Source organism: Streptomyces musisoli (assembly GCF_016741855.1).
In the GTDB taxonomy this organism is placed as follows: domain Bacteria; phylum Actinomycetota; class Actinomycetes; order Streptomycetales; family Streptomycetaceae; genus Streptomyces; species Streptomyces musisoli.
In genome coordinates this window covers 1-57066 of the sequence record NZ_JAERRH010000021.1, presented here as the reverse complement: position 1 = coordinate 57066, position 57066 = coordinate 1, and the positions used below count along the sequence as shown (strand labels likewise).

Sequence of the window (57066 nt, the reverse complement as noted above, 5' to 3'; positions counted from 1 at the left end):
CCCCACGACGAGGATCTGGGGATTCTCCGGCGACCGTTCGTTCCTCGGCATCTCCATGCCGCCATTCTCTCGCACGCCAACACCTCATCACCGTGGTGCCCCCTCATGGGGTTGATCCACCGTTTAGACCTGACGGAGCAATCCGAAATGCCCTATCAGGCGTTGAATGTGAGGCTTATTCCCGTCGGTTATCCACAAGTCACGACACCTGGGCTCCGGGAGGTCACCGACGTGACTCCACGCCTACGTCTCACGTTCCGCCGTCTGAGGCTGCTGGCCGTCCTGACAGTGGCGGCTCTGCCGCTGTACGGCGTCGCCGTCGCGTACGGCAGCACGGCCGCGTACCCCGCCGGGCCGGACCCCGCCCGGGTGTCCGCCACGGGGCACGGAGAGGAGGAGCGCGGGCCGACGGGGCACGCGTCCCCGGACCGCTCCGACCCGCGGCACCCGGCTGCGGAGCACTCGCCCGCGCACCACTCGGCGCCGGTCCGCGGGCACCCGGAGGAGCAGCGGCCGGGGCACGAAGGCCCGAGCCCGGAGCCGTCCGCTCCCGACGGCCTCGCACAGCCGGACCCGGCCACCCCCGTGCCCATGCCGTCCGACTCCGCCTCGGCGTCGGTCCTCCCCTATCTCCCGCTCGCCTCCGCCTCGCCGTCCCGGGCGGGCAGCCGGGCCGGTGAGGGACGGATGCGGCCGGGCCGGCCGGACGGCCCCTCGACCGAGGTGGAGGGCGACGACGATCCCGCTCCGGCCACCCAGGCCGCACAGCCGGCGGAACCGGAGACCACGAACCTGCCCACCGCCTACGAGCCGTCCGTCGGGACCGGCCTCGACTCCGCCACGCCCCCGCTGACACCCGACGCCCGGCAGGCGGCCGAGCGGGGCGAGGCCGCCACCGAGCCGGTCCTGCGGATCCTCCCGCTGGGCAGCGGCCTCGTCCTCATAGGCCTGGGCCTGGGACTGGCGTTCCTGGGCCTGCGGCTCCGCAGGAGCTGACCGTCCGGCACCGGCCCGGCCGCTACGCCGCCACCAGCAGCACCTTGCCGATGTGACCGCTCGCCTCCACCAGGCGGTGCGCCTCGGCCGCCTCCCGCATCGGCAGCTCACGGTCGACGACCGGGCGGACGTGCCCGGCGGCGAACAGGGGCCACACGTGCTCGCGTACGGCGGCGACGATGGCCGCCTTCTCGCTCAGCGGCCGTGCGCGCAGCGAGGTCGCGCTGATCGCGGCCCGCTTGTTGAGCAGCGCGGCGATGTTCAGCTCGCCCTTGACTCCGCCCTGCATGCCGATGATCGCGAGGCGCCCGTTGACCGCGAGGGCCTGGACGTTGCGGTCCAGGTACTTGGCCCCCATGTTGTCGAGGATGACGTCGGCGCCCGCGCCGTCGGTGGCCTGCCTGATCTCGGCGACGAAGTCCTGCTCGCGGTAGTTGATGAGCACGTCCGCGCCGAGTTCGGCGCACTGGTCCAGCTTCTCCTTCGTGCCGGCGGTCACCGCGACCCTGGCGCCGACGGCCTTGGCGAGCTGGATCGCCATGGTGCCGATGCCGCTGGAGCCGCCGTGCACCAGCAGCGTCTCGCCCGGACGCAGGTGGGCGACCATGAACACGTTGGACCAGACCGTGCAGACCACCTCGGGCAGCGCCGCCGCCCGGGTGAGGTCGACGCCCTCGGGCACGGGCAGCAGTTGCCCGGCCGGTACGGCGACCTTCTCGGCGTAGCCGCCGCCGGCGAGCAGCGCGCACACCTGGTCGCCGACGGCCCAGCCGGAGACGCCGGGGCCGAGCGCGGCGATCCTGCCGGAGCACTCGAGGCCGGGGTGGGCGGAGGCACCGGGCGGTGGGTTGTAGAAGCCCTGGCGCTGCAGGATGTCGGCGCGGTTGACGGCGCTGGCCACCACCTCGACCAGCACCTCGCCCTCGCCGGGCACCGGGTCGGGGACCTCGTCCCACACCAGCGCCTCGGGACCACCAGGTTCGGGAATCGTGATCGCATGCATGCCGGTGACGCTACTCCCCGACGGCCCCGTCATCCGCGTGGCAGAGGGCGGATGTTCGGGGTGACCTGGGCGGCCGGGGTGGCCCGGACGATGGTGATGAGCCGGTCGGTCAGCTGGAGGGTGCCGACGGACGGATCGTCGTAGCCGAGCACCCGGTGCCCGCGGACGACACTCACCACGAGGTCGTCCGTCTCCCGCGGCTTCATGCCCACCTCGCCGCGGACCACCGGGCGTTCCACCAGGTCCAGCCCGCTGCCCTGCTGGATGAGGTCCTCCATCACCATGCCGGCGGCGGGGCTGAGCACGGACAGGCCCAGCAGCCGGCCGGCCGCGCCGGAACTGGTGATGACGGCATCGGCGCCGGACTGCTTGAGCAGCGGGGCGTTCTCCTCCTCGCGGACGGCGGCCACGATCTTGGCGCTGCGGTTGAGCTGGCGGGCGGTCAGCGTGACGAGGACCGAGGTGTCGTCGCGCTGCGGGGCGACGATGATCTGCCGGGCCTTGTGGACCTCCGCCTGCTTGAGCACGTCACTGCGGGTGGCGTCACCTATGACCCCGGCGTAGCCCTCGGCGGTCGCCGCGTCGATCGCCTTGGCACTGGGGTCGACCACGACGACCTGCTCCTTCTTCAGCCCGGTCACGCAGACGGTCTGGATGGCCGACCGCCCCTTGGTACCGAAACCGATGACGACGGTGTGGTCGCGCAAGGTGGACCTCCAGCGGTTCAGGCGCCATTCCTCCCGGGTGCGTTCGGTGAGGACCTCCAGCGTGGTGCCGACCAGGATGATCAGGAACAGCACGCGCAGGGGCGTGATGACGAAGATGTTGGTGAGCCGGGCGCTGTCACTGACCGGGGTGATGTCGCCGTATCCCGTGGTGGAGAGGGTGACGGTCGCGTAGTAGAACGCGTCGAGCAGGTCGAGGGTGCCGTCGGAGTCGTCCTGGTAGCCGTCCCGGTCGGCGTAGACGACGAACGCGGTGGCGACCAGGAGCAGCAGGGCCATGATCAGCCGCTTGACGACCTGGCGGATCGGGCGCTCCACCACTTTTCTCGGCAGTTTCACCCGATGGGTCACCAGGTGGTCGCCCACCTGGCGGGCGATGGCGTCATGGCCCGGAAGTTTCACGTGAAACACACCCCGATTCCGGCGGTCGCCCAAGGCAGGTCCAGCAGCTCCGCCTCCTCGCCCTGCCGGGCCCCGCCCGGGGGTACGACGGCCAGCGCGTCGGCGGCGGCGACGCCGCGGAGCATGGCCGGGCCGTTGTAGTGCAGCGGCACGGCGTGGTCGCCCCGCAGCACCACGGGGATGAGCCGGGTGTCGTACGGGTGCCCCTGCACCGCCTCTTTCAGGGGCAGTGTGTACGGCTCGGGGGCGGGATGGGCGGCGAGGGTGCGCAGCAGGGGTTCGGCGAGCGTGAGCAGGCCGGAGACGGCCGCGAGGGGGTTGCCGGGCAGGCCGACGAGGTGCTGGTGGTCCTTGGTGCGGGCCAGCAGCATGGGGTGGCCGGGGCGGACCTTGACACCGTCGACGAGGAGTTCGGCGCCGATGCGTTCCAGGATCGGGTGGACGTGGTCGACGGGTCCGGCCGCGGTGCCGCCCGTGGTGACGATCAGGTCGGCCTTGGAACCGGTGACCGCCTTGCGGAGCGCCCGGGCGTCGTCGCCGATCCGGCGGACGGCGATGACGTCGGCTCCGAGCGCGCGCAGCCACGGCGGGAGCATGGGGCCGAGCGCGTCCCTGATCAGCCCGTCGTGCGGCAGACCCTCGGTGAGCAACTCGTCTCCGAGGACGAGGACTTCGACGCGGGGGCGGGGTACGACGGTGACCGTGTCGTAGCCGGCCGCCGCGGCGAGGCCCAGGACGGCGGGGGTGACCAGGGTGCCCACGGGCAGCAGCTGGTCGCCGCTGCGGCACTCCTGACCGCGTGGCCGGATGTCCTGGCCGTGGTGCAGCATGGGGGTCCCCCCGCTCGAGCGAAGCCGAGAGTGGGGGAGGGTGGTGTGCAGCCGGCCCTGGGTGTCGATCCGGCCGTGCTCGCTCCGCAGGACGGCGGTGGTGTCGGCGGGGATGCGGGCACCGGTGGCGATGCGGACGGCCTCGCCGTCGGTGAGCGGCTCGGGCTGCGCGTGCCCGGCGAGCACCCCCTCCTCCCGGACCTGCCAGGGGCCTGGACCGGCGACCGCCCAGCCGTCCATCGCGGAGGTGTCGAAGGAGGGCAGGTCGGTGAGCGCGTCGAGGGGGGCGGCCAGGACCAGTCCGAGGGCGTCACCGAGGGACACCTGGACGGGGGCGCGTCGGGCACCGGCGGCGGCGCCTCCCTCGCCCCTCGTGCCCTGGGCGCGCGCGGCACGGGCCGCGATCTCGCGGGCCCGGGGCCAGGGGGTGGCCCTGTGCCGCTCGGCGGGCCGTTCACCGGCGGGCCGCGGGGACGGGCCGGGCACCTGGCCCGCCCCGTCGTCGGTGCCGTCGTCCCGGGATTCCCGGTGGCCTTCCCTCACCAGCGCCAGGGCCTCCTCGACATCGAGGTCGTCGGTGTCCCCGGCGGGCGCCTCGGCCCGGGTGCCGGGGGCGGTCATCCGGCGTCCGGGGCGCTCGGGCCCCCGTTGCTCTCGTCCTTGCCCACGTTGCTCTCCTCCTGCCACCTGAGGGCCAGCGCGGCGGCCCTGCGGGCGGCCTCGGCGACGGCCTCCGGGCCGCCCGCGCCCTTCGCCGCCGCGTAGCCGACGAGGAAGGTGGTCAGCGGGGCGGCCGGGCGGGCCACGCCGTGTGCGGCGTCACGGGCCAGGTCGAGCAGGACGCCGGTGTCGACGTCCAGGTCGATGCCCAGTTCGTCCTTGACTGCGGAGATCCATTCATCCAACACGTGGCCATGCTCCCTGATCCGTGCCCTGGCGTCGGCGATGTCGTCCCAGGTGTCGCAGTCGAAGGACGCGAGCGGGCCGGGGACGCGGGTGAGGCGGAGGGCGCCGGTCAGCCGGCGCAGGGGCAGCCCGGTGAGGCCGTCGTGCGTGACGGCGAGGGCGGTCAGCTCGCGGTGCAGGGCCGCGGTGCGGTAGGCGGCCACGAGCGGCTGGTCGCGGCCGTCGGCGTCGGTGAGCAGCGCGCCGTCGGCACCGGTGTCCCGAAGGGTGGTCAGCAGCCGCTCGACCGTGCCTCGTTCGAGGAAGGGCAGGTCGGCGGAGAGCACGAGGACGTGCCCGGCGGTGGTGCACCGCAGGCCGGCCTCCAGGGCGGCGACCGGCCCGCCACCGGGCGGCTCCTCGCGCGCCCAGCGCACCGGCCGGGCGGTGGGCCGGGGGGCGGCGACGACGACGGTCGTCCGGGCGCCCGCGCAGGCCGCGAGCACCCGGTCGAGCAGCGCGCGGCCCCCGACCCGGACCGCGGGCTTGTCGGCCCCGCCGAGCCGCCGGGCGGAGCCGCCGGCCAGCACGACGGCGTCGTACGGCGCGGGCGCCCCGGAGGCGGCGGGTGCGGTGGTCACTCCTCGAGTATGTCCTGCCCGCCCCGCCTTCCGGACCGGTCGTACGTCACAGCGTGCGCACGCTCATCTCTCACAGCGTGCGCAGCAGCACCGCCGGCTGTTCCACGCAGTCCGCCACGTACCGCAGGAACCCGCCCGCGGTGCCGCCGTCGCACACCCGGTGGTCGAAGGTGAACGAGAGCTGGACGACCTGGCGGACGGCGAGTTCGCCCTCGTGCACCCACGGCTTGGGGATGATGCGGCCGACGCCGAGCATGGCCGCCTCGGGGTGGTTGACGATCGGGGTGGAACCGTCGACGCCGAAGACGCCGTAGTTGTTCAGCGTGAAGGTCCCGCCGGTGAGTTCCCCGGGTGTGAGCGTGCCCGTGCGGGCTGCCTCGGTGAGCCGGGCGAACTCGGCGGTCAGGGACTCGGCGTCGCGCGCGTGGGCGTCCCGGACGACCGGTACGACCAGCCCGCGTTCGGTCTGGGCGGCGAACCCGAGGTGGACCTGGCCGAGCTGGACGACCTCGCGGGCGTCGGTGTCGACGTAGGAGTTCAGCTCGGGGAACCGGGCCAGGGCGGCCGTGCAGATGCGGGCGAGCAGGGCGAGGAGGGAGACCTTCGGGCCTCCGGCCGCGTTCATCGCGGCCCGGGCGCGCAGGAGTTCCGTCGCGTCGGCGTCGACCCAGCAGGTGGCGTCCGGGATCTCCCGGCGGCTGCGGGACAGCTTGTCGGCGACGGCGCCGCGGATGCCCTTGAGCGGGATCCGGACCTCGCCCTCGGCACGGGGGGCCGCAGCCGGGGCCGGTACGGCCTGCTCGTCGGCCGCACGGGCGGGCGCGGTGCCGGCTCGCAGCACGTTCTCGACGTCCGCGCGCAGGATGAGCCCGTCCGGGCCGGAGCCGGCCAGCTGCCGCAGGTCGACGCCGTTGTCCCGGGCCAGCCTGCGCACGAGGGGGGAGATCACGGGGACGGGTCCCTGGGCGGGCGCCATGGCGGATACGGGCGCGGCGGGGTGCGCGGCTGCGGCTGCCTGCGTGGGCGCGGATGCCGACGTAGGCGCGGATGCCGACGTAGGCGCGGATGCCGGCGTGGGCGCGGGCAGCTGTGCCCTGGCCGGTGCGGTACCGCGCGTGTGGGGGGTCATCGGGCCGGGCTCGGGCTTCCTGGCCTGCCCGTTGGCGGTGGCCGTGCCCGCCCGGACCCGGCGCCGTCGTGCCGCCGGGGCCTGGGTGCCGTAGCCCACGAGGACGTTGCCCGAGCCCTCCGGCTCCGCCGCCGGCTCGCCCACGGCGACCGTCAGGAGCGGGGCGCCGACGGGCAGTTCGGTGCCCTCCTCGCCGTAGCGCGCGGTGACCACGCCGCCGTACGGGCAGGGCACCTCGACCATGGCCTTGGCCGTCTCGACCTCGACCACCGGCTGGTCGACGGTGACCACGTCACCGACCTGGACCAGCCAGCGGACGATCTCCGCCTCGGTGAGTCCCTCACCGAGGTCGGGCAGCTTGAACTCCAGCACCTGAGCCATCAGCCCTCGGCCTCCCACTGCAGCCGGGCCACGGCGTCGAGGATGCGGTCGACGCCGGGCAGGTGGTGCCGCTCCAGCATGGGCGGCGGGTACGGGATGTCGAACCCGGCGACGCGCAGCACCGGCGCCTCCAGGTGGTGGAAGCAGCGCTCGGTGATCCGGGCCGCGATCTCGCCGCCCGGTCCGCCGAACCCGGTGGACTCGTGGACGACGACCGCGCGGCCGGTGCGCCGTACGGCGGCGCAGACCGTCTCGTCGTCGAACGGCACCAGGGAGCGCAGGTCGAGGACCTCCAGATCCCAGCCCTCCGCCCGGGCGGCCTCGGCGGCCTCCATGCAGACCGGCAGCGAGGGGCCGTAGGTGATGAGCGTGGCGCTGCTGCCGGGTCGGCGCACGACGGCACGGCCGATGGGTTCCACATCCGTCGGCTGCTCGGGGTTCCAGGTGTCCTTCGACCAGTACAGCCGCTTGGGCTCCAGGAAGACGACCGGGTCGTCGGAGGCGATGGCGCGGCGCAGCAGCCCGTAGGCGTCGGCGACGGTGGCCGGGGTGACGACGTGCAGCCCCGGGGTGGCCATGTAGTAGGCCTCGGAGGAGTCGCTGTGGTGCTCGACGCCGCCGATGCCGCCGCCGTAGGGGACGCGGACGGTGATCGGCAGGGGCATCCTGCCGCGGGTGCGGTTGCGCATCCGGGAGACGTGGCTGATCAGCTGCTCGAACGCCGGGTAGGCGAAGGCGTCGAACTGCATCTCCACCACGGGCCGCAGGCCGTACATGGCCATGCCGACGGCGGTGCCGAGGATGCCGGCCTCGGCGAGCGGGGTGTCGGTGCAGCGGTCCTCGCCGAACTCCTTGGCGAGCCCGTCGGTGACGCGGAAGACACCGCCGAGGGTGCCGACGTCCTCGCCCATGACGTGCACGGTGGGGTCGGCTGCCATGGCGTCGCGCATCGCGCGGGTGAGGGCCTGCGCCATGGTGGCGGGCTTGACGGCGACGGTCGTCATCGGGCGCCGCCTTCCTGTGCGCCCGGCTCGCCGGACTCACCGTGCTGCTCCTGCTCGGCCTCCAGCTCGGCCCGCAGCAGGGCGCGCTGTTCGCGCAGTTGGGCGGTGGTCTCGGCGTAGACGTGGTCGAAGAGGTCCATCGGGTTGAGTTCGGGGTCCCGGTTCATGCGTTCCCGCAGGTCGGCAGCCATCGTCTCGGCGTCCTGCCGGACGGCGGCAATGGCGTCCTCGTCCAGCAGGCCGCGCGTGGTCAGTTCGCGTTCCAGCAGTTCGACCGGGTCGTGGGCGCGCCAGGCCTCGACCTCGGTGTCGCCCCGGTACCGGGTGGCGTCGTCGGCGTTGGTGTGGGCCTCGATGCGGTACGTCACCGCCTCGATCAGGGTCGGGCCGCCACCGGCGCGCGCGTGCCGTACGGCGTCGCTGAGGACCTCGTGCACGGCCGCGGCGTCGTTGCCGTCGACCAGCCGGCCCGGCATGCCGTACCCGACGGCCTTGTGGGCCAGGGAGGGTGCGGCGGTCTGCTTGGCGAGCGGGACGGAGATGGCGAAGCCGTTGTTCTGCACCAGGAAGACGACCGGTGCCTGCCAGACGGCGGCGAAGTTCAGCGCCTCGTGGAAGTCGCCCTCGCTGGTGCCGCCGTCGCCGACCATGGCGAGCGCGACCACGTCGTCGCCCTTGAGGCGGGCGGCGTGGGCGAGGCCCACGGCGTGCGGCAGCTGGGTGGCCAGCGGGGTGCTGAGGGGGGCCACCCGGTGGGCGTAGGGGTCGTAGCCGGTGTGCCAGTCGCCGCGCAGCAGGGTGAGCGCCTCGACCGGGTCCACGCCCCGGGCGACGACGGCGAGCGTGTCGCGGTAGCTGGGGAAGAGCCAGTCGCGCTCCTCCAGGGCCAGGGCGGCAGCGACCTCGCAGGCCTCCTGGCCGGTGCTGGACGGATAGACGGCGAGCCGGCCCTGCTTCGTCAGCGCGGTGGCCTGCGTGTTGTACCGGCGTCCGCGGACCAGCTCGGCGTGGAGCCGGCGCAGCAGGCCGGGGTCTGCCTTTCCGGCCGCCTCGGTGCCGAGGACGCGGTAGGGCTCGGCGTCGGGCAGCAGCGGCGCGGGGTCCATACGGGGCTGCCAGGCGGGCGGCGGCGAAGGCCGGTACGCGCCCCGCTGCTCCAGAACCGTCATGACGGCACCTCCTCGTGGGAGCGGCTACGGGAGGCGTGTCGGCTGTGACCCGCCTCACCTACCGATTGTTCGGTCGTCGGCACATTTTGGCTACAGGCGCCTTCAGGCTGTGGACAAACGGTTCTCCACAGCCTGGAATGAACGCAGGACGTCCACGGCGAGGGAGCGGGGGGACATGGAGCCTGAACAAATGGCCGAAGGGCCGCGGGAAGGTGTCGCGCTTCCGCCGCCACGCCCGCTGGACGCCATCGATCAGGACATCCTGCGGATCCTCCAGGCGGACGGCCGTTCCTCGATACGGTCCGTCGCCGAACGTGTCCACGTTTCGCGCGCCAACGCCTACGCGCGCATCAACCGGCTCGTCGAGGACGGGGTGATCAGGGGCTTCAGCGCCCGGGTGGACCACGAGCGGGCGGGCCACGGCACGTCCGCTTACATCACGCTGAAAATCGTCCAGAACACCTGGCGCACGGTCCGCGAGCAGCTCAGACAGCTGCCCGGCGCCTCTCACATCGCCCTGGTGGGCGGTGACTTCGACGTGCTGCTGCTGGTGCACACGCCCGACAACAGGGCGCTGCGCGAGCTGGTACTGACCCGGCTCCAGGCGATCCCCGAGGTGCTCAGCACCCGCACGCTGCTGGTGTTCGAGGAGGAGGACCTGGAGCCCGACAGCTGAGGTCAGGCCTGGCGCAGGCCAGAGAAGACCAGCCGGACGACGGCGTCGGCCACCTCCTGGCCGCTCGCGCCCCGCGCGTCCGGGCGGTACCACTCCACGATGGAGTTGACCATTCCGAAGACCAGCCGGGTGGCCAGGCGGACCTCCACGTCCCCGCGCACGTCCCCGTCGGCCGCCGCCGCCTTCAGCAGCTCGGCGACCCGGTGGTCGAAGTCGCGGCGGCGCTCCAGCGCCCACCGCTCGGTCTCCGTGTTGCCGCGCACACGCAGCAGCAGCGTCACATAGGGCAGCTCGGCTATGAGCACCTCGACCATGCGGCGCACGACGTGCTCCAGCCGGTCGACGGACTGCCCCGCGCGCGCGTGCTCCTCGTCCAGGATGGCGAACAGGCCGTCCAGGGCACGGCTGACGGCCCGGCGCAGCAGCTCCTCCTTGCCGCTGACGTGGTGGTAGATCGACGACTTGGAGATGCCGGCAGCCTTGGACAGATGCTCCATGGAGGTGCCGTCGTAGCCGCGCTCGTTGAAGACCCGCACGGCGACGGAGAGCAGCGTCTCGGGCGTGTAGGTGTCGCGTCTGGCCGTGGTCATACGGTGCCCTCCCGCTTGTCGATGGCGTACGCGTGGCGGTAGAGCGCGAGGGAGGGCGCGTAGCGTCCGGAGGGGTCGCGCTCGTGCATCTCGTCCAGGACGTCGAAGGCGAACTCGCGGCCGATCCCGCGGTCCCATTCGAAGGGGCCGAGCGGGTAGTTGACGCCCAGGCGCATCGCGGTGTCGATGTCCTCCTCGGTGGCCACGCCCTTGGCGACGGCGTCGTGGGCGAGGTCGATGATCCGGGCGACCGTGCGGGCGACGATCATGCCGGGGACGTCGCCGATGACGCTGACGTCCTTGCCCAGCGCCTGGAACAGCCCGATGGCCTCGGCGAGGGTCTGCGGCGAGGTGTCCTGGGATGCGGACAGGGCGATCCGGGTGGCCGTGCGGTAGTCCAGCGCGAGGTCGAAGTGGACGACGTCCCGGAACTCCGCGGAGGTCTGGCCGTCGGCGAGGACCAGATGACCGCCGCTGGGCAGCACCAGGCGGGAGCCGTTGTCCTCGTCCTCCTCGCGGACCTGGATGCCCGCCTCGCGGACCAGCGTGAGCAGCTCGGCCGCCGGGCCCAGGCCGCCCTCGGCGACGATGTAGGCGGGCGGCCGCTCCTTGTCGGCGGTGTGCGGCTCGGGCCGCTCGGCACCGTCGGCGTAGTCGTACCAGCCGCGCCCGCTCTTGCGGCCGAGCCGGCCGGACTCCACCAGCCGGCGCTGCGCCAGGGAGGGGGTGAAGCGCAGGTCCTGGAAGAAGGACTGCCACACGGAGTGGGTGACGGACTCGTTGACGTCCTGGCCGATCAGGTCGGTCAGTTCGAAGGCGCCCATCCTGAAGCCGCCGGACTCGCGCAGGACCGCGTCGATGGTCGCGGGGTCGGCGGCCTGCGCCTCGTAGACGGCGAACGCCTCGGCGTAGAAGGGGCGGGCGATGCGGTTGACGATGAAGCCCGGGGTGTCCGCGCAGGCCACAGGGGTCTTGCCCCAGGCGCGGGCGGTCTCGTACGCGCGCGTGGCCGACGTGACGTCCGTGGCGAACCCGGAGACCACCTCGACCAGCGGCAGCAGCGGCGCCGGGTTGAAGAAGTGCAGGCCGACGAAGCGGCCCGGGTGGCGCAGGGCACCGCCCACGGCCGTCACCGAGAGCGAGGATGTGTTGGTGGCGAGCAGGCAGTCCTCGGCGACCACGTCCTCCAGTTCGCGGAAGAGTTCCTGCTTGACGTCCAGCCGTTCCAGGACGGCCTCCACGACCAGGGCGCAGTCGGCCAGTTCGGTGAGGCCGTCGGCGGGCTCGAGGCGGGCACGGGCCGCGTCCCGGTCGTCACCGGCGAGCCGGCCCTTCTCCACGAGCCGGTCGAGACGGGCGCCGATCGCTTCGGCCGCCTCCCGGGCCCGCCCGGGAACGGCGTCGTAGAGCCGCACGGGATGCCCGGCGACCAGCGCGACCTGGGCGATTCCCTGGCCCATGGTGCCGGTGCCGACGACGGCCACGGGGCTGCTGAGGTCGAGTGCTGTCATGTGCGCGATCCTCCCGCACGGTGTTTTCCACAGATGCGCCGGACCCCTTGTCCCGACCGATCGTTCGGTTACTCTATCTCTGACTGGCAGTCCCTGCCCAGGTCACGGACTCGACGAAGAGCTCTCCAGACGAGGAGTTGGTCCCGCATGGCCGCCGAACTGACCGCCCACGAGCTGATCGAGAAGCATCGGCCCACCCTGGACCAGGCACTGGAAGCGATCCGCACCCGCGCGTACTGGTCGCCCCACCCCGAGCACCCGAAGGCGTACGGCGAGAACGGCAGCCTGGACGCGGCGGCGGGCAAGGCCGCCTTCGACGCCCTGCCGGGCACCCGGCTCGACCTCGGCCAGCCCGGCACGGACGACTGGGTGGGCGGCGAGATCTCGCCGTACGGCATCGAGCTGAACGTGTCCTACCCGCACGCGGACCTCGACGTGCTGCTTCCCGCGATGCGGTCGGGGCAGCGGGCCTGGCGGGACGCGGGTCCCGAGGTCCGGGCGGTGGTCTGCCTGGAGATCCTCAAGCGGATCAGCGACCGGACGCACGAGTTCGCGCACGCGGTCATGCACACCAGCGGGCAGGCGTTCATGATGGCGTTCCAGGCCGGCGGCCCGCACGCCCAGGACCGCGGCCTGGAGGCGGTGGCGTACGCGTACGCGGAGCAGGTCCGCACGCCCGAGACGGCGGAGTGGACGAAGCCGCAGGGCAAGCGCGACCCGCTCGTCCTCACCAAGCGGTTCACGTCCGTCCCGCGCGGCATCGGCCTGGTCATCGGCTGCAACACCTTCCCGACCTGGAACGGCTACCCGGGCCTGTTCGCCTCCCTGGCCACCGGCAACGCGGTCCTGGTCAAGCCGCACCCGCGCGCGGTGCTGCCGCTCGCGCTGACCGTCCAGGTCGCCCGGGACGTGCTGGCCGCGGCCGGCTTCGACCCGAACCTGGTCGCGCTCGCCGCCGAGCGCTCCGGCGAGGGCATCGCCAAGACCCTCGCCACCCGCCCGGAGATCCGGATCATCGACTACACCGGTTCGACGTCCTTCGGCGACTGGCTGGAGGCCAACGCCCGCCAGGCACAGGTCTACACGGAGAAGGCCGGCGTCAACACGGTGCTCGTGCACTCCACGGACGACTACAAGGGCATGCTGTCCAACCTGGCGTTCTCGCTGTCCCTGTACAGCGGCCAGATGTGCACCACCCCGCAGAACCTGCTCATCCCCCGTGACGGCATCACCACCGACCAGGGCCCCAAGACCTTCGACGAGGTCACCGCCGACCTCGCCCGTGCGGTCGACGGCCTGCTCGGCGACGACGCGCGCGCGAACGCCCTGCTGGGCGCGATCGTCAACCCGGACGTCAAGGCGCGACTGGAGGCCGCGGCCGGTCTCGGCGAGGTCGCCCTGGCCTCCCGCGAGATCGCCAACCCGGAGTTCCCGGACGCGGTGGTCCGCACCCCGGTCATCGTCAAGCTGGACGGCGCCAAGCCGGACGACGAGGCCGCCTACATGAGCGAGTGCTTCGGCCCGGTCTCCTTCGCGGTCGCCGTCGACTCGGTGACGGACGCGGTGGAGCTGCTGCGCCGCACGGTCCGGGAGAAGGGCGCGATGACCGTCGGCGCGTACACCACGGACGCCGGGACCGAGCGGGCCGTCGAGGAGGTATGCCTGGAGGAGTCGGCCCAGCTCTCCCTCAACCTGACCGGCGGGGTCTACGTCAACCAGACGGCCGCCTTCTCCGACTTCCACGGCTCGGGCGGCAACCCGGCGGCGAACGCGGCCCTCACCGACGGCGCCTTCGTGGCCAACCGCTTCCGGACGGTGGAGGTTCGGCGGGAGGCGTAGCGGCTCCGTCACCGGAAGGGTGCCGCGGGCCGGCCGGGGACGGTCCGCGGCACAGGGGCGCCGACACGGCAGGCCGCCTCGGCACGGTACGCGCTCCTCGCCTCCCCGGCCGCCGTCTTCCCCGGCCGCCGCTCTCACCGGCCGCGGTCCTCAGCGTCCGTGGTCCTCACCGTCCGGATCCGGCAATGCCGGCCAGGGCAGGGCCGGGTCGGTCAGGGCGCGTCCCCGGGGGCGCCGGCGCCGGTCGCACTCCAGTGGTACAGCGTCATCGCCACGCTGGTGGCCAGGTTGTAGCTGGAGACCTGGGGGCGCATCGGGAGGCGCAGAAGGTGGTCGGCGCGGGCTCGCAGCTCCGGCGACAGGCCGGTGCGCTCCGAGCCGAAGGCCAGCACGGCGTCGTCGGGCAGCCTGGTGCCGCGGATGTCCTCACCCTCCGGGTCGAGCGCGAACAGCGGTCCGGCGGGCAGCTCGCCGACGCCGAGGCGTTCCACGGCGGTCGCGAAGTGCAGGCCCGCCCCGCCGCGCACCACCGTGGGATGCCAGGGATCGAGCGTGCCCGTGGTGACCACCCCGGCCGCCCCGAAGCCGGCGGCCAGCCGGATCACGGCGCCGGCGTTGCCCAGGTTGCGGGGGTTGTCCAGGACCACGACGGGGGCGGTGCGGGGCGTGCGGGCGAGCGCGCGCAGGTTGGCCTCGCGGGACGGCCGTACCGCGAGGGCGGCCACCCCGGTCGGATGGGGGCGCGGCACGAGGGAGGCGTACACCTGCTCGGACACCTCCGTCAGGAGCGTGTCCAAGGTGCCGCGCACGTCACCGGCCAGCTCCTCGGCGAGGGACAGTGCGGCCGTCCGGTCGGTGGTGACCGCGACCGGCACCTCGGCGCCGAAACGCAGCGCGTGCTTCAGGGCGTGGAAACCGTCCAGCAGGACGGCCCCCTCCGCCTGCGCGCGCCAGCGGCTCAGCGGGTCGGTCATGCCGAGAACCCTACGTGGTCGGCCGTGCTCTCCTCCGGGGAGCGCGGCGCCGGGACCGTGAGGCCGGCGCGCCGGGCGAGGCGTCCACGCGCGCGTGCCGCCAGATCGCCGAGCCGGCGCAGGAACGACGTCGGCAGGAAGACGGCGTCGGCGGCGATCATCGCCAGCGAGAAGAACGGCAGGCCGAGGACGACCGCGATCACCGCGTGCTCGGTCATCATCAGCACCAGCAGGACGTTCTTGACCCGCCGGTTGAACAGGGTGAAGGGGAAGGCGACCTGCACCATGACCGTCCCGTAGGCCACGATCATCATGATCGTGCCGCTGGAGGACATCAGGTCGGCGAGCGCGGGCCAGGGGGAGAAGTAGTCCAGGTGCAGCGGGTAGTAGACGGCGGTGCCGTCCTGCCAGCGGGAGCCCTGGACCTTGTACCAGCCGGCCGTGGCGTAGATCAGGCACGCCTCGGCCATGATCACGACGAGGGCGCCGTTGTGCAGGACGTTGGCGATGACGTCCAGCAGGGTCCGCGGCTCACGCCAGGCCGCCCGGCGTCCGACGGCCCACCACAGGCCCAGGGCCGCCCAGGCCGTCCACAGCAGCGCCGGGATCAGCCAGTCGTGGAAACGGCCGGTCAGCGTCGCCGTGCCGAGTGCCAGGCCGAGCACCGCCCACAGCACCGGTCCCACCCGGTCGGCGGGTACGTGCTCCCCGCGCGCGCGTGCCGCCGCGCCCCGTGCCGCGCGGCGGGCGTCGAGGGACCACACCTGTCCGCAGCGCGTGAACACGAGGTAGATGGACATCAGGTGCAGGACGTTGTCGCCGCCGTCGCCGACGAAGACGCTGCGGTTCTGCAGCGACAGCACGCCGACCATGAACAGCAGGGATGCGGTCCGGGTGCGCCAGCCGAGCAGCAGGGCCGCGCTCGCGAGGATGGCGAGCGCGTAGCAGCACTCGAACCAGAGCTGCCCGTCGGACCACAGCAGTGCCGTGAAGGCGTGGTTGTCGTCGGTCAGCTCCTTGGCGAGGTTCCAGCCCCACGGTCCGGAGGGGCCGTACAGCTCCTGGCGGTGGGGGAACTCGCGCAGCAGGAAGAGCAGCCAGGTGCCGGCGAAGCCGATCCGTATGACGGCGCTCTGGTACGGCCCGAGGGCCGCCTCGGTGACCCGGGCGATGCCGCGCGACAGGGTCGGGGAGAGACGGTTCACCGCACACCTCCCGCGGCCTCGTCGGACGTCAGGGCCCACCAGGGCAGCACGCGGTAGACGGGCTTGGCGGAGATCCGCTCACGGCTCCACGGCGGCGGCTGCACATTGGTGGTGCTGGAACGGACCTGCACGCGCTGGATCACGCCTTCCCGGCTCGTCGGATCGTCCCGGTAGAGGCGCATCACGACGATGCGCCGCAGGTACTGCTCGGACAGCGAGCCGCGCATGCCCACGGGACGGTTGTCGGCGGCGTGCGTGGCAGCCAGGAAATCCCAGGCCCGGCGCAACTCGTTCTGCTGGGTGTGGCTGGGCACCAGGTTGCCGTCGATGGCGGCGCCGTCCTGGGCGGACAGGTCGGTCCACCCGGTGGTGCGCAGCCCGCCGTCGCGCATCCGCACCTCGGCGCGGACCTGTACGGCGATGTTCTGCTGGAGGGGGTTCGGGGCGAACAGCTTCCAGTTCTGCTCGAACTCCGGGTACACCCAGTCCTGTACCGCCTGGCCGTGCTGCTTCGTCACCGTGTTAGCCGGGGCGAGGCTGAGGAACACCATCAGCAGATGCACACAGCCGGCGACGGCGACCACCGCGAGCGCCAGTGCCGCGGCGACCTGGTAGCGGGGGGAGAGCGCGGCGACGCCGGTGCGGGGCGGGGACGGCGGGTCGTGCTCCGGGGGCTCTTCCGGGAGACGCGTCCCGGCCGACCCGTCGGGCGCCTGTGGGCCCCGCGAGTCCTCGTCGTACGCGTCCATCCCGTCCCGTCCCCCGTCTCCGCTCGTGCGGTCGGCTCGTCGTTCAGCTCGGTCGTTCGGCCGGTCCGTCCGGCCCAGCGGGCGGCTGAGCGGGGCCACCCGCGGCGCGGCGCCCGTCACAGGCGCCACAGGCTTCACGAGCGCCACGTCTCGGCGCTCGCACGGAACGGTACTCAGCCGCGGGCCCCGGGCGCAGCCCCGGGTACGGACCGAAGGCGGTGGTCCTCGCCACGCGGCACGGCCCCGGCACCGGGCCGTCTGGCCCTCCGGCCTGCTCGGAGCGCCGTCCACGGGCGGCTCCCGCGAGTTTTCCACAGCGGTTGACACCCCGCGGCGGCCCGGCACACCATGGATGCGACCGAACGATCGGTCGGGACAGTTCGAACAACCAGGTTCACCACCGAGCCCGAGGTCAGGGGGACCGCATGGCCACAGCAGCCGCGCAGCGCACGGCCCGCACACCGGCGGACGGCGCACCGGACACCGTCGACACGGCGGCCTACCAGCACGCCTTCGACGCGGCCGTGGCCGCAGACGAGCGCATCGAGCCGCGCGACTGGATGCCCGACGCCTACCGCGCGACCCTGGTCCGGCAGATCGCCCAGCACGCGCACTCCGAGATCATCGGCATGCAGCCGGAGGCCAACTGGATCACCCGTGCGCCGTCCCTGCGCCGCAAGGCGATCCTGATGGCCAAGGTCCAGGACGAGGCCGGCCACGGCCTGTACCTGTACAGCGCAGCCGAGACCCTCGGCACCAGCCGCGACGAACTGCTCGACAAGCTGCACGCCGGCCGCCAGAAGTACTCCTCGATCTTCAATTACCCGACGCTGACCTGGGCCGACGTCGGCGCGATCGGCTGGCTGGTGGACGGCGCCGCGATCACCAATCAGGTTCCCCTGTGCCGCTGCTCCTACGGACCGTACGCCCGCGCGATGGTGCGGATCTGCAAGGAGGAGTCCTTCCACCAGCGCCAGGGCTACGAGCTGCTGCTGGCCCTCAGCAAGGGCACGCCGGAGCAGCACGCCATGGCCCAGGACGCGGTGGACCGCTGGTGGTGGCCGTCGCTGATGATGTTCGGCCCGCCCGACGACGAGTCCCAGCACTCCGCACAGTCGATGGAGTGGAAGATCAAGCGCCACTCCAACGACGAACTGCGCCAGCGCTTCGTGGACATCTGCGTCCCGCAGGCCGAGTCCCTGGGCCTCACCCTCCCCGATCCGGAGCTGAGGTGGAACGAGGAGCGCGGGCAGCACGACTTCGGTCCGATCGACTGGACGGAGTTCTGGGAGGTCCTCAAGGGCAACGGCCCCTGCAACGAACAGCGGATCACCCAGCGCCGGCGCGCCCACGACGAGGGCGCCTGGGTACGGGAAGCCGCCGCGGCCTACGCGGCCAAGCACACCGGCGACACCGGTGAGACAGGAGCGACGCGAGCATGAGCACCACCGACTGGCCCCTGTGGGAGGTCTTCGTGCGCTCCCGGCGCGGCCTCTCCCACACCCACGCCGGCAGCCTGCACGCGCCCGACGCCGAACTGGCCCTGCGCAACGCCCGCGACCTGTACACCCGGCGCGGCGAGGGCGTCTCCATCTGGGTCGTCCCGGCCGCCGCGATCACCGCCTCCTCACCCGACGAGAAGGACCCCTTCTTCGAGCCGGCCGCCGACAAGCCCTACCGGCACCCGACCTTCTACGAGATCCCCGAAGGGGTGAAGCACCTGTGACCGCCACCGGCCCCGCCACCGTCCCGGTGACCGCCGCGCTCGCCCTCGGCGACGACGCCCTGGTGATCTCCCACCGCCTCGGGGAATGGGCCGGGCACGCCCCCGTCCTGGAGGAGGAGGTCGCCCTCGCCAACATCGCCCTGGACCTGCTCGGCCAGGCCCGGGTGCTTCTGTCGCTGGCCGGCGACGAGGACGAGCTGGCCTACCTGCGCGAGGAGCGCGCCTTCCGCAACCTCCAGCTGGTCGAGCAGCCGAACGGCGACTTCGCGCACACCATCGCCCGCCAGCTGTACTTCTCCACCTACCAGCAACTGCTCTACGACGAACTGGCCACGGGCACCGGCCCCTTCGCGCCGCTGGCCGCGAAGGCGGTGAAGGAGGTCGTCTACCACCGCGACCACGCCGAGCAGTGGACGCTGCGGCTCGGTGACGGCACGGAGACCAGCCACGAGCGGATGCAGCGGGCCTGTGACGTGCTCTGGCGGTTCACCGGTGAGATGTTCCAGCCGGTGGAGGGCCTGGACGCCGACCTGCCCGCCCTGGAGACCCGTTGGCTGGAGTCCGTGACCGACGTGCTCGGCCGGGCCGGTCTGACCGTGCCGGAAGGCCCGCGCACGGGCGCCTGGTCGGCGGGAGCCGGCCGGCAGGGCGTGCACACCGAGCCCTTCGGCCGGATGCTCGCCGAGATGCAGCACCTGCACCGCAGCCATCCGGGAGCGTCATGGTGACCACCACCGCCCTGGAGGCGGAGCTGCTGGAGCTGGCCGGGGCGGTGCCCGACCCCGAACTGCCCGTGCTCACCCTGCGCGAGCTGGGCGTGCTCCGCGCGGTGCACGTGCACGGCACCGACTCGGTGGAGGTCGACCTGACCCCCACGTACACCGGCTGCCCGGCCATCGAGGCGATGAGCCTCGACATCGAACAGGTGCTGCGTGCCCACGGCATGCGCGAGGTCACGGTCCGCACGGTGCTCACCCCCGCCTGGTCGACCGACGACATCACCCCCGAAGGGCGCGAGAAGCTCCGGGAGTTCGGAATCGCCCCGCCGCGGGTGCGCCAGGAGATCGGCCCGGTGCCGCTGACCCTCGGGCCGACCCGCACCCAGGACACGCAGAGCGGGACGGAACCGGTCCGCTGCCCGCACTGCGGCTCCGCCGGCACCGAGCTGCTGAGCCGGTTCTCCTCCACCGCGTGCAAGGCGCTGCGCCGCTGCCTGGCCTGCCGCGAACCGTTCGACCACTTCAAGGAGTTGTGATGGCGCGCTTCCACCCGCTCCCGGTGGCCGCGGTCGACCGGCTCACGGACGACTCCGTCGCCCTCACCCTCTCCGTTCCGCCCGAGCTGCGCGAGGAGTACCGGCACGCACCCGGCCAGCACCTCGCGCTGCGCCGCCAGGTCGACGGCAAGGAGATCCGGCGCACCTACTCGATCTGCTCGCCCGCCCCCGACCCGGCCGGCGAGGGCCCGGCCCTCCTGCGGGTGGGAGTGCGGCTGGTCGAGGGCGGGGCCTTCTCGGCGTACGCGCTGAAGGAGATCAACGTCGGGGACGAGCTGGAGGTGATGACCCCGGCGGGCCGCTTCACGCTGGACCCGGCACCGGGCCTGTACGCGGCGGTGGTCGGCGGCAGCGGCATCACCCCGGTGCTGTCCATCGTCGCCACGCTGCTGGCGCGCGAGCCGGCGGCCCGGTTCTGCCTGATACGCAGCGACCGTACGGCCGCGTCCACGATGTTCCTGGAGGAGGTCGCCGATCTGAAGGACCGCTATCCGCAGCGGCTTCAGCTGGTGACCGTGCTCTCCCGGGAGGAGCAGCAGGCGGGTCTGCCGTCGGGCCGGCTCGACCAGGAGCGGCTCTCCGGGCTGCTGCCCGCGCTGCTGCCGGTGGAGCGGGTGGCCGGCTGGTTCCTGTGCGGGCCGTACGGGCTGGTGCAGGGCGCGGAGCGGGCGCTGCGGGAGCTGGGCGTGGCGCGGGACAGGATCCACGAGGAGATCTTCCACGTGGACGCGGGGTCGGCCCCTGCGGCCATGGTTCCGGCGCCCGCGCACAGCACCGTCACCGCGCGCCTCGACGGCCGCGGCGGCACCTGGCCGGTACAGGACGGCGAATCGCTGCTGGAGACGGTGCTGCGCAACCGGCCGGATGCGCCCTACGCCTGCAAGGGAGGGGTGTGCGGGACGTGCCGGGCCTTCCTGGTCGAGGGCGAGGTGCGCATGGACCGCAATTTCGCGCTGGAGACGGAGGAGACGGAGGCCGGGTATGTGCTGGCCTGCCAGTCGCATCCGCTGACGGAGAAGGTGGAGCTGGACTTCGACCGCTGAGTCGTGACCGCGCCCGCCGAGGACCCCGAGGAGCGCACGGGGCGGGCGATACGGACGAGCTGTTGGTCAGCCGTCCCCGGACCGTTCCGGTGAGCCGTCGCAGGACCGTTCCGGTGAGCCGTCGCCGTCCACCCCGGTGAACCGCATTCGGACCAACCCGGCGGCCGCCTTCGCACCGACCACCCTGGCCGGCCGTCCTCTGGGCCACCTCTGGTCAGCCGTCCCCGCCCTCCCCTGGTCAGCGGTCCTCCGGCCATCTCCGGTCGGCGGTGACCTCGCGTGCGATGCGCCGCCACTGGGTCTCTCCGCCGGGCAGCGGCCAGGCCCAGGTGGGGCGTTGCTCCGTACGCAGTTCACGGAGGCGGCGGGCGAGGGAGGGACCCGCGACGGCGGCGCCGTCCGGGACCGCGGAACCCTGGCGTTCGCGCAGTTCGGCGAAGCGGGCCAGTTCGGCTTCGTAGAGGCGCACGGCACGTTCGGTGCCTTCGTCCACCTCGTCGGCCGGCGCGGTGCGGTGCAGATGCAGCAGCGGTGGCGTGAGCGACTCGGCGATCGCCGCGGCGAGCCGCGCGTGACCATCCAGGATCAGATGGCAGTCCAGACCGCTGACCCACCACAACAGGACGGGCGGAAGCGTGCCGTCACGAGCCTGTTTGCGGTACGCCTTGACCCGGCTGTCGTCGGCGTCGGGCATGGGTCGCAGCGGGAGGATCTCCCACGAGCCGGAATGGACGAACCAGTCGATGTATCCGTCCGGATGGCCCTCGACGAGCATGGAGTTCCAGTACTCGTGCGGCGGAAGGCGGCCGTGGTTCCAGCGCAGCAGCGGACTCTCGGGCGACAGCAGCCAGCATCCGTCGTGCAGGGGGCCGGCCGGCGAGTCGAGCAGGTGCTGTGCGAAACGGTGAGCCCAGCGATCCGGATGGCCCGCGAGAGCCCGGGCCGTCTCGGCACGCAACGGCGGGAGGGGCGGGCGGTAGGCGTCGGTGCGCCAGAACTCCACCCCGCAGCGGTCGCCGTCGACAGCGGCCAGGAGCACCGGCCGTGACAACTGGGTGAGCAGCAACCGCCGTTCAGCACTCAGCAGGCACAGACCCGGCCTGTTGCGTGAGCGCACCTCCAGGGAGAGGGCCGTCCATGTGCCGTCGTCCCGCGTGATGTCCGTGCGCCGCATGCCGAGACGATAAAGGGCGGACACGGTCGGCCGCGCAGTCGTTTTCGGTACCGCCCGAGCACTCCCGGACCGTTCCCTTCTTCTAGAACCTGTTCTATCTTGACGGACCGTCAGATCGTCTGCCGGATCGACCGGTCAGATGACCGCACCCGCCGGGAGGACAGGCCGTGGACTTCACCTTCACCGAGGAGCAGCTGGCGGCGGCCGAGGCGGCGCGGGGGGTGTTCGCCGACGTGCTGCCCGACGCGGTGCCCAGTCCGGCGCTCACCACCGGCGCCGTGGCCGAGGGCTTCGACCGGGCGCTGTGGTCCCGGCTCGCCGATGCCGACCTGCTGAGTCTGCTGCTGGCCGAGGCGCACGGCGGAGCGGGCCTCGACGCCATCGCGCTGTGTCTGGTGCTTCGCGAGGCCGGCCGGGTACTGGCGCGGGTGCCGCTGCTTGAGCACAGCGCCGCCATGGCGGCCGTGCAGGCGTTTGGAGGCCCGGAGCAGGCCGGCCGGCTGCTGGACCGGGCGGGCCGCGGTGAGCTGGTGCTGACCGTCGCGGCGCACGGACGTACCGGTCACGACCCGGCCGAATCGGCCGTCACCGCGCGGCGTGACGGGCAGGCGTGGCTGCTGGACGGGGTGCAGACGGCGGTGGCGTGGGCGTACGACGCGGACCTGGTCGTCGTACCGGCGCACACCGAGGACACGGTCGCCGGCCGGACCGTGCTGGCTCTGGTGCCGCGCGAGGCGGACGGGCTGGTGGCGTCCGAGCAGATCTCCACCAGCGGTGAGCGGCTGGCCGAGCTGCGGCTGCGCTCCGTCCGGGTGGAGCCGGAGGATGTGATCGAGGCCGACGGCGCCTGGGAGTGGCTGCACGCGCTGCTGGTGACCGGGACGTGCGCGCTGGCTCTCGGGCTGGGGGAGCGGGTGCTGCGGATGACCGGCGAGTACACCGGCAAGCGGGAGCAGTTCGGGCATCCGATCGCGACGTTCCAGGCGGTGGCCGTGCAGGCGGCGGACCGGTACATCGACCTGCGGGCCATGGAGGCCACCCTGTGGCAGGCCGCGTGGCGGATCGCTTCCGGGGCGCCCGGGGCGCTGCCCGCCGCCGGGGATGTCGCCGTGGCGAAGATCTGGGCGGCGGAGGGGGTACGGCGGGTGGTGCAGACGGCACAGCATCTGCACGGCGGGTTCGGCGCCGACACCGACTACCCGCTGCACCGGTACCACGCCTGGGCCAAGCACTTGGAACTGGCGCTCGGCCCGGCGGCGGCGTACGAGGAGAGGCTCGGCGACCTGCTGGCCACCCACCCCCTCGGCTGACGAGAGCGATCGGGGAGGATCCGGACGTGGAGCGGGGAGACTCCGGCCCGAGCTGGCTGCGGAAGGTCCGGCCGCGGGTCCGGGAGACGTCGGCCGCAGGAGGCGGAAACTCCGGCCACGAGATCCGGAAGGTCCCCGGACGCGGTGTCCGGTAGGCCCCGCACGCGGTCTCCGGTAGGCCCGGACGCGGTGTCCGGTAGGCCCCGCACGCGGTCTCCGGGAGGCCCGGACGCGGTGTCCGGGAGGCCCCGGTCGCGGGGACCACGGGCTCCGGCTACAGCAGACGGCTTCGCTGACCGACCGCAGGGGCCTCCGGTTACAGGACGAAGCCCGGCTTGCCGTCGTCGGTGACGACCGTGCGGCCGGTCTGCTCCCAGTGGTGCATGCCGCCGTCGACGTTCACCGCGTCGATGCCCTGCTGGACCAGGTACATGGTGACCTGGGCCGAGCGGCCGCCCGAGCGGCAGATCACGTGGACGCGGCCGTCCTGCGGAGCGGCCTCGGTCAGCTCGCCGTAGCGGGCCACGAACTCGCTGATGGGAATGTGCAGCGCTCCCTCGGCGTGGCCCGCCTGCCACTCGTCGTCCTCGCGGACGTCCAGCAGGAAGTCACCGTCCTTGAGGTCCGTGACCTGGACCGTGGGCACACCAGCTCCGAAATTCATGGCTCCGACGCTACCCGAAACGACAGGTGGCCCGGTCCTTCGCGGCCGGATCGCTCAGTCCTGCCCCAGCAGGGCGGCGAGCTCCGCCTCCCGCTGGGCGATGTCGGCGCGCAGCCGGTCGCCGATCTCCTCGAGCAGCCCGTCCGGGTCATCCGGCGCGAGGCGGAGCAGGCCGGCGATCGCGCCCTCCTCCAGTTCACGGGCGACGAGGGCGATCAGTTCCTTGCGCTGGGCGAGCCACTCGAGGCGGGCGTACAGCTCCTCGGCGGGACTCGGGCGGCGCTCGGGCGGCACCGGTCCGGCGGCCCACTCCTCGGCCAGCTCCGTGAGAAGGGTCTCGTCACCGCGGGCGTACGCGGCGTTGACCCGGCTGAGGAACTCCTCGCGCCGCTTGCGCTCCTCTTCCTCCTGGGCCAGGTCGGGGTGGGCCTTGCGGGCGAGGTCGCGGTAGAGCCTGCGAGCCTCCTCGCTGGGCCGCACCCGCTGCGGGGGCCGTACCGGCTGGCCGGTGAGCATGGCGCTGGCCTCCGGGAACAGGCCGTCCCCGTCCATCCAGCCGTGCAGCAGCTCCTCCACGCCCGGGATGGGCTGTACGCGGGCGCGGGCCTCCTCGGCACGGCGGACGTCCTCGGGGTCGCCGGTCCGGGCGGCCTTCGCCTCGGCGATCTCCGCGTCCAGTTCCTCGATCCGGACGTAGAGGGGGCCGAGGCGCTGTTCGTGCAGGCGGGAGAAATTCTCGACCTCGACGCGGAAGGTCTCCACGGCGATCTCGTACTCGATCAACGCCTGCTCGGCGGCCCGTACGGCCCGTTCCAGCCGTTCCTCGGGACGCGGCGGCTGGGACTCGTCGGCTTCGGGGGTCGTCACCCGCCCAGAGTAGCGCCGCGCCGGGCATGGACCAGGGTCCGCGGTTCCCCTGACGAGTCTCACCGCAGCCCGTCCACGAGTGCCCCGCGCCCCTGAGGAACTCCACGACCGAGTTTCAGCAGTCCCCTGTGCCCCGCGTGACTCTCACACGCCCGTCTCTGCCGCGAGGCGGCCCGTGCGGATGCCTTTGAGGAGGTCGTTGTGGTCTGCCTCCGTGCGGTCGGCGTAGGTGACGGCGAACGCGGCGATCGCCTCGTCTAGCTCCTCGTTCTTGCCGCAGTACCCGGCGATCAGCCGCGGGTCGGCGCTGTGGGAGTGGGCGCGGGCCAGCAGGGCGCCGGTCATGCGGCCGTAGTCGTCGATCTGGTCGGTGGCGAGGGCGGCCGGGTCGACGCTGCCCTTGCGGTTGCGGAACTGGCGCACCTGGTAGGGGCGCCCCTCGACGGTGGTCCAGCCGAGCAGGATGTCGCTGACGACCTGCATCCGCTGCTGGCCGAGCACCACCCGGCGGCCCTCGTGCACGACCGGCGGGGTCGTGAAGCCGGCCGTGGCAAGGTGCGGGACGAGTGCGGAGGGGCGGGCCTCCTTCACCTGGAGGACCAGGGGCTCCCCGCGGTGGTCGAGCAGCAGGACGACGTACGAGCGGGTGCCGACACTGCCGGTGCCGACCACCCGGAAGGCGACGTCGTGCACGGCGTGCCGGGCCAGCAGGGGGCGGAGGTCCTCGCCGAGCGTGTCGACGTACGCCTCGAGGGACGCGACGACCGCCGCGGCCTCGGCGTCCGGGATGCTGCGCAGCACCGGCGGGGCGGGCACGAACCGGCGCCTCCCGTCCTCGGCCGTCTCGGTCGACTTCGCCGCGAACCGGCCGCTGGTGTTGGACCGGGCCTTCTCCGAGACCCGCTGGAGTGTGCCGAGCAGGTCGTGTGCGTCGGTGTGGGAGACCAGCTCCTCGTCCGCGATGGCGTTCCAGGCGTCGAGCACGGGCAGCTTCGCGAGCAGCCGCATGGTGCGGCGGTAGGCGCCGGCCGCGTCACGGGCGGCCGCGTGGCAGGTGTCCTCGTCGGCGCCCGCCTCCCGGCCGGCGAGCACCAGCGAGGCCGCGAGCCGCTTCAGGTCCCACTCCCAGGGGCCGTGCACGGTCTCGTCGAAGTCGTTGAGGTCGATGACGAGGTCGCCGCGGGCGTCGCCGTACAGCCCGAAGTTGGCCGCGTGCGCGTCCCCGCATATCTGGGTGCCGATCCCGGTCATGGGGGTGCGCGCGAGGTCGTACGCCATGAGCCCGGCCGAGCCGCGCAGGAAGGCGAACGGGCCGGCTGCCATCCGGCCCACCCGGAGCGGGGTCAGCTCGGGGATGCGGCCGGCGTTGGACTCGGTCACCGCGCTCACCGCGTCGGGGCGGGCGGCTTCCAGATCGAGGGCGCGGTGGGCGGAGCGGGGCACGCCCGACCGGAGCGCCTTGCCCTCCTCCTTCGGCGAGCCGGGCGAACCCTGCGGCGGCCATTCGGCGAATCCGCGCACCCGGGGCAGCCGACGCGTGCCCTCGTCCGCCGCGTCCGCCGCTCCCACACCGGTTCCGGTCACCGTGACCGCCTCCCCCGTACTGCCCGCGCCGTTGAACAGGCGTCGGTGCGAACATCAACTCGAAGAGACCGTACAGCCGGTGGCCGAAACGCGTCAGACCCTGTGGACAACTCCGTCGGGCGGTCACCGGGGAGCGGTCCGCGTCAGCCGCCGTCACCGCCGTGGCACCCCGAAATACCGTGCTGCCATGCCCGGTTGCGGGAGCGGGGCCACGCGATCGCGCAGCGGCACAAGGGCTCCCCCGGAGACGCCGCACGGACGGCCCTCGGAGCGACGCGCTTCACACGAGGCTCTCGGGGACGTTTCACGCAGGGTTCCCGAAGCAACACGCTTCACGCAAAGCTCTCGAAGACGCTCCACGAGGAACTCGCGAAACGAGACGCTCCACGAAGGGCTCTGGGCCCGAGACTCCACAGGGGACTCTCGGCACGAGACGCTGCACGGAAGGCCCCGCACCCGGGACAGCTCGGCGGGCGACAGCAATTCCGGTCGGCGGTGACTACGGCCGCCGGTGACTCCGCACAGGCGCCCGCCCCACCCCGGTGATCCGGCCCTCACGAAGCCGAGGCCCTCGTGTGATGCCGGTCATGTGACCCGGACCTCGGCCGGCCGCTCCCGGCTCCGTCCTCGACGCACCGTCAGCAGGCACTGCCCGGAGCGGCCTGAGAACTTACTCACAACATGGCTCACGCCGAGGAACGACATCTAAACGACTACAGGCCCATCGTTTTCACGATGGGCCTGTAGCCTCTGTGTGCGCGAGGGGGGAGTTGAACCCCCACGCCCTTGCGGGCACTGGAACCTGAATCCAGCGCGTCTGCCTATTCCGCCACCCGCGCATTGGGTGTGTCTTCCGCTTCCGGCCCTTTCGGGCTGGCCCCTTCCGACACCCAGAACATTAGCACGTCGTACGGGGTGGATTCACATCGCTTCCCGGCCGCCCCTTCCACCCGCAGGCCCGCAGGCCCGCAGGCTCACAGGCTCACAGGCCCGCAGGCTCACAGGCCCGCAGCGCCGCAGGCCCTGGTGCCCGCGGCGGCCCCGGGGGACCGTGGGGCGGCTCACGCGTCCCGCACGTATCAAGGAGACACGCCTCACGTATCAACCTCGTACCGGTCCAGGCCATCTCCCCAGGAGGCGGGCCGGGTCCACAGCAGGGTGCGGGACACTGGTCTTCGCCCCCCTCTACGATCCATGGCAGCAGGACACGCGCCAGGAGTTCGAAGGGGAGCCGCTCGGGGAACCGGCTGATTGGCGGGCGCGTAGATACGATCAGTGAGCAGTACCAGCAGTACCCGGCACGGCAGCGGCACAGAGCAGGCAAGACGACGGCAGGGACGGAGGAGGTGCCCCATGGGAGTCCTGAAGAAGTTCGAGCAGCGTCTCGAAGGTCTGGTGAACGGCACCTTCGCCAAGGTTTTCAAGTCCGAGGTCCAGCCCGTGGAAATCGCCGGTGCGCTCCAGCGCGAGTGCGACAACAACGCGACGATCTGGAACCGTGATCGCACCGTCGTACCCAACGACTTCATCGTGGAGCTGAGCGCGCCCGACTTCGAGCGCCTCAGCCCCTACTCCGGGCAGCTCGGCGACGAGCTGGCCGGCATGGTGCGCGACTACGCGAAGCAGCAGCGCTACACCTTCATGGGGCCGATCAAGGTCAACCTGGAGAAGGCCGACGACCTGGACACCGGCCTGTACCGGGTGCGCTCGCGCACCCTCGCCTCCTCCAGCAGCCAGCAGGCGGCACCGCAGGCCCCCGGCGCGGCTCCGGCCGGCCGCCCCGGCCAGGGTGCCCCCGGCGGCTACGGCTACCCGCCGGCCGCCCCCGCGGGCGCGCCCCCGATGCCGTCCTCGCCGCCGCCCGGCGCCCGTCCCGGCGGCTACGGTTACCCGCAGCCCGCCACCCAGCGGCCCGCCGCGGCCCCGATGAGCGGTGCCCGCACCCGCTACTGGATCGAGATCAACGGCACCCGCCACCAGATCTCCCGCCCGACGCTCGTGATGGGCCGCAGCACCGACGCCGACGTGCGGATCGACGACCCCGGCGTCTCCCGCCGGCACTGTGAGATCCGGACCGGAACGCCCTCGACGATCCAGGATCTCGGCTCCACCAACGGCATCGTGGTGGACGGACAGCACACCACCCGCGCTACGCTCCGCGACGGCTCGCGGATCGTCGTGGGCAGCACCACCGTTATCTATAGGCAAGCCGAAGGGTGAAGCGGGGGCAATGTCAGAGCTGACCCTCACGGTCATGCGGCTGGGTTTCCTGGCCGTACTGTGGCTGTTCGTGATCGTGGCCGTGCAGGTCATCCGGAGCGACCTGTTCGGTACGCGCGTCACTCAGCGCGGATCGCGTAGGGAAGCGGCCCGGCCGCAGCAGTCCGGCCGGCAGCAGGCACGGCAGCAGGCCGCGCCGCCGCAGCAGCGTGCCCAGCAGGGCGGCGGCCGGCGTGGCCGCAACGCCCCCACCAAGCTGGTGGTGACGGAAGGCACACTGACCGGCACCACCGTCGCGCTTCAGGGCCAGACCATCACCCTGGGCCGGGCGCACGACTCCACGATCGTGCTGGACGACGACTACGCCTCCAGCCGCCATGCCAGGATCTACCCGGACCGCGACGGCCAGTGGATCGTCGAGGATCTCGGTTCCACCAACGGCACCTACCTGGACCGGTCCCGGCTGACGACGCCCACGCCGATCCCGCTGGGCGCGCCGATCCGCATCGGCAAGACCGCAATCGAGCTGCGGAAGTAGTACGACAATGAGTGAGCGGAGCGAGCACGCAGCGGCAGGCCGCCACCCGGTCTCCGGCGCGCTCCCAACCGGAGGGTGGGCAGTGTGGCTCGACACGACCGGCTGTACCCGGAGCCGACGGGCGAGGTGCGCATGAGTCTGTCACTGCGCTTTGCCGCCGGATCGCACAAGGGCATGATCCGGGAGGGCAACGAGGACTCCGGTTACGCCGGTCCGCGCCTGCTCGCCATCGCCGACGGCATGGGCGGCCAGGCGGCCGGCGAGGTCGCCTCCTCCGAGGTGATCTCCACCCTGGTCACTCTCGACGACGACGTGCCCGGCTCGGACATCCTCACCTCGCTCGGCACCGCCGTGCAGCGCGCCAACGACCAGCTGCGCGCCATGGTCGAGGAGGACCCCCAGCTCGAAGGCATGGGCACCACCCTCACCGCCCTGTTGTGGACCGGCCAGCGGCTCGGACTCGTACACGTCGGCGACTCGCGCGCGTATCTGCTCCGTGACGGTGTGCTCACCCAGATCACCCAGGACCACACCTGGGTGCAGCGGCTCGTCGACGAGGGCCGGATCACCGAGGAAGAGGCCACCACCCACCCGCAGCGCTCCCTGCTGATGCGCGCCCTCGGCAGCGGCGACCACGTCGAGCCCGACCTGTCGGTCCGCGAGGTCCGGGCCGGCGACCGCTATCTGATCTGCTCCGACGGTCTGTCCGGCGTCGTCTCCCACCAGACGATGGAGGAGACCCTCGCCAGCTACCAGGGCCCGCAGGAGACCGTGCAGGAGCTGATCCAGCTCGCGCTGCGCGGCGGCGGCCCCGACAACATCACGGTCATCATCGCCGACGTGCTCGACCTGGACACCGGCGACACCCTCGCCGGGCAGCTGTCCGACCAGCCGGTCGTGGTCGGCGCGGTCGCCGAGAACCAGCACCACCTGCACGACAACGGCATCATGCAGACGCCGGCCGGCCGGGCCTCCCACCTGGGCCGTCAGGGCCAGCGGCACGGCGGCGGCGAGTTCGGCCCGCCCGGCTCCGGCGACACCACCGGTTACGTCCCGGCCGGCGGTTTCGGCGACTACGCCGACGGCGACTTCACCAAGCCGCGCAAGCGCCGGTGGCTGAAGACCTCGCTGTACGGCGCCCTCGCCCTCGCCGTGGTCGGCGGCGGCCTGTACGGCGGCTACCGCTGGACGCAGACGCAGTACTACGTCGGCACCAAGGACGAGCACGTCGCCCTGTACCGCGGGATCAGCCAGGACCTGGCGTGGGTCTCGCTGTCGAAGGTGGAGAAGGACCACCCCGAGATCGAACTCAAGTACTTGCCGCCGTACCAGCAGAAGCAGGTGAAGGCGACGATCGCGGAGGGCGGCCTGGAGGCGGCCCGGAACAAGGTCCAGGAGCTGGCCGTGCAGGCGTCCGCCTGCCGCAAGCAGACCGAGCGCCAGGCCGCCGAGGAGGCGCGCCGCAACGCCAAGAACGGCGGCAAGGACAAGACCACCGGCTCCGGCGCCTCGCACGGCACCACGGGTGCCGTCACGCACACCGCCTTCACCAAGGCCTCCCCGACGCCGAACCCATCGGCCTCGAAGACGTCCCCCACGTCCCCTTCGAAGTCTCCGTCCACGACCCCGTCCGCGACCCCCAGCCCCGGCCCCACTCTCTCGGAGGATGAGCAGAAGGTCGTCTCGCTGTGCGGTAAGCAGTAGGCAAGCCGTGAGAGGCCCTGTCACACGATGAGCAGTACTACGAACTCGCCGACGCATCACACGTCCACGATCGGCGCCATCGGCGCCCCGAGCCGACGCAACACCGAGCTGGCCCTGCTGATCTTCGCGGTGGTCATCCCCGTGTTCGCCTACGCCAACGTGGGCCTTGCCCTCGACGACCAGGTGCCCTCGGGCCTGCTGAGCTACGGTCTCGGCCTCGGCCTGCTGGCCGGCGTCGCCCACCTCGGCGTGCGGAAGTTCGCGCCGTACGCCGATCCGCTGCTGCTGCCGCTGGCCACCCTGCTGAACGGGCTCGGCCTGGTGTGCATCTGGCGGCTGGACCAGTCGAAGCTGCTCCAGTCGCTGCCCAACTTCGTCACGGCAGCGCCCCGCCAGCTGCTCTACACCGCACTGGGCATCGCCCTGTTCGTCGTGGTGCTGATCTTCCTCAAGGACCACCGCGTCCTTCAGCGCTACACGTACATCTCGATGTTCGGCGCCCTGGTGCTGCTCATCCTGCCGCTGGTGCCGGGCCTCGGGGCCAACATCTACGGCGCCAAGATCTGGATCCGGGTGCCCGGACTGGGCTCGCTCCAGCCCGGTGAGTTCGCGAAGATCGTCCTGGCCGTCTTCTTCGCCGGCTACCTGATGGTGAAGCGGGACGCCCTGGCCCTCGCCAGCCGCCGCTTCATGGGCCTGTACCTGCCGCGCGGCCGCGACCTCGGTCCGATCCTGGTCGTCTGGGGGATCTCGATCCTCATCCTGGTCTTCGAGACCGACCTCGGCACCTCGCTGCTGTTCTTCGGAATGTTCGTCATCATGCTGTACGTCGCCACCGAGCGGACCAGCTGGATCGTCTTCGGTCTGCTGATGTCCTCGGCCGGCGCCGTCGGCGTGGCGAGCTTCGAGCCGCACGTGAAGATGCGTGTCCAGGCCTGGCTCGACCCGATGAAGGAGTACACCCTCAGCCAGCAGGGCCAGTTCGGCCACTCCGAGCAGGCCATGCAGGCCCTGTGGGCTTTCGGCTCGGGCGGCACCCTGGGCAGCGGCTGGGGCCAGGGCCACTCGGATCTGATCAAGTTCGCCGCCAACTCCGACTTCATCCTCGCCACCTTCGGCGAGGAGCTGGGGCTCGCCGGCATCATGGCGATCCTGCTGATCTACGGCCTGATCGTGGAACGCGGCGTGCGCACCGCCCTCGCCGCCCGCGACCCGTTCGGCAAGCTGCTCGCCATCGGCCTGTCCGGCGCCTTCGCCCTCCAGGTCTTCGTGGTGGCGGGCGGCGTCATGGGCCTCATCCCGCTGACCGGTATGACCATGCCGTTCATGGCGTACGGCGGTTCCTCCGTGCTGGCCAACTGGGCCCTGATCGCCATCCTCATCCGGATCAGCGACACCGCCCGGCGCCCGGCGCCCGCCCCCGCCAGCAACCCTGACGCCGAGATGACCCAGGTGGTCCGCCCGTCATGAACAAGCCCCTGCGCCGGATCGCGATCTTCTGCGGCCTCCTCGTGCTGACCCTGCTCCTGCGGGACAACTGGCTCCAGTACCTGAAGGCCGACAGCCTCAAGGAGGACCCGAAGAACCGCCGCGTCACCATCGCCCGCTACGCGACGCCGCGCGGCGACATCATCGTCGGCGGCAACCCGATCACCGGGTCCGCGGAGTCGAGCAAGACCGGTCTGAACGACCTGAAGTACAAGCGGACCTACAAGAACGGCCCCATGTGGGCGCCGGTCACCGGGTACGCCTCGCAGGCCTTCGGCGCCACCCAGCTCGAGTCCATCGAAGACGGCATCCTCACCGGCAACGACGACCGGCTGTTCTTCCGCAAGACCCTGGACATGATCACCGGCAAGGAGCAGCAGGGCGGGAACGTCGTCACCACGCTCAACGCCGCCGCCCAGAAGGCCGCGTTCGACGGCCTGAGCAAGCAGGGCGGCAAGGGTGCCGTGGTCGCCCTGGAACCCTCCACCGGCAAGATCCTGGCGCTGGCCTCCTACCCGTCGTACGACCCCTCGTCCTTCGCGGGCAACAGCGACGACGACGCGGCGGCCTGGAAGAAGCTCCAGAAGAAGTACAACCCCAGCGACCCGATGCTGAACCGGGCGCTGCGCGAGACGTACCCGCCGGGCTCCACCTTCAAGGTGGTCACGGCCGCGGCGGCCCTGGAGAACGGCAAGTACACCTCGGCCGACCAGAAGACCGACTCCCCGCTGCCGTGGACCATGCCGGGCACCACGACCCAGCTGAAGAACGAGGGCAACATCCCGTGCAAGGACGCGCCCATGCGGGTCGCGCTCCAGTACTCCTGCAACACGGTCTTCGGCAAGATCGGCTCGGACCTCGGCAACGACAAGATGCTCGAGGAGGCGAAGAAGTTCGGCTTCGACGCCGAGCAGTTCACCCCGGTCCGCGCCACCGCCTCGGTGTTCTCCGACGACATGAACCAGTCGCAGACCGCGCTGTCCTCCATCGGCCAGTACAACACCGCCGCCACCCCGCTCCAGATGGCCATGGTGGCCTCGGCGGTCGCCAACGACGGCAAGCTGATGAAGCCGTACATGGTGGACGAGCTGGAGTCCTCCAACGTGGACCCGGTCGCCAAGACCGAGCCGGAGGAGCTGAGCCGGCCGCTGTCGGCGGAGAACGCGCAGATCCTCCAGGACATGATGCAGACGGTGGTCGAGAAGGGCACCGGTACGAACGCGAAGATCGACGGTGTGGTGGTCGGCGGCAAGACCGGTACCGCCCAGCACGGCGTCGAGAACAGCGAGAACCCGTACGCGTGGTTCATCTCCTACGCCAAGCTCGGCGACGGCAGCTCCCCGGTCGCCGTGGCCGTGGTGATCGAGGACGAGGGCGCCAACCGCGACGACATCTCCGGTGGCGGCCTGGCCGCGCCGATCGCGAAGAACGTCATGGAGGCGGTCATCGACTCCAAGAAGTGACCGTCGTCGGCCACTGAGAGTGACACCTCTCACATCCCCTTCACATCGTTGCACGTTGCGATACCGGTCCTGTATCGGGTTACGGGCTTGGCCAGGTCACACAGAACGAGCCGGGTACGGTAGGCCCGGACGGCAGCCTCCGGCCGCGCACGCGGGTGCGTGGCCGGGACCGACGGAGAGGGCTGGTAGGTAGCTATGGAAGAGCCGCGTCGCCTCGGCGGCCGGTACGAGCTGGGCCAGGTGCTCGGCCGCGGTGGCATGGCGGAGGTCTACCTCGCGCATGACACTCGCCTCGGCCGCACCGTGGCGGTGAAGACGCTGCGCGCGGATCTCGCGCGCGATCCGTCCTTCCAGGCCCGGTTCCGCCGGGAGGCCCAGTCGGCCGCCTCGCTCAACCATCCCGCGATCGTGGCGGTCTACGACACGGGCGAGGACTACATCGACGGGGTCTCCATCCCGTACATCGTGATGGAGTACGTCGACGGTTCCACGCTCCGCGAGCTGCTGCACTCCGGCCGCAAGCTGCTGCCCGAGCGCGCGATGGAGATGACCATCGGCATCCTCCAGGGTCTGGAGTACGCGCACCGCAGCGGCATCGTCCACCGCGACATCAAGCCGGCCAACGTGATGCTGACCCGCAACGGTCAGGTCAAGGTGATGGACTTCGGCATCGCCCGCGCCATGGGCGACTCCGGCATGACCATGACCCAGACGGCGGCGGTCATCGGCACGGCCCAGTACCTCTCGCCGGAGCAGGCGAAGGGCGAGCAGGTCGACGCGCGGTCCGACCTCTACTCGACCGGCTGCCTCCTGTACGAGCTGCTGACGGTCCGGCCCCCCTTCGTGGGCGACTCCCCGGTGGCCGTGGCCTACCAGCACGTCCGTGAGGAACCGCAGGCCCCGTCGGTCTTCGACCCCGAGATCACGCCCGAGATGGACGCGATCGTCCTCAAGGCACTGGTCAAGGACCCCGATTACCGCTACCAGTCGGCCGACGAGATGCGTGCCGACATCGAGGCGTGCCTGGACGGCCAGCCGGTCGCGGCCACGGCCGCGCTGGGCGCGGTCGGCTACGGCGGCTACCCCGACGACCAGCCGACGACCGCCCTGCGCTCGGACGCGGGCGCGGGAGCGACCACGATGCTCCCGCCCATGAACGCCGACGACGGCGGTTTCGGCTACGACGACCGTCCGGACCGCCGCCGCCAGCAGAAGAAGTCCAACACCTCCACGATCCTGCTGGTGATCGCGGGCCTGCTGGTCCTGGTCGGTGCGATCCTGATCGGCAAGTGGGCCTTCAGCGGCGGGAACAACGACCAGTCCCTCAAGGCGCCGAACTTCGTCGGTCACACCCTCGGTGAGGCCAAGAGGATGGCGCAGAACTCCGACCTGGTGCTGGCCCCGCCCACCCGCAAGGAATGCGCGGACCAGCCGAAGGGCAACATCTGCACCCAGAACCCCGAGGCGGGCACGAACGTCGACAAGGGTGACACCATCACCCTGGTCGTGTCGTCCGGCGCGCCGAAGATCCAGGTTCCGGACGTGCTCGGCGCCCAGGCCGACCAGGCGGAGTCCCAGCTCAAGGCGAAGGGCTTCGTGGTCGACCGGAAGTTCGAGGTGTCGGACCGCACGCCCGGTGTGGTCATCAAGCAGGACCCGGAGGGCGGCAGCACCGAGGAGAAGGGCACGACGATCACGCTCACGGTCGCCAAGGCCGAGGAGAAGGTCGCCGTCCCGGACGTCACCGGCAAGTCCTGTGACGAGGCGAAGGCCGAGCTTCAGGCCAAGGGCCTGGTGCCGAGCCCCAGCTGCACCGAGACCCCGGTCACGGACCCCGCCCAGGACGGCAAGGTGCAGAGCACCAACCCGCCGGCGGGCCAGGAGGTCGTCAAGAACACCAACGTGGTGATCAACGTCGGCAAGGTCCAGCAGCAGCAGTCGCAGGTGCCGAACGTCGTCGGCCAGCGGGTGAAGGACGCCAAGAACCTCCTTCAGCAGGCCGGCTTCAAGAACATCCAGTTCGCACCGAACAGCCCCGGCGACGACAACGCGTTCGTCACCCAGCAGGATCCGCAGGCGAACAGCACCGGCGACCCGAACACCACGACGGTCACGCTGACGACGGTCTCCTTCGGCGGCGGCGGCAACGGGAACGGCAACAACGACAACGGCGGTCCCAACCTCTTCGGCGGCGTCACCGGCTGACGCCTCCCGCACACGCGCGTGGGCCCCGGCCGGGACATCCCGGCCGGGGCCCTCGTCGTTTCACCGCGGGGTCAGCGCAGTTCCTTCGGCGGGGTGCGCTTGCTGTCCACCTTTTCCACGCGGACCAGTTCGCCCCACACCACGTACCGGTATCGGGAGGTGTAGACGGGGGTGCAGGTCGTCAGGGTGATGTAGTGGCCCGGCTTCTTCTTGCCGGACTCCTCCGGGACCGACGACAGCACCTCGACGTTGTACTTCGAGGTCTCGGGGAGGACCGAGTAGACCTTGTAGACGTACCAGTCGTCCCGCGTCTCGAAGACGATCGGGTCGCCCTCCTCCAGCTGGTCGATGTTGTGGAACTTCGCGCCGTGCCCGTCCCGGTGGGCGGCGACGGCGAAGTTGCCGTCCTTGCCGGTCATGGGCAGCGTGGCCTTGACCGGTTCGGTGTAGTAGCCGGCGACACCGTCGTTGAGGACGTCCGTGCCCGTGCCCTTCTCGACCAGTACCTCGCCGTTGTCCATCGCCGGCACGTGCAGGAACCCGATGCCGTCCTTGGTGTCGAGCGCGCCGGGTGCGGAGTCCTGCTCCTGCGCCCAGTGGTCGCGCACCCTGTCGGCCTGCCGGCCCGCCTTGCGGTCCGCTATCACGTTCGTCCACCACAGCGAGTAGACGACGAACAGGCCGAGCAACACGCCCACGGTGATGAGGAGTTCTCCGAAGACGCTGACCGCCGTCGCGATCCGGCCGGGGCGCCGGCGGCGGGGCGCCGGATCCGGTTCGGACTCGTCCGTGGTCTCGTCGGTCTCGTCGGCGGTCGCTGCCACAGTTCTTCTGCCCTTACTCGATGAGCCCTACTCGATGAGCGCGTCCGGCTTGCCCTTGCTGCGCGGGCGTTCCTGGACCATCTTGCCCCAGACGATCAGCCGGTACTTGCTGGTGAACTCCGGCGTACAGGTGGTGAGGGTGATGTAGCGGCCGGGTTCGGTGAAGCCGGAACCCGGGGGAACCGGGTTCAGCACACCCGTGTTGGACGGCGGGGTCACCGGGAGCATCGAGGTCACCTTGTACACGAAGTAGGTGTCCTGCGTCTCGACGACGACCGCGTCGCCGGCCTTGAGCCGGTTGATGTACCGGAACGGTTCACCGTGCGTGTTGCGGTGCGCCGCGAGACCGAAGTTGCCGGTCTTGTCCTGCGGCATCGCCGTCTTCAGCGGGGCCTCGCCGTAGTGCCCGACCATGCCCTTGTCGAGCACCTTCTTGTTGCTGACGCCCTCCGCGATGGGCGCCACCACGTCCAGCTTCGGGATGTGCAGGATGGCGAAGCCCTGTCCCGGTTCGAAGACGCCCGGACTGCGCTTGCCACTGGCCCAGTCGTCCTGGAGCTGGTGCGTCTCGCTGCCCGCCTGCGCGTGCGCGCGGACGTTGGTCCACCACAGCTGGTAGGTGACGAACAGCAGCATCAGCACGCCGGTGGTGATGAACACCTCGCCGATGGCGCGGCTCGCGACGGTCGCCGGGCTCGGCTTGCGCAGCCGGGCCTGCCGCCGGGCCTCCACCCTGGTCAGGGGCCGCTGCGGAGCCCGCTGGGGGTCCCGCTGCGGCGGGACGGCCGTCGTCTCCCGGGCGCCGCCGCCGTGCCGGCCCCCGCCACGACGCTTGGCGGCCTTTCTCCGGGCCGCACGACCGCCCGCCGTGACTTGAGTGGCAGAAGAGGCGGAAGGGCCCGCAGAAGCCCGTACGGGCCCGTTCTCCCGGCGGAGGTCTTCCGCTCCCGGGACGCGCAGGGCCATCGTCTCGTCGTCGACGGGAGGAAGCGGTGCCGTGAAGTCCTCGGCCGACGGCACGGCCGGGCCGGTGCCGGCCTGCCGAGGCACCGGCGCCGTCGGATGGTCCCCGGTCATCCTGGGCATCGGCGCCGTCGGCGGGTCCTGCCGGCGCCCCGTGTACGACCGCGCACCGCCGGAGGACTCGTACGGTCTCTCCCCGCCGTACAAGTCCTCGCGCTCGGGGCGCAGCGCGGTCACGCCGTGGCCCTGCCCACCACCGGGGCGAGCCCCGCCGACCTCGCCACGGCACCGTGGTCACCGCACTCCACCAGCCAGTTGGCCAGCATCCGGTGTCCGTGCTCGGTCAGCACCGACTCGGGGTGGAACTGCACGCCCTCGACCGGGAGTTCCCGGTGCCGCAGGCCCATGATGATGCCGTCGTGTGTGCGGGCGGTCACTTCCAGCTCGGCCGGGACCGTCGCAGGTTCGGCGGCCAGGGAGTGGTAGCGGGTCGCCGTGAAGGGCGAGGGCAGGCCGGCGAAGACGCCCTTGCCCTCGTGCTCGACGGGCGAGGTCTTGCCGTGCAGCAGCTCGGGCGCCCGGTCCACCACACCGCCGTACGCCACCTGCATCGACTGCATGCCGAGGCACACCCCGAAGACCGGCACCCCGGTCGCGGCGCAGTGCCGGACCATGTCCACGCACACACCGGCCTCCTCCGGCGTCCCCGGACCGGGCGAGAGCAGTACGCCGTCGAAGCCGTCCTGGGCGTGTGCCGTCGACACCTCGTCGTTGCGCAGCACCTCGCACTCGGCCCCCAGCTGGTAGAGGTACTGGACGAGGTTGAAGACGAAGCTGTCGTAGTTGTCGACGACGAGAATCCGCGCACTCACTGGTTGTCCACCGTCACATCGTTGAAGGGCAGCAGCGGTTCGGCCCACGGGAAGACGTACTGGAAGAGGACGTAGACCACGGCCAGGACCAGTACCAGCGAGATGAGCGCCTTCACCCACGCGTTCCCCGGCAGATGCCGCCAGATCCAGCCGTACATGCCGTCCCTTGCCGTCCCTTCCGTGTCCCTACGGCACCAGACCCACGCCGTACGCCACCAGACTAACGGCGCAGGGCCTTCGGTTCGCCTGCCTCCACAGGCTGTGTGGCATCCAGGTGCGCCCAGACGATCAGCCGGTGACTGTGCCCCCATTCCGGATCGCACGTGGTCAGCGTCAGATACCGGCCCGGACGCGTATACCCGGACTTACGTGGGACAGGGTCGATCACCTCGACGTCGGTCGGCACTGTTTTAAAGGGCCCTTTGTCGATCCGATACGTGAACCAGGTCGTACCGTCCGTGAGCACCACCGCGTCACCCGGCCGCAGCTTCGGGAAGTCCACGAGCGGGTCGCCGTACGTCCGCCGGTGCCCGGCGACCGCGAAGTTGCCCTGCCCGCCCAGCCGCGCGGTCCCCCGATAGTGGGCGAGTCCCTTGGCCAGCACATCCCGGCCGGTGCCCTCCAGCACCGGTTTGTTCCACGTGAAACCGAGCCGCGGGATGTAAATGATCGCGAAGGGCCTGCCGTGGCGGTACGGCTCCGGCCTCGTCGCGGACACCGTCTGCTCGCCCGGCGCGCCGGCCGGCCGCACGCTCCCCCGTGACCACTGCCGGTGCAGCTGGTCGATCTGGTCGCTCATCGCGGCATCCGCGCGCACGCCCGTCCAGAACAGCACGTAGACGACGAAGAGCACGATCAGGGTGCCGAGGGTGATGCACAGTTCGCTGACGGTCCTGACGATCACACGCACCGGCGGCTCCTGAGAGGGACCTACCTACTCCACTGGCTTCGCGTAGTGCAGATCCACTGTGCCGGAGTAGCCCGGAAGAGTCACCGTCCCGTCGTCGGTGACTTTCCAGCCGAGGCCGTAGACGTTGACGTAGACCATGTAGGTCTGGATCGCCTTGCTGTCCGCGAGAGCCTGCTTGAGCCGGTCCGGGTCCCCGACCGCAGTGATCTTGTACGGCGGTGAGTAGACGCGGCCCTGGAGGATCAGGGTGTTGCCGACGCAGCGCACCGCGCTGGTGGAGATCAGCCGCTGGTCCATGACCTTGATCCCGCGGGCGCCGCCCTGCCACAGCGCGTTCACCACGGCCTGCAGATCCTGCTGGTGGATGACCAGGTAGTCGGGCTGCGGCTCGGGATAGCCGGGGAGCTTGGCGGTGGCGTCGGGCGGGGCGTCGTTCAGGGTGACGGAGACGGCCTCGCCGGACAGCTTCCGGGTGCCCGCCCGCTCCTCCAGCCCGCCGAGCTTCTCGTCCTCGGCCCTGGTGCTGCCGTCGTCGCTCTCGGCGAGCGACTCGACGCTGTCGCGCAGGGTCGCGTTGGACTCGTCCAGCCCCTTGTTCTTACGGCTGCGCTGCTGGATCAGGTCGGACAGCTTCAGCAGGGAGCCGTCCTGGCGGATGTCGGTGCCCTTGGCCGTGTTGAAACTGGTGAAGAAGATGAGCCCGGCGAGGGCGAAGACGGCGGCCGTGAGCATCCGCAGGGGCCGGAAACGCAGCCTGCGGACGGGGCCGCCCGTTGCTCCCGTCCCGGGGGAGTCGGCAGAATTGCTCAACGTACCCTTATCTCCTTCGGCGCCGCGGAAGCACTACGCTAACGGACGCCCGGGGGAGTACACAGAGTCGTCATGTCGGCCCCTTGTACGCTGCCCGAGCCCGACTCAGTTACCTGCGCGGCCACGCAGCGCATCGACAGGAGAGACCCTCGTGCCGAAGTCACGTATCCGCAAGAAGGCCGACTACACGCCGCCGCCGGCGAGGCAGGCGCAGGCCATCAAGCTCACCAACCGGGCGTGGGTCGCGCCGGTCATGCTGGCCATGTTCCTGATCGGCCTGGCCTGGATCGTCGTCTTCTACGTGACCGACGGCTCGCTGCCGATCGACAGCCTGGACAACTGGAACATCGTGGTCGGCTTCGGCTTCATCGCCGCCGGGTTCGGTGTCTCCACGCAGTGGAAGTAGCCGGGGCGGAAACAGCTCTGCCCAGGGCTATCCACTGAGTTATCCACAGCCGTTTTCCACAGTGGGGAAAAAGAACGACGATCTGTGGATAACCCGTCGGGTGTTGACGCCGGTGTGACTGGTCCGTCGTCCCTCAGACATCCGTTCGCCCCCTGTCCGACCTGCGGAAACACATCCGAGCGACAGGGGGCACAGCTGTGCTCCCACGGTGTGCACAAGATCCGCCACACGCTGTGGACAACGGTTCGGAACCCGGGTGTTCCCCGGCTCCGTCAGGTGAGCTGAGCCGTTCTGACCAGCACGAGGGCCACGGCCAGGGCCAGGACGACGGCACAGGTCCCGTACTGCACCAGCGACCGCCGCTCGCGCGGAGCGTGCACCATCGCGTAGCCGGTGACGACACCGGCGACGAGCCCGCCGATGTGCGCCGGCCACGAGATGTGCATGGCCGGGTTGAAGGTGAAGATCAAGTTGATCACCAGCAGGGCGATGACCGGCCGCATGTCGTAGTTGAGCCGGCGCATCAGGACGGCGGTGGCGCCGAAGAGACCGAAGATCGCGCCCGAGGCGCCCAGCGAGGCGGTCGACGGGGAGGCGAGCAGATAGGTCAGCGCACCGCCCGCCAGTCCGGAGACGAAGTAGACCGCCAGGTAGCGGGCCCGGCCGAGGGCGGCTTCCAGCGGGCCGCCGACCCACCACAGGCTCAGCATGTTGAAGCCGATGTGCCAGTACTCCTCGTGCGAGAACATCGACGTCACGAAGCGGTACCACTCGCCGCCGGCGACACCGGAGGTCGGCGCGAACGGCTTCGGCGGCCAGGCGCCGTAGAGCACCACGTCGTCCAGGAGGGAGCGGTCGGCCTGGATCGCGATGAACACCGCGAGGTTGATCCCGATCAGGATCTTGGTGAGCAGCCGGGGGTCGGAGGTGACGGTGCCGCCGGCGATCGTGCGCGGCCGGGACGCCTGCGGGGCGTGCCCCGTGCCGGAACCGCCGCGGACGCAGTCCGGGCACTGGAAGCCGACCGAGGCGCTGACCATGCACTCGGGGCAGATGGGCCGTTCACAGCGGGTGCAGCGCACGCCGGTCTCGCGGTCCGGGTGCCGGTAGCACACGGGCACGCTGTGGGCGTCCTGCGCGCTCCCTGCGGCCTGCTCCATCAGATCCCCTTGCTCGTCGTGTCCTGCCTGACAGCACTATCCTGCCCCGCTCCCCCTCACGGTCGGGCGGGGTGTTCGGTTCCCTCCGGGAATTTCCGGTGAGGGGCGTGACGGGCGGGTTCAGTCCTCGCGCGTCTCGACGACCACCGTCTCGATGACAACGTCGGTGAGGGGGCGGTCGTTGCGTCCGGTCGGCACGCGCGCGATGGCGTCGACGACCTTCCGGCCGGCCGGGCCGGTGACCTCGCCGAAGATGGTGCACTTGCCGTTCAGCCAGGTGCTCGGGGTGACGGTGATGAAGAACTGCGAGCCGTTGGTCCCCGGGCCCGCGTTGGCCATCGCCATCAGATAGGGCGCATCGAAGGCCAGGTCCGGGTGGCACTCGTCCTGGAACCCGTAGCCGGGGCCGCCGAGGCCGTTGCCCAGGGGGTCGCCCCCCTGGATCATGAAGCCGCCCATGACGGAGTGGAAGACCGTGCCGTCGTACAGCCGGTCCCTGCTCTTCACGCCGGTGCCGGGATGCGTCCACTCGCGTTCGCCGCGGGCCAGCTCGACGAAGTTTCTGACCGTGACGGGAGCGTGCAGCGGGAAGAGCCGGACCTCGATGTCGCCGAGGGTCGTCTTCAGGGTCGCATACAGCTGCTCGGCCACAGTCCGCCTTCCGTCGTCGTCCGCCGCGACACCTCGATCCTTCCACGCCCAGGGCCGCGCGTCGCCAGGCGGCCACGACTTCTGCCGGGCGGGCGGCGCGCACCGGCGATTCGTGGCAGTGTCGACGACAGGCCCTTGTTGCCCGGAATCACGCCGGAGGGAGCGATCGGCACCCATATGCCCGCCCGCGCATGCCGCACCGGCGCCTGGCAGGCATGATCCGTAAAAGGGTGGAAAGTCGAAATACCGTACGCCACCGAGGAGGAGGAACCCGTGACCCGCATCGAAAGCGTGCGCGCCGCGACCGGCTCGGCGAAGGACAGCGTGCTGCACGCCGCGGAAGTGGTGGCGCCCTACGCCGACACGGCCAAGGAGCGTGCCGCGTACTACGCGCAGGAGGCACGCGTACGGCTGGCGCCCGTGGTGTCGCAGGCCGCAGAACAGGCTCGCGTGCAGTACGACGCCCGGCTCGCCCCGCGTCTGGAGCAGGCTCTCGCACATGTGCCGCCGAAGGTGGACCTCGCCGCGCAGGAGGCCGCCGTCCGCACCCGCAAGGCGGCCCGGCAGGCCGCCGAGTACTCACGTCCCAAGATCGAGCACGCCGTGGCCGCGGCGGTCCCGGTGCGCGACGAGGCCGCCGCGCGCGGCGCCGCCGCGCTGGCCGCGCTGCGCGGCCAGGTCTCGGCGAAGGACATCCAGAAGATGGCCCGGCGGAACCGGCGACGGTGCCGGGCCGGCCGCGCCCTGAAGTTCACCGCGCTGGTGACCGCCCTGGCGGGTGGCGCCTTCGCGGCCTGGAAGTGGTGGGACAAGCAGGCCAACCCCGACTGGCTGGTCGAGCCGCCCGCCGCGACGGAGGTCCCCGACTCACCGCGGCTGAGTTCGGTGGACGGCACCGGCGCCTCGGGGCTGGACCCCGAGGTGCAGGCGAAGCAGGCGGAGGAGGACGCGGCGGACCGCGACGATCAGCCCTGATCCGTCCCGCCCGGCTTCCCGGACGAGCCCCCGCCGACCCCGTTTCCCGGGTCGGCGGGGGCTCGTCGGTTGTGTGTTCACGGCAGCAACGCACGTGGCACCGTTCCGGGCTACGGCCCGGGTGTGAAGGCCTGCGGGTGCGAAGACCGTGCCCGGCGCGTCTCTGCGGAGCATGCCCCGGCGCGTCCCTGGAGAGCATGCCCCGGCGCGTCGCTGCGGGGCGAGAGGGCCGCCCGAAGGCCGTCGGTCCGATCGCCGGCCCGATCTCCGTCGGCCCCGTCGGCCCGATCTCCGCCGACCCGAATACCCCTCCTCGATCGCCCTCGGGCGGAGTGGGCCGGGCTTCCCGGCCGGCGCCGGGGCCTCCTCCGGCGGCGGTCCGCAGGTGCGCGGCAACACGGCGGGCCGGAGCAGGCGTTGGTCCGCCCACGGCGGCACGGCAGCCCCGGCGACCGTACACGCAAAAAGACCCCTCTGCCCACGTTTCCGCAGGTCAGAGGGGTCTCACGGGGTGGAGCCTAGGGGAGTCGAACCCCTGACATCCGCCATGCAAAGACGGCGCTCTACCAACTGAGCTAAGGCCCCGGGAAGCAGCTCCCGGCCGGAGCGCGTGGGTTCCGGCGGGTGCCGCAGACCAGAGTACCGGGTCACCCCCCGTATCCCGCAAAAAGATTGGGGGTCCCCGCGGATGACCACTCTCCGTAAGATGCTCGTCGTGGTTCGCTACAGCGAACCGCGGTTTTTCAGGGGAAGCGATGGGGAGACGCAATGGACGCCGCACAGCAGGAAGCCACCGCCAGAGCGCGGGAGCTGCAGCGGAACTGGTACGGGGAGCCGTTGGGGGCGCTCTTCCGTAAGCTCATCGACGATCTCGGGCTGAACCAGGCGCGGCTCGCGGCAGTCCTCGGTCTGTCCGCTCCGATGCTCTCGCAGCTGATGAGCGGCCAGCGCGCGAAGATCGGCAACCCGGCGGTCGTCCAGCGGGTGCAGCTGCTTCAGGAGCTGGCGTCCCAGGTCGCGGACGGCAGCGTCAGCGCCGCCGAGGCCACCGAGCGGATGGACGAGATCAAGAGGTCCCAAGGGGGCTCGGTACTCAGCAACACCACCCAGACCACGAGCAGTTCGGGTGCGCCCACGGTCAAGCGGGTGGTACGCGAGATCCAGTCGCTGCTCCGCTCGGTCGCCGCCGCGGGGGACATCATCGACGCCGCGAACGCCCTCGCCCCGAGCCACCCCGAACTCGCGGAGTTCCTCCGTGTCTACGGCGCCGGCCGCACCTCCGACGCCGTCGCGCACTACCAGTCCCACCAGAACTGACCCACGGCCCGGCGCACCCGAGGGTGCCGGGCCGGCCGGGTCGGATCGCTCGTCTCTTGGGTAGGGAGAGGAGCGAGGGGGCCGAGGGGGCCAGGAGGTCCGGGGGCTTCGCAGGGCCAGTGGGGAGGAGCGGCGGCTGCCATGGGTGAGGTCTTCGCCGGCCGGTACGAGCTGGCCGACCCGATCGGACGCGGTGGCGTGGGCGCCGTATGGCGTGCCTGGGACCATCGCAGACGGCGCTACGTGGCCGCCAAGGTCCTTCAGCAGCGGGATGCCCACTCCCTGCTCCGCTTCGTCCGTGAGCAGGGACTGCGCATCGACCATCCGCATGTCCTCGCGCCGGCCAGCTGGGCCGCCGACGACGACAAGGTCCTGTTCACCATGGACCTGGTCGCCGGCGGCTCCCTGGTCCACCTGGTCGGCGACTACGGGCCGCTCCCGCCGGCCTTCGTGTGCACCCTGGTCGACCAGTTGCTGTCGGGGCTCGCCGCGGTGCACGCGGAAGGCGTCGTGCACCGGGACATCAAGCCCGCCAACGTGCTCCTGGAGGCCACCGGCACCGGCCGGCCACGGCTGCGGCTGTCCGACTTCGGCATCGCCATGCGGCTCGGTGAACCCCGGCTGACGGAGACCAACCTCGTGGTGGGCACGCCCGGTTATCTCGCTCCCGAGCAGATGCTGGGCGCCGAACCCGACTTCGCGGCCGACCTGTTCGCCGTCGGGCTGGTCGCCCTGTACCTCCTCGAAGGCGCCAAGCCGGACGCCAAGGCGCTCGTGCAGCACTTCCTGGAACACGGGACGCCCGGCCCTCCCAAGGGCATTCCGGAACCGCTCTGGCAGGTCGTCGCGTCGCTGCTCCAGCCCGATCCCGCGAACCGGTTCCGCACCGCCACGGGTGCGCGCAAGGCGCTCGCGACCGCCGCGGAACTCCTGCCGGAACCGGGTCCCGACGACGAACTCGTCGAGATCTTCGACCAACTGGGCCCGCTGCCCCCGGGTTTCGCTCCCGACGGCCCCATCCGGCAGGCGTCCGGAGTGGTGTTGGAGCTGCTCTCGGGCACGACATCGGCAACGACCTTGCGGAGAACCCCGGAAGCACCGGCTGCACCGAAGCCGGGGGTGGCAGCGGGGGCGGGCGCGAGTGCCGGTGCGGGTGCCGGTGCGGACGGGGGCGCGGGCGCGAGTGGCAGTGCGAGTGCCAGTGCGGACGTGGGCGCGAGCGCGGACGGGGGCACGGGTGCGGGTGCCGGTGCCGGTGTGATGGGCGCGGGTGGAGGTGGGGGACCGAAGTCGGGTGCGGGCACGGGCGCGGGTGCCGGTACGGGTGCGGGCATCGATGCCGCTGATAGGGGTGCGGGCGCGGGTGCCGGTACGGGCCCTGATGCTGCTGATACGGGCGCGCCCACAGGTCCCGGTGCAGGCACAGGTCCCGGCCCGAGCACAGGTCCCGGCGCGCGCACAGGTCCCGGTACCGGCACAGGTCCCGGCCCGAGCACAGGTCCCGGCGCGCGCACAGGTCCCGGTACCGGCACGGGTCCCGGCGAGCCCGCCCATACCGAGCCCACCCACACCGGCTCGATGTCGGACACCGGGAGCTTCCGGATCCCGCCACCCCAACAGCCCCCGGCCTCCGGCCCGGCCGCTCATCCGACCCCCGCGCCCGCTTCTCTCCCGCCCCACGTCCCGGTGTCAGGCCCGGTGCCGTACCGGCCCCCGTCCCCACCGCAGGCCCCGCTGCCGGCACCGCCCGTCGACACCACCACCGCGGCGTACACCACGCACGGCGCACAGGCGGCACACCACTCCCCGTACCTCTCCGGGCCGCCCGCCCCGGCCACCTCGCCGACATCACCCACATCAGCGCCGTCACGAGCACCACGGGCGCCGCGCTCACGGGGTCGTCGAGCGCGCCGCGCGCCCCGGCCCGGCCCCCCGGCCAGGGCCGCGATCCCCATCCTGCTGCTGGCGCTCGCCTGCTACGCCGTGGGCTTCTGGGCGCTGACCCGCCTCTGAGCCCGCGCCCGAGACCGTCTCTCACCACGCACCGGTGCCCTCTCCGGTCCGAGACCGAAGCTCCTCCCGGAGTCCGCCCCCGACCCCGGCCCCGACTCCCGTCAGTGAGCCCGCGCCCGGGACCGAACCTCCTCCCGGAGTCCGCCCCCGACCCCGGCCGCGACTCCAGTCAGTGAGCCCGCGCCCGGGACCGAGCCCCTCCGACCCCGAGCCCCTCCGACCCCGGCCCCCACCCCGCTCCCGTCACCGACCCCCTGCCCGCGTCCGCGTCCGTGCCCGCCTCCGCGTCCGCCGGGCCGTCACCGTCCAGCCGCCGAGGGTGATCAGCAGTGCGGTTCCCGAGCCGAATCCGCCGATGGCCACCAGCCGCATCAGCCGGTCGTCGTCCCCGCCCCCGGTGTCCCCGGTCAGCGCGGCCTCCCGGTCCTGCTCGGTGACCTCGAAGAGGTCCTTCGGCGCGGGGCTGCCGGCATACGCGGGCCCCCCGTGGGCCTGCCCGTCCACCCGGACCCGCAGGGTCACCTCGAACGGCCCCTGACCGTACGTGCCGGCCAGCTGCGTGCTGAGGTGCACGACGAGGTAGTAGTCGCCGGCGAAGCGGACGGAGGTCACCCCGGCCTGAACGGCGTACCGGTTGGCGTACTCCACCGGCGGCAGCGGCGCGAGGGCGGCGGGCTTCGCGACCCCGGTGTATCCGAGGGAGGCGTCGTCGACGTAGCCGCGCACGGGGTTGTAGAGGGACAGGTTCAGGGCGCCGCCGACATAGCCGTGGCCGGGGGCGCCGGCCAGCTCGGCGGAGGCGTGCAGCTGCCGGCCCCAGTCCAGCGGCACCTTGTAGAAGCGGGTCTCGCCGGGCGCGAGGGCGGTCCGCCAGACCCCTTGGCCCAGCGGGCGCGCCCCGGCGAAACCGGGGCCGCCGGAGCGGTCGCGGGACCGGCCGGCGGGGGGCTCCGGGGTGGCGGAGTCCCAGGCCTGCGGCGGGCTGGTGGGGCCGCTCCGCGCCAGGCCCGGTTCCGTGGCGGGCGCGATCTCCAGGTCCCACGGCTCGGCCGAGGCCGCCGCGCCGGAGCCCTCGGCGTCCAGCCGTTCCACGAGCAGGTAGTACGTGCCCCCGCCCTGGCACAGCGTCCTGCCCGCCTCGCGCTGCCCGAGGGCCGTGACCGGGCGCGGGCTGAGCCCGGCGCCGAAGCGGGCGGAGGAGTAGGAGCAGGAGTTGTCGTGCTCGTCCCGGAGCGAGACGCGGATGCCGTCGGTGGCGGTGACGGTGGCGTCCGCCGGCGGTACGGCGGTCACCGCGGCGTACGCCGTGTCCTTGGCGGTGAGCCGGAGGGCGTAGTAGAGCCTGCCGCCTCGCGGGAGGGAGCTGCGGTAGGTGTGGCGGGCGTCCAGCGGCTCGGCGTCCGCGGTGGTCTGCGCGCCCGCGACGGTCCGGGCGCCCGGCGTGAAGGCGTACGCCCCCGGCCGCGGGCCGGCGGCGGCCTGAGCACCGGCCGGCAGGGCGACGGTGGCGCAGAGTCCCAGCAGCAGGATCACGGCGCACCGGGTGGTGCCGGCCCGCCACCACCCGGCCCGTGCCGTACGTGCTCGCCCCCGCACGCGCCACCACCCCCCAGTCGTCGCAAAGCCGTACCGGACCGCAGGCCCCATCCTGCCCCGACCGCCCTTGCGCCATCCGGGCAATGCGCACGCCCGTCCGAATCGCCCGGCAACATCCGGCACCGTCCGGCTTCCCGGCTACCGCACCCGGCGGGCCCCCGCAACCCGAGGCGTCGCGCGGGGCCTCACCGGGACCCCGGGGCAACACAAAACCCCGACCGCGTGGGCGGCCGGGGTCTGTTCAGGTATCAGATTCGGTATCGGGACTCACGAACCCGTGGGCACGGAGTCAGTCGCCTCCGTCCACAGGTCCTGCTCGGCGCGATCCGCCTGAATCTGGCGGTACACGAGGAGCCCGCCGATGGCGGCCAGTGCGACCAGGAGCAGCTTCTTCACCGCGCGACCTCGTCTTTCCTTGACGTAGGGGACCTCTGGCGCCCGACTATACACACCGACCGATATCGATCGGTGACCTGCGTCGAGGCCCAACTCCCGCCTCCGCCAGCGCAATAGGCCAGGTCGGAGCCGCTTCCGGCCGGAGGGTGACCACGCCCGCACGGACGGTTACTTTGCTCCCCCTTCGCTCGTGCTCAGCGTGATTTATGGGTTTTGAACCCTCTTGCGTCCATACGAGTGGTGTTCATCGGAACATCCACGCGCCACGGGCGTCGGTCCACCACTTCGCCGCCCTCATACACATCATGAGCAAAGTACGCAAATCGCCCAACCCGAAAGTGAGGGGCCATGACCCAGAACAAGGTCATGAAGCTGTGGACCGCCATCGTCACCGCCTTCCTCGCGCTGTGCACGGCGCTCGGACTCGTCTCCGCCGGAACCGCCACCGCCGCCGCCGCGGCCGGACCCCGGACCGAGACCCCCCGCACCGGCACCGCGCAACGCACGACCCCGACGATCCCGGCGATGCGCCACTGGGCCTGGTCACACGGCAGGGCCCTGCCCCCCACGATGAAGCAGCGGATCCGGGCCGAGGCCCACGGAAAGTCCCCCAGCTGCCGCCACCGCGCACTGAAGGAGACGCAGGCGGAGGCCCAGACCCCCGACGCCACCTCCCCGGAGCTCGACTGCTGATCCTCAGCCCCTTACGCAGTACCGCAACGTCTCGACGACAAGGCGACTTGCGTACGCACCAGTCGACACGGAAAGACCCCCGGCCGGGATCGGCCGGGGGTCTCGCGCTTTTCACGGGTCCCCCGTGCGCCATGCTGGCAGCGACAAGAGCGAGAAATCCGCCCCGCCCGACGGAAAGGTGGTGAGCGCTGCGTGAGCCGGCGCGTCACCGTAGTCACCGCTGTCCACGGCCCGTCCGCACGGTTCCTGCCGGACGCCTACGCCTCCCTGCGCGCGCAGCTGCTGCCCGACGGCTGGGAGTGGGAGTGGGTCGTCCAGCAGGACGGCACGACGGACGACGTCCGCCCGTACGTCCCGGACGACGCGCGTGTGACCTTCCGCCAGGGCCGGCCGGGCGGTCCCGGCGTCGCCCGGACGATCGCGCTGGCGCGCGCCGAGGGCACGTACGTCAAGGTGCTGGACGCCGACGACCGGCTCACACCGGGCGCGCTCGCCCGCGACCTGGCCGCGCTGGAGGCGGACCCCACCGTCGGGTGGACGACGTGCCGCGTCCTGGACCTGCTGCCCGACGGCTCCACGGTCGGTTTCCCCGGCGACCCGGACGAGGGTCCGATCGAGCGCGGTGCCGTCCTCGGCCACTGGGAGCGCAACGGCTTCCGCGCACCGGTCCATCCGGCGAGCCTGTGCGTACGACGCGAGCTGCTGGTCGCCCTGGGCGGCTGGATGGCGCTGCCGGCCTCCGAGGACACCGGCCTGCTGCTGGCGCTGAACGCGGTGAGCCGCGGCTGGTTCTCGGCACGGGCCGGTCTGCTGTACCGCAAGTGGGAGGGGCAGGTCACGGGCCAGGCGGCGCATGCCGATCCCGCCGAGCTGGAGGCCCGTAGGGCGGTCGCGGCGGCCCGGGCCCGCGCGCTCGCCGGCTTCGGCTGGGGTTACCCGCCGGCCCCGGCGGTCCCCGCACCCCCCGTCCCCGCTGCTCCTCCCGCTCCGTGAGGACGATGGCCTGCGAGGGACACTTCTCGGCCGCCTCCAGAACCTCCTCCCGCAGTCGCGGGTCGACGGCGGCGGCCTGAGCGGCGCCGGGGCGTACGACGCCGTATCCGTCCTCGAACGCGAACACGGCGGGCGCCCGGTGCGCGCACTCGGCCGAGCCGTAGCACTGGGAACGGTCGACGGAGATCTTCATGCGTCCTCCAGCCGTCGGCGGTGACCTCCAGGACGTCACTGCCCGGCGAACAGCCCACCGAACCGGCTCCCGCCCCTGCCGGCCGAACCGACTCGCGGGGCTACCGGCCGCCGGCCGCCGCGGAGAGCCAGTGGGCCACCCTGCGGACGGTGGGCTCGTCGAGGCGGTCGGCCAGGGCCCGCACCGCCTCGCCGTCCTCGGGGCTCAGGTCGTACAGTCCCGCCTTGCTCAGGCCGGCCATGAGCACCTGGTGCCGCCGGTCCGTCATGCGTTCGGCCAGCCGGGCCGGCTCGGGTGAACCGGGCGCGGGCCGCTTCGGCGCGGGCGCGGGAGCCGTGGCGGACGGGGTGTCGTAGAGGCGCCAGGCGCCGTCCTCGGGTCCCCACAGCGCGACCGTCACCTCGTCCCCGCGCGCCCGCACGGTCTGGGTCATGTCGCCGACGGCGTACAGCACCGGGCTCCGGTACGAGGACTCCGCGCCCACCGTCCAGGTGTCCTGGGCGGGCTCGTGGAACATCGCGACCCAGCGCGGCTCGCCGGGCGGACGCGGGGGCCGGGAACGCTGCTTCTCCATGACACTCATCCCTTCGGCTACGGCCGGCGAGGCGACGGTAGCTGACGTCCCGTCAGATTGCCAGGGCGCATCCCGGCAGCCACCCACAGCCCCGAACCGCGCCCGCCGGGCCCGCCAGTCCCACCACCGAGCCGCCCCGAACCACGCCCACCAGGCCCCGCACCGGGCCGCGGCCCGCGGCCGCCCCGGCCGGCGCCAAGGGAATCCCCTGCGCTGGTGTGGTCTCTTCGCGTCCGGCGTGGCACCCTGCCCGCGCCCGCCCCCGGCGGCGGGGCGGACGGTGTCGTCCCGGGGCCGTCCCGGGGAAGGAGGCCGGAGGATGAGCGTGAGCGGACGGGAAGCGGCGGCGGCCGGACCGGACACGCGGGCGGCGGACCTGCGCCGGGTGCACGGCGGCCGCGCCCACAGCGCCTACGACCGCGCGGTCGCCGCGTGCCGGCACGCCGGTGTCGTCCGGGACGCGGCCGAGGTCGTGCCGAAGGACGCCGTCGGCCGTGCCGCCAACGCGCTGCGGCTGTCGGCGCGGTCGCTCGACGCCCTGGCCGCGGACGCCCGCTGCGCCCGTAACACCGCCGCCACCGCCGCCCTGGCCGCACAGCTGGCCGCGGCCCGGGCGGGCGGCCCGGACGCCGAAGCGGCCCTGCGCGCGGCACTCACGGCGTCCCGCACCGCGGCGGCAGCGGCCGGCGGCACCGCGCGGGGGCGGGACGCGGCCCTGAACGCCGAGGCCGAGGAGGCCGAACGACGAGCCGTCACCACGGCCCGCGAGGCGGGCTGGCTCGACTGACGGATGCGGCTTCCCGACCGTCCGGCACCGGTCCCTCCCCTCGTGGGGACCGGTGCCGGACGGTGCGAGGACGTCGACCCGTACCGTGTCGGCGGTGCGGTGCGGGTCGAAGAGCGGGCCGGTTTCCTCGGTGCGCGCGGGCTCACCCGCCGGGCGTGGCACGAGTCGACCGAAACTGGCCGAGAACATTCGGCGCCATGGGCTGTCTGTCCGAGCACGGAGCCGTGGCCAGTCCGGACGGTATGTGACCGTTCCGCTACCGGGTTCGGATCCTGCCATCTGCGGCGGCCGACGAGGAGGTTCCGGTCTCCGGACCCGCCCTTCTCCGCAGGTCAGGCGTATAGGGTGGGTTTTCCGGTCCGGACGTCCGCACGTGGGGGAAAGTAAGGGGTGGGACCTTGAGTTCCGACTCAGGGGCACGCACAGCCTTCGCCGAGCGGCTCGCGCTGCTGTACAAGGAGGCCGGAAATCCTCCCTTGAAGAGCGTCGCCGAAGCGGTCGTACGGCTCCAGCGGGTCGACGAACGCGGCCGGCCGGTACGGGTCTCCGCGCAGCGGATCAGTGACTGGCGCCGGGCCAGGAACGTACCCGCCCAGTTCACCGCCCTCGCGGCGGTCCTCCAGATCCTGATCCCCGAGGCCCGGCGCCTGCGTCCCGCCCCGGTCTCCGCCGGCCTGTACGACATCACGCACTGGCAGCGGCTGTGGGAGCTGGCCCTGGCCGGCCCGGCCGGCGACCGGAGCGCGCCGCCCACCGAGGAGAACCGGCGGCCACCGGCCCAGGCCCCGCCCGTCGCCGGCGGCGTGTGCCCGTACCGGGGGCTGGCTCCGTACCGGCGGGAGGACGCCCGGTGGTTCTTCGGCCGGGAGCGGAGCACGAACACCCTCGTCGCGCAGCTCCGCGCTGCCGAGCGGTCCGGCGGACTGATCATGCTGGTCGGTGCCTCGGGAGCCGGGAAGTCCTCCCTGTTGAACGCCGGTCTGGTCCCCGCCGTCCGGGGTGGCGCCCTGAACACCGGCGCCGGCGCCGGACGAAACGGCCCGCCGGCCGACGGGGCGGACCAGGCCCGGCAGGAGTGGCAGCAGGAGCGCGATCCCGAGCAGGCGGCCGGAACGGCCGCCGCGGGCCGGCCGCCCCGGATCCTTCCGGCCCAGACACCTCAGCAAGCCCACGGGGCCCACCCGTCCCCTCCGCCGCATCCGGCACATCCGGCGCGCCCGGCGCAGACCGGACAGTCCCCGCGGTCCCCGCAGCAGCCCGGCGGTCTTCCGGACTCCTCCGCCTCCCCCGGCCCCTCGCGCCTTCCCGGCCCCGCACAGCCCGCGGCCCCGCCCGCCGCCGATTCCCCCGCCGAGCCAGCCGGACCCGTCCTCCAGCTCGTCCCCGGTGCCGATCCGCTGGGTGAGCTGGTCCGCCGTGTCCCCGGACTCGCCGCCGTCGCCGCCGAAGCGCGCGAGGCCGAGCGGAAGGCGTCGCGGAACCCGGCGCTCCCCGGCGGCGACGCCCCGCAGGTGACCCGGGCCGTGCGCGAGGCGTTCACGGCCTGGGCGGGCCACGCCGACGCCCCGGACGGCCGGCCGGTCGTCATCGTGGACCAGTTCGAGGAGGCGTTCACCCTCTGCGCCGACGAGGCGGACCGGCGCACCTTCATCCAGTTCCTGCACGCCGCCTGCACCCCGCCCGCCGGCTCCGGCGGACCCGCGCCCGTCCGGGTCGTCCTCGGCATCCGCGCCGACTTCTTCGAACAGTGCCTCGCCTACCCGGAACTGGCCGACGCGCTCCAGCACCGCCACATGGTGCTGGGCCCGCTGACCAGCACCGAGCTGCGCGAGGCGGTGACCGGTCCGGCCAAGGCGGTCGGTCTGGAGCTGGAGCCGGGGCTCGCCGAGCTGATCGTGCGCGAGGTGAGCGCCGACGGCCCGCGCGGTGCGCATGACGCGGGCGTGCTGCCCCTGCTCTCGCACGCCCTGCTCGCCACCTGGCAGCGCCGGAAGGCCGGAAAGCTGACGCTGGCCGGCTACCGCGCGGCGGGCGGCATCCAGGGCGCGGTGGCGGCGACCGCCGAGCGCGCCTGGTCCGGCCTGGACCCCGCGGCCCGTACCGCGGCCCGGCTGCTGCTGTTGCGGCTGGTCCGGCTGGGCGAGGACACCCAGGCCACACGCCGGCGCGGCACCCGGCGGCAGCTCGCGGAGGAGTCCGCCGACCCCGGCAAGACGGAGGAGTCGCTGGAGGCCCTGGTACGGGCCCGGCTGGTGACGCTGGACGCCGACACGGTGGAGATCACCCACGAGGCACTGCTGCACGCCTGGCCCCGGCTGCGGCACTGGATCGACGAGGGCCGGGGCGACCATCTGCTGCGCCAGCGGCTGGAGGAGGACGGCCGGTCCTGGGAGGACTCGGGCCGGGACAGCTCGCTGCTGTACCGGGGGTCCCGCCTGGAGCAGGCCCGCAACTGGGCCCGTTCGGCCGGAGACACCTATCTGACACGCAGCGCGGTGGAGTTCCTGGCCGCCTCGGTACGGCTGCGCAAGCGTTCCGTGTGGCTGAGCCGGGCCGCGGTGGCGGCGTTGGTCGTGCTGGCCGTCCTCGCCGCCGGTACGGCCGTGATCGCCTGGAAGCAGCGCGACGACGCCGTGTTCGAGCAGGTGCTCGCCGAGGCGGACCGGGTCCAGCACACGGATCCGTCCCTGGCGGCCCAGCTCGACCTGGTCGCCCATCAGCTGCGCCCCGGCGACAAGGGCACCTACAGCCGCCTGATCTCGATCGTGAACGCACCGCTGGCCACCTCGCTGTCCGGCCACCGGGGTGCCGTCTACCTCACCTCGTTCAGCCCGGACGGCAGGACGCTGGCCACGGCCGCATATGACCACACGGTCCGGCTGTGGGACGTACGGGACCCGAACCACCCTGCTGCGCTCGGCAAGCCGCTCACCGGCCACACCAGCTGGGTGAGCAGCGCCGTCTTCAGCCCGGACGGCCGCACCCTGGCCAGCGCAGGCGACGACGGCACGGTCCGGCTGTGGGACGTCCGCGACCCGGCGCACGCCGTACCGCTCGGCGCGCCGCTCACCGGCCACCGGGGCACCATCTACCTGGCCGCCTTCAGCCCGGACGGGCGCACCCTGGCCACGGCCGGCGAGGACCGCACCGTGCGGCTCTGGGACGTGACCGATCCGCGCCGGCCCACCGTGTCGGCCACGCTGCGCGGCCACAGCGCCGCGGTGCGCTCGGTGGCGTTCGCCCCGGACGGGCGGACGCTGGCGACCGGCGGCGACGACCACACGATCCGGCTGTGGGACGTGTCCGCCCCGCGTCGGCCCGAGCCGGCCGGGACGCTGCGCGGGCACACGGAGCTGGTGCACTCGGTGGCCTTCAGCCCCGACGGGCACACGCTGGCCAGCGGCAGCGCGGACGACACCATCCGGCTGTGGGACGTCACCGACCCCGGTCGCGCGGCACCGATCGGCTCCCCGCTGACCGGGCACACCGGACCGGTCTGGTCGGTGGCCTTCAGCTCCGACGGCGGCCGGCTGGCCGCCGCGAGCGCGGACAGCACGGCGAGCCTGTGGAACATCAGCGACCCGGCGTCCCCGTCCCAGGTCGGCGAGCCCCTCGCGGGCAGCAGCGGCGAGATGTACGCCCTGGGGTTCAGCCCGGACGGCCGTACCCTCGCCACCGGCAGCGGGGACGGCAAGGTGCGGCTGTGGTCGGTCCCGGCCTCGGACATGGTCGGCCGCAGCGGTGCGTTCCGTCCGGACGGCAAGGTCCTGGCCACGGCCGCCCGGGACGGCAGGCTGCGGCTGTGGAACGTGACGCGGCCCGGCCGGCCCGTCGCGCTCGGCAAGTCGTTCATGCACGCCGACGGCGACCAGCGCTCCCTGGTGTTCTCCCCCGACGGCCGCACCCTCGCCGTCCTGACCGGCGCCAGGTCGGTGTACCTGTGGGACGTCACCGACCCCGCGCATCCGGTCACCGCGGGTCCTCCGCTGTCCCTGCGGACCCGCTTCATGGGCCCCGACGCGCTGGCCTTCAGCCCGGACGGGCACACCCTGGCCACCGCCTACGACGACCGCACCGTCCAGCTGTGGCACGTCGGCGACCCGGCGCACGCCGTACCGGTCGGCAAGCCGATCGCCGGGCACCGGGGCTACATCAACGCCCTCGCCTTCAGCCCCGACGGGCGCACCCTGGCCAGTGGCAGCGCGGACAGCACGATCCGGCTGTGGAACGTGAGCGACCCGGCGCACGCCGTACCGCTGCGCGAGCCCCTCACCGAGCACTCCGGGCCGGTCAACGCCCTCGCCTACAGCGCGGACGGGCGCACCCTGGCCAGCGGCAGCGACGACGACACGGTCCGGCTGTGGGACGTCGCCGATCCGGCCGCGGCGAGCGCGCTGGGCGACCCGCTCACCGGGCACACCGAGGCGGTCACGTCCCTGACGTTCAGCGCCGACGGCCACACCCTGGCCAGCGGCGGCAACGACAACACGGTCCGGCTGTGGGACGTCGCCGATCCGGCCGCGGCGGCCGCTATCGGCCAGTCGATGAGCCCGAACGCCAAGACGGGCAACTTCCTCTCCTTCAGCCCCAACAGCCGTGTCCTCGGCGTCTCCAGCGGCGCCGACACGGTCCGGCTGTGGAGCCTGGACGCCGACACGGCGATCCGGCACATCTGCGCGGTCACCCGGGGTGTGCTGACCCCGGAACGGTGGCACGAGTACCTGCCGCGTCTGTCCTACGACCCTCCGTGTGGTGGATGATCGGCCAACGTGCCTGAATCATCCCGGACTTCGCCCCACGGAACCGGCAACCTTGTTACCCTTGGCCATAGCCCGATCGCTGGTGCATCCCCCGTCGCCAGCGGTCGGGCGTTTTCGTTGCGGAACCGCAACCCCGGACCGCGCCCTCGGGCCCCCCCCCAGGCCGCGCGCACGGGCCGCACCCTCAGGCCGCGACCGCGGA

At 72.3% G+C, this 57066-nt stretch carries 51 protein-coding genes, 2 tRNA genes and 1 pseudogene (1 of these 54 only partly in view); 23 read left to right on the top strand and 31 right to left on the bottom strand.

Annotated elements, in window-relative coordinates; genetic code table 11:
- Nucleotides 1-57, bottom strand: the beginning of a protein-coding gene (locus JK361_RS34250) for a bacterial proteasome activator family protein (protein WP_201825849.1). Its footprint begins 486 nt before the window's first position; 57 of the gene's 543 nt are visible here — the first part of the coding sequence; the start codon lies at nt 55-57; its stop codon lies off the left edge, out of view.
- A 174-nt stretch (nt 58-231) separates the two neighbouring features.
- Between JK361_RS34250 and JK361_RS34245 the strand changes: the two genes are divergently transcribed.
- A complete protein-coding gene (locus JK361_RS34245) occupies nt 232-996 on the top strand; it encodes a hypothetical protein (RefSeq protein WP_201825847.1) in 765 nt (254 codons plus the stop codon).
- Between the two features lie 22 nt (nt 997-1018).
- Here JK361_RS34245 and JK361_RS34240 read toward each other — a convergent pair whose 3' ends face one another.
- The 7 genes from JK361_RS34240 to pdhA form a co-directional block, all read right to left on the bottom strand.
- Complete coding sequence (locus JK361_RS34240; protein ID WP_201825845.1) at nt 1019-1999, bottom strand: NAD(P)H-quinone oxidoreductase; 981 nt, start codon at nt 1997-1999, stop codon at nt 1019-1021.
- Between the two features lie 29 nt (nt 2000-2028).
- Complete coding sequence (locus tag JK361_RS34235; RefSeq protein WP_201825843.1) at nt 2029-3126, bottom strand: potassium channel family protein; 1098 nt, start codon at nt 3124-3126, stop codon at nt 2029-2031.
- On the bottom strand, nt 3123-4577 hold the full coding sequence (locus JK361_RS34230) for a molybdopterin molybdotransferase MoeA (protein WP_201825841.1): 1455 nt from the start codon (nt 4575-4577) through the stop codon (nt 3123-3125). The genes JK361_RS34235 and JK361_RS34230 overlap by 4 nt, the downstream gene beginning before the upstream one ends.
- Nucleotides 4574-5482, bottom strand: coding sequence for an NTP transferase domain-containing protein (locus JK361_RS34225; RefSeq protein WP_201825839.1), 909 nt, complete (start codon nt 5480-5482; stop codon nt 4574-4576). Before JK361_RS34225 ends, JK361_RS34230 begins: the two co-directional genes overlap by 4 nt.
- 70 nt (nt 5483-5552) lie before the next feature.
- Entirely contained in the window at nt 5553-6992 is a 1440-nt protein-coding gene (locus tag JK361_RS34220) for a dihydrolipoamide acetyltransferase family protein (protein WP_201825837.1), read from the bottom strand.
- Nucleotides 6992-7996: an alpha-ketoacid dehydrogenase subunit beta gene (locus tag JK361_RS34215; protein WP_201825835.1), complete on the bottom strand. Its 1005-nt coding sequence runs from the start codon at nt 7994-7996 to the stop codon at nt 6992-6994. The genes JK361_RS34220 and JK361_RS34215 overlap by 1 nt, the downstream gene beginning before the upstream one ends.
- The gene (gene pdhA, locus JK361_RS34210; RefSeq protein ID WP_201825833.1) at nt 7993-9165 is read right to left on the bottom strand and encodes a pyruvate dehydrogenase (acetyl-transferring) E1 component subunit alpha; all 1173 of its coding nucleotides are present in this window, start codon (nt 9163-9165) and stop codon (nt 7993-7995) included. Before pdhA ends, JK361_RS34215 begins: the two co-directional genes overlap by 4 nt.
- 190 nt (nt 9166-9355) lie before the next feature.
- On the opposite strand from pdhA, the gene JK361_RS34205 reads away from it, so the two are divergent.
- On the top strand, nt 9356-9841 hold the full coding sequence (locus JK361_RS34205; RefSeq protein WP_201825920.1) for an Lrp/AsnC family transcriptional regulator: 486 nt from the start codon (nt 9356-9358) through the stop codon (nt 9839-9841).
- 2 nt (nt 9842-9843) lie between these two features.
- On the opposite strand, the gene JK361_RS34200 is transcribed toward JK361_RS34205, so the two are convergent.
- Nucleotides 9844-10431 carry a TetR/AcrR family transcriptional regulator gene (locus JK361_RS34200; RefSeq protein WP_201825831.1) on the bottom strand — a complete coding sequence of 196 codons (588 nt, stop codon included), beginning with the start codon at nt 10429-10431 and terminating at the stop codon, nt 9844-9846.
- Nucleotides 10428-11942, bottom strand: a complete 1515-nt coding sequence (locus JK361_RS34195) for a 3-hydroxyacyl-CoA dehydrogenase (RefSeq protein WP_201825829.1) — start codon at nt 11940-11942, stop codon at nt 10428-10430. The genes JK361_RS34200 and JK361_RS34195 overlap by 4 nt, the downstream gene beginning before the upstream one ends.
- A 147-nt stretch (nt 11943-12089) precedes the next feature.
- Here JK361_RS34195 and paaN point away from each other — a divergent pair, with 147 nt between their 5' ends.
- Complete coding sequence (gene paaN / locus JK361_RS34190) at nt 12090-13781, top strand: phenylacetic acid degradation protein PaaN (protein WP_201825827.1); 1692 nt, start codon at nt 12090-12092, stop codon at nt 13779-13781.
- Between the two features lie 212 nt (nt 13782-13993).
- Here paaN and JK361_RS34185 read toward each other — a convergent pair whose 3' ends face one another.
- Genes JK361_RS34185 through JK361_RS34175 form a run of 3 tightly spaced genes read right to left on the bottom strand, consistent with a single transcriptional unit; the run spans nt 13994 to nt 16709 of the window.
- The gene (locus tag JK361_RS34185; protein WP_201825825.1) at nt 13994-14755 is read right to left on the bottom strand and encodes a TrmH family RNA methyltransferase; all 762 of its coding nucleotides are present in this window, start codon (nt 14753-14755) and stop codon (nt 13994-13996) included.
- On the bottom strand, nt 14752-15960 hold the full coding sequence (locus JK361_RS34180) for an HTTM domain-containing protein (protein WP_201825824.1): 1209 nt from the start codon (nt 15958-15960) through the stop codon (nt 14752-14754). The genes JK361_RS34185 and JK361_RS34180 overlap by 4 nt, the downstream gene beginning before the upstream one ends.
- Nucleotides 15957-16709 (bottom strand): DUF5819 family protein, encoded by a 753-nt coding sequence (locus JK361_RS34175; RefSeq protein WP_201825822.1) that lies wholly within the window; start codon nt 16707-16709, stop codon nt 15957-15959. Before JK361_RS34175 ends, JK361_RS34180 begins: the two co-directional genes overlap by 4 nt.
- Nucleotides 16710-17134: 425 nt before the next feature.
- Here JK361_RS34175 and paaA point away from each other — a divergent pair, with 425 nt between their 5' ends.
- The 5 genes from paaA to JK361_RS34150 are packed head-to-tail and all read left to right on the top strand — an operon-like array spanning nt 17135 to nt 20754.
- Nucleotides 17135-18151 carry a 1,2-phenylacetyl-CoA epoxidase subunit PaaA gene (gene paaA / locus JK361_RS34170; RefSeq protein WP_201825820.1) on the top strand — a complete coding sequence of 339 codons (1017 nt, stop codon included), beginning with the start codon at nt 17135-17137 and terminating at the stop codon, nt 18149-18151.
- Complete coding sequence (paaB, locus tag JK361_RS34165; RefSeq protein ID WP_014673816.1) at nt 18148-18435, top strand: 1,2-phenylacetyl-CoA epoxidase subunit PaaB; 288 nt, start codon at nt 18148-18150, stop codon at nt 18433-18435. Before paaA ends, paaB begins: the two co-directional genes overlap by 4 nt.
- Nucleotides 18436-18461: 26 nt before the next feature.
- A complete protein-coding gene (paaC, locus tag JK361_RS34160) occupies nt 18462-19163 on the top strand; it encodes a 1,2-phenylacetyl-CoA epoxidase subunit PaaC (protein ID WP_201825918.1) in 702 nt (233 codons plus the stop codon).
- On the top strand, nt 19157-19690 hold the full coding sequence (gene paaD, locus JK361_RS34155; protein WP_201825818.1) for a 1,2-phenylacetyl-CoA epoxidase subunit PaaD: 534 nt from the start codon (nt 19157-19159) through the stop codon (nt 19688-19690). Before paaC ends, paaD begins: the two co-directional genes overlap by 7 nt.
- Nucleotides 19690-20754, top strand: coding sequence for a 2Fe-2S iron-sulfur cluster-binding protein (locus tag JK361_RS34150; RefSeq protein WP_201825816.1), 1065 nt, complete (start codon nt 19690-19692; stop codon nt 20752-20754). Before paaD ends, JK361_RS34150 begins: the two co-directional genes overlap by 1 nt.
- 238 nt (nt 20755-20992) lie before the next feature.
- Here the strand turns inward: JK361_RS34150 and JK361_RS34145 are convergent, their stop codons facing one another.
- Nucleotides 20993-21928 (bottom strand): hypothetical protein, encoded by a 936-nt coding sequence (locus JK361_RS34145; RefSeq protein ID WP_201825814.1) that lies wholly within the window; start codon nt 21926-21928, stop codon nt 20993-20995.
- 167 nt (nt 21929-22095) lie between these two features.
- Between JK361_RS34145 and JK361_RS34140 the strand changes: the two genes are divergently transcribed.
- Nucleotides 22096-23238 (top strand): acyl-CoA dehydrogenase family protein, encoded by a 1143-nt coding sequence (locus tag JK361_RS34140; RefSeq protein WP_201825812.1) that lies wholly within the window; start codon nt 22096-22098, stop codon nt 23236-23238.
- A 316-nt stretch (nt 23239-23554) separates the two neighbouring features.
- Here the strand turns inward: JK361_RS34140 and JK361_RS34135 are convergent, their stop codons facing one another.
- The 4 genes from JK361_RS34135 to JK361_RS34120 all read right to left on the bottom strand — a co-directional run bounded on the left by JK361_RS34135 (nt 23555) and on the right by JK361_RS34120 (nt 27192).
- A complete protein-coding gene (locus tag JK361_RS34135) occupies nt 23555-23884 on the bottom strand; it encodes a rhodanese-like domain-containing protein (protein ID WP_201825917.1) in 330 nt (109 codons plus the stop codon).
- A 72-nt stretch (nt 23885-23956) separates the two neighbouring features.
- The gene (locus tag JK361_RS34130; protein ID WP_201825810.1) at nt 23957-24769 is read right to left on the bottom strand and encodes a hypothetical protein; all 813 of its coding nucleotides are present in this window, start codon (nt 24767-24769) and stop codon (nt 23957-23959) included.
- A gap of 144 nt (nt 24770-24913) precedes the next feature.
- The gene (locus JK361_RS34125; protein ID WP_201825808.1) at nt 24914-26353 is read right to left on the bottom strand and encodes a DUF2252 domain-containing protein; all 1440 of its coding nucleotides are present in this window, start codon (nt 26351-26353) and stop codon (nt 24914-24916) included.
- Nucleotides 26354-27108: 755 nt separating this feature from the next.
- Nucleotides 27109-27192: transfer RNA gene (locus tag JK361_RS34120), tRNA-Leu, on the bottom strand.
- A gap of 514 nt (nt 27193-27706) precedes the next feature.
- Between JK361_RS34120 and JK361_RS34115 the strand changes: the two genes are divergently transcribed.
- The 6 genes from JK361_RS34115 (at nt 27707) to pknB (ending at nt 35971) form a co-directional block, all read left to right on the top strand.
- Entirely contained in the window at nt 27707-28573 is an 867-nt protein-coding gene (locus JK361_RS34115; protein WP_201825806.1) for an FHA domain-containing protein, read from the top strand.
- Between the two features lie 10 nt (nt 28574-28583).
- On the top strand, nt 28584-29111 hold the full coding sequence (locus tag JK361_RS34110; RefSeq protein ID WP_201825804.1) for an FHA domain-containing protein FhaB/FipA: 528 nt from the start codon (nt 28584-28586) through the stop codon (nt 29109-29111).
- Nucleotides 29112-29243: 132 nt separating this feature from the next.
- Nucleotides 29244-30815: a Stp1/IreP family PP2C-type Ser/Thr phosphatase gene (locus JK361_RS34105; RefSeq protein ID WP_201825915.1), complete on the top strand. Its 1572-nt coding sequence runs from the start codon at nt 29244-29246 to the stop codon at nt 30813-30815.
- Between the two features lie 27 nt (nt 30816-30842).
- Entirely contained in the window at nt 30843-32285 is a 1443-nt protein-coding gene (locus JK361_RS34100) for an FtsW/RodA/SpoVE family cell cycle protein (protein ID WP_201825802.1), read from the top strand.
- Complete coding sequence (locus tag JK361_RS34095; RefSeq protein WP_201825800.1) at nt 32282-33766, top strand: peptidoglycan D,D-transpeptidase FtsI family protein; 1485 nt, start codon at nt 32282-32284, stop codon at nt 33764-33766. Before JK361_RS34100 ends, JK361_RS34095 begins: the two co-directional genes overlap by 4 nt.
- Nucleotides 33767-33961: 195 nt before the next feature.
- Nucleotides 33962-35971, top strand: coding sequence for a Stk1 family PASTA domain-containing Ser/Thr kinase (gene pknB / locus JK361_RS34090; RefSeq protein ID WP_201825798.1), 2010 nt, complete (start codon nt 33962-33964; stop codon nt 35969-35971).
- A 71-nt stretch (nt 35972-36042) separates the two neighbouring features.
- On the opposite strand, the gene JK361_RS34085 is transcribed toward pknB, so the two are convergent.
- The 6 genes from JK361_RS34085 to JK361_RS34060 all read right to left on the bottom strand — a co-directional run bounded on the left by JK361_RS34085 (nt 36043) and on the right by JK361_RS34060 (nt 40350).
- The gene (locus JK361_RS34085) at nt 36043-36795 is read right to left on the bottom strand and encodes a class E sortase (protein WP_201825796.1); all 753 of its coding nucleotides are present in this window, start codon (nt 36793-36795) and stop codon (nt 36043-36045) included.
- Nucleotides 36796-36822: 27 nt separating this feature from the next.
- Nucleotides 36823-37995 carry a class E sortase gene (locus JK361_RS34080; RefSeq protein WP_201825794.1) on the bottom strand — a complete coding sequence of 391 codons (1173 nt, stop codon included), beginning with the start codon at nt 37993-37995 and terminating at the stop codon, nt 36823-36825.
- Nucleotides 37992-38630, bottom strand: a complete 639-nt coding sequence (locus tag JK361_RS34075; RefSeq protein ID WP_201825792.1) for an aminodeoxychorismate/anthranilate synthase component II — start codon at nt 38628-38630, stop codon at nt 37992-37994. Before JK361_RS34075 ends, JK361_RS34080 begins: the two co-directional genes overlap by 4 nt.
- A complete protein-coding gene (locus JK361_RS34070) occupies nt 38627-38788 on the bottom strand; it encodes a hypothetical protein (protein WP_201825790.1) in 162 nt (53 codons plus the stop codon). Before JK361_RS34070 ends, JK361_RS34075 begins: the two co-directional genes overlap by 4 nt.
- Before the next feature lie 62 nt (nt 38789-38850).
- The gene (locus JK361_RS34065; protein WP_201825788.1) at nt 38851-39540 is read right to left on the bottom strand and encodes a class E sortase; all 690 of its coding nucleotides are present in this window, start codon (nt 39538-39540) and stop codon (nt 38851-38853) included.
- Between the two features lie 24 nt (nt 39541-39564).
- Complete coding sequence (locus JK361_RS34060) at nt 39565-40350, bottom strand: DUF881 domain-containing protein (protein WP_201825785.1); 786 nt, start codon at nt 40348-40350, stop codon at nt 39565-39567.
- A gap of 151 nt (nt 40351-40501) precedes the next feature.
- On the opposite strand from JK361_RS34060, the gene crgA reads away from it, so the two are divergent.
- Nucleotides 40502-40756, top strand: a complete 255-nt coding sequence (gene crgA, locus JK361_RS34055; RefSeq protein WP_201825783.1) for a cell division protein CrgA — start codon at nt 40502-40504, stop codon at nt 40754-40756.
- A 272-nt stretch (nt 40757-41028) separates the two neighbouring features.
- Here the strand turns inward: crgA and JK361_RS34050 are convergent, their stop codons facing one another.
- Both JK361_RS34050 and JK361_RS34045 read right to left on the bottom strand, forming a co-directional pair.
- Nucleotides 41029-41916: a rhomboid family intramembrane serine protease gene (locus JK361_RS34050; RefSeq protein ID WP_201825781.1), complete on the bottom strand. Its 888-nt coding sequence runs from the start codon at nt 41914-41916 to the stop codon at nt 41029-41031.
- A 120-nt stretch (nt 41917-42036) separates the two neighbouring features.
- Nucleotides 42037-42567: a peptidylprolyl isomerase gene (locus JK361_RS34045; protein WP_201825779.1), complete on the bottom strand. Its 531-nt coding sequence runs from the start codon at nt 42565-42567 to the stop codon at nt 42037-42039.
- Nucleotides 42568-42840: 273 nt separating this feature from the next.
- Between JK361_RS34045 and JK361_RS34040 the strand changes: the two genes are divergently transcribed.
- Nucleotides 42841-43542: a DUF5324 family protein gene (locus tag JK361_RS34040; protein ID WP_201825777.1), complete on the top strand. Its 702-nt coding sequence runs from the start codon at nt 42841-42843 to the stop codon at nt 43540-43542.
- 512 nt (nt 43543-44054) lie between these two features.
- On the opposite strand, the gene JK361_RS34035 is transcribed toward JK361_RS34040, so the two are convergent.
- A tRNA-Ala gene (locus tag JK361_RS34035) sits at nt 44055-44127 on the bottom strand.
- A gap of 183 nt (nt 44128-44310) precedes the next feature.
- On the opposite strand from JK361_RS34035, the gene JK361_RS34030 reads away from it, so the two are divergent.
- Nucleotides 44311-44859: a helix-turn-helix domain-containing protein gene (locus tag JK361_RS34030; RefSeq protein WP_201825775.1), complete on the top strand. Its 549-nt coding sequence runs from the start codon at nt 44311-44313 to the stop codon at nt 44857-44859.
- Between the two features lie 141 nt (nt 44860-45000).
- Nucleotides 45001-46872, top strand: a complete 1872-nt coding sequence (locus JK361_RS34025; protein ID WP_201825773.1) for a serine/threonine-protein kinase — start codon at nt 45001-45003, stop codon at nt 46870-46872.
- A gap of 243 nt (nt 46873-47115) precedes the next feature.
- On the opposite strand, the gene JK361_RS34020 is transcribed toward JK361_RS34025, so the two are convergent.
- Both JK361_RS34020 and JK361_RS41665 read right to left on the bottom strand, forming a co-directional pair.
- Complete coding sequence (locus JK361_RS34020; RefSeq protein WP_307787384.1) at nt 47116-48468, bottom strand: hypothetical protein; 1353 nt, start codon at nt 48466-48468, stop codon at nt 47116-47118.
- A gap of 267 nt (nt 48469-48735) precedes the next feature.
- Nucleotides 48736-48864 carry a DLW-39 family protein gene (locus JK361_RS41665; RefSeq protein WP_003999697.1) on the bottom strand — a complete coding sequence of 43 codons (129 nt, stop codon included), beginning with the start codon at nt 48862-48864 and terminating at the stop codon, nt 48736-48738.
- 348 nt (nt 48865-49212) lie between these two features.
- On the opposite strand from JK361_RS41665, the gene JK361_RS34010 reads away from it, so the two are divergent.
- On the top strand, nt 49213-49557 hold the full coding sequence (locus JK361_RS34010; RefSeq protein WP_201825771.1) for a DUF6344 domain-containing protein: 345 nt from the start codon (nt 49213-49215) through the stop codon (nt 49555-49557).
- Nucleotides 49558-49749: 192 nt separating this feature from the next.
- The gene (locus JK361_RS34005; protein ID WP_307787383.1) at nt 49750-50550 is read left to right on the top strand and encodes a glycosyltransferase family 2 protein; all 801 of its coding nucleotides are present in this window, start codon (nt 49750-49752) and stop codon (nt 50548-50550) included.
- Nucleotides 50551-50611: 61 nt separating this feature from the next.
- Here JK361_RS34005 and JK361_RS41660 read toward each other — a convergent pair.
- Nucleotides 50612-50743: pseudogene (locus JK361_RS41660) on the bottom strand (ferredoxin); the annotation flags it as partial.
- A 100-nt stretch (nt 50744-50843) separates the two neighbouring features.
- On the bottom strand, nt 50844-51317 hold the full coding sequence (locus JK361_RS33995) for a hypothetical protein (protein ID WP_201825929.1): 474 nt from the start codon (nt 51315-51317) through the stop codon (nt 50844-50846).
- Nucleotides 51318-51636: 319 nt separating this feature from the next.
- Here JK361_RS33995 and JK361_RS33990 point away from each other — a divergent pair, with 319 nt between their 5' ends.
- Both JK361_RS33990 and JK361_RS33985 read left to right on the top strand, forming a co-directional pair.
- Entirely contained in the window at nt 51637-52104 is a 468-nt protein-coding gene (locus tag JK361_RS33990) for a hypothetical protein (protein ID WP_201825767.1), read from the top strand.
- Nucleotides 52105-52502: 398 nt separating this feature from the next.
- Nucleotides 52503-56864 carry an nSTAND1 domain-containing NTPase gene (locus tag JK361_RS33985; protein ID WP_201825765.1) on the top strand — a complete coding sequence of 1454 codons (4362 nt, stop codon included), beginning with the start codon at nt 52503-52505 and terminating at the stop codon, nt 56862-56864.
- Nucleotides 56865-57066 lie beyond the last annotated feature (202 nt).

Excerpts from the sequence above, each read along its gene's own strand:
- paaN (WP_201825827.1), top strand. The coding sequence starts at position 12,090 with ATGGCCGCCGAACTGACCGCCCACGAGCTGATCGAGAAGCATCGGCCC.
- JK361_RS34150 (WP_201825816.1), top strand. The coding sequence starts at position 19,690 with ATGGCGCGCTTCCACCCGCTCCCGGTGGCCGCGGTCGACCGGCTCACG.
- JK361_RS34030 (WP_201825775.1), top strand. The coding sequence starts at position 44,311 with ATGGACGCCGCACAGCAGGAAGCCACCGCCAGAGCGCGGGAGCTGCAG.
- JK361_RS34195 (WP_201825829.1), bottom strand. The coding sequence starts at position 11,942 with ATGACAGCACTCGACCTCAGCAGCCCCGTGGCCGTCGTCGGCACCGGC.
- JK361_RS34230 (WP_201825841.1), bottom strand. The coding sequence starts at position 4,577 with ATGACCGCCCCCGGCACCCGGGCCGAGGCGCCCGCCGGGGACACCGAC.
- JK361_RS34115 (WP_201825806.1), top strand. The coding sequence starts at position 27,707 with ATGGGAGTCCTGAAGAAGTTCGAGCAGCGTCTCGAAGGTCTGGTGAAC.
- JK361_RS34215 (WP_201825835.1), bottom strand. The coding sequence starts at position 7,996 with ATGACGACCGTCGCCGTCAAGCCCGCCACCATGGCGCAGGCCCTCACC.
- JK361_RS34025 (WP_201825773.1), top strand. The coding sequence starts at position 45,001 with ATGGGTGAGGTCTTCGCCGGCCGGTACGAGCTGGCCGACCCGATCGGA.
- JK361_RS34200 (WP_201825831.1), bottom strand. The coding sequence starts at position 10,431 with ATGACCACGGCCAGACGCGACACCTACACGCCCGAGACGCTGCTCTCC.
- JK361_RS34205 (WP_201825920.1), top strand. The coding sequence starts at position 9,356 with ATGGCCGAAGGGCCGCGGGAAGGTGTCGCGCTTCCGCCGCCACGCCCG.
- JK361_RS34010 (WP_201825771.1), top strand. The coding sequence starts at position 49,213 with ATGACCCAGAACAAGGTCATGAAGCTGTGGACCGCCATCGTCACCGCC.
- JK361_RS34185 (WP_201825825.1), bottom strand. The coding sequence starts at position 14,755 with ATGACCGACCCGCTGAGCCGCTGGCGCGCGCAGGCGGAGGGGGCCGTC.
- JK361_RS34175 (WP_201825822.1), bottom strand. The coding sequence starts at position 16,709 with ATGGACGCGTACGACGAGGACTCGCGGGGCCCACAGGCGCCCGACGGG.
- JK361_RS34100 (WP_201825802.1), top strand. The coding sequence starts at position 30,843 with ATGAGCAGTACTACGAACTCGCCGACGCATCACACGTCCACGATCGGC.
- JK361_RS33995 (WP_201825929.1), bottom strand. The coding sequence starts at position 51,317 with ATGGAGAAGCAGCGTTCCCGGCCCCCGCGTCCGCCCGGCGAGCCGCGC.
- JK361_RS34145 (WP_201825814.1), bottom strand. The coding sequence starts at position 21,928 with ATGCGGCGCACGGACATCACGCGGGACGACGGCACATGGACGGCCCTC.
- JK361_RS34105 (WP_201825915.1), top strand. The coding sequence starts at position 29,244 with ATGAGTCTGTCACTGCGCTTTGCCGCCGGATCGCACAAGGGCATGATC.
- pdhA (WP_201825833.1), bottom strand. The coding sequence starts at position 9,165 with ATGACGGTTCTGGAGCAGCGGGGCGCGTACCGGCCTTCGCCGCCGCCC.
- JK361_RS34070 (WP_201825790.1), bottom strand. The coding sequence starts at position 38,788 with ATGTACGGCTGGATCTGGCGGCATCTGCCGGGGAACGCGTGGGTGAAG.
- JK361_RS34050 (WP_201825781.1), bottom strand. The coding sequence starts at position 41,916 with ATGGAGCAGGCCGCAGGGAGCGCGCAGGACGCCCACAGCGTGCCCGTG.
- JK361_RS33990 (WP_201825767.1), top strand. The coding sequence starts at position 51,637 with ATGAGCGTGAGCGGACGGGAAGCGGCGGCGGCCGGACCGGACACGCGG.
- paaD (WP_201825818.1), top strand. The coding sequence starts at position 19,157 with ATGGTGACCACCACCGCCCTGGAGGCGGAGCTGCTGGAGCTGGCCGGG.
- JK361_RS34240 (WP_201825845.1), bottom strand. The coding sequence starts at position 1,999 with ATGCATGCGATCACGATTCCCGAACCTGGTGGTCCCGAGGCGCTGGTG.
- JK361_RS34095 (WP_201825800.1), top strand. The coding sequence starts at position 32,282 with ATGAACAAGCCCCTGCGCCGGATCGCGATCTTCTGCGGCCTCCTCGTG.
- paaB (WP_014673816.1), top strand. The coding sequence starts at position 18,148 with ATGAGCACCACCGACTGGCCCCTGTGGGAGGTCTTCGTGCGCTCCCGG.
- JK361_RS34110 (WP_201825804.1), top strand. The coding sequence starts at position 28,584 with ATGTCAGAGCTGACCCTCACGGTCATGCGGCTGGGTTTCCTGGCCGTA.
- JK361_RS34220 (WP_201825837.1), bottom strand. The coding sequence starts at position 6,992 with ATGGCTCAGGTGCTGGAGTTCAAGCTGCCCGACCTCGGTGAGGGACTC.
- pknB (WP_201825798.1), top strand. The coding sequence starts at position 33,962 with ATGGAAGAGCCGCGTCGCCTCGGCGGCCGGTACGAGCTGGGCCAGGTG.
- paaA (WP_201825820.1), top strand. The coding sequence starts at position 17,135 with ATGGCCACAGCAGCCGCGCAGCGCACGGCCCGCACACCGGCGGACGGC.